The 43,895-nt window shown below is 70.3% G+C and carries 43 protein-coding genes and 1 tRNA gene; 29 read left to right on the forward strand and 15 right to left on the reverse strand.

Going from position 1 to position 43,895, the window contains the following annotated elements:
* Positions 1-1,555 (forward strand): sulfatase-like hydrolase/transferase (locus DW296_RS09810; protein ID WP_136052081.1); only part of this gene is annotated, 1,555 nt, incomplete at its 5' end.
* Between the two features lie 43 nt (positions 1,556-1,598).
* Positions 1,599-2,483: a formylglycine-generating enzyme family protein gene (locus DW296_RS09815; RefSeq protein ID WP_446724136.1), complete on the forward strand. Its 885-nt coding sequence runs from the start codon at positions 1,599-1,601 to the stop codon at positions 2,481-2,483.
* Between the two features lie 15 nt (positions 2,484-2,498).
* Here the strand turns inward: DW296_RS09815 and DW296_RS09820 are convergent, their stop codons facing one another.
* Entirely contained in the window at positions 2,499-3,431 is a 933-nt protein-coding gene (locus DW296_RS09820; RefSeq protein ID WP_136052083.1) for an HAD family hydrolase, read from the reverse strand.
* Between the two features lie 157 nt (positions 3,432-3,588).
* Between DW296_RS09820 and DW296_RS09825 the strand changes: the two genes are divergently transcribed.
* The 4 genes from DW296_RS09825 (at position 3,589) to DW296_RS09840 (ending at position 8,576) form a co-directional block, all read left to right on the forward strand.
* Entirely contained in the window at positions 3,589-3,798 is a 210-nt protein-coding gene (locus tag DW296_RS09825) for a heavy-metal-associated domain-containing protein (protein ID WP_136052084.1), read from the forward strand.
* On the forward strand, positions 3,798-6,053 hold the full coding sequence (locus DW296_RS09830) for a heavy metal translocating P-type ATPase (RefSeq protein WP_136052085.1): 2,256 nt from the start codon (positions 3,798-3,800) through the stop codon (positions 6,051-6,053). Before DW296_RS09825 ends, DW296_RS09830 begins: the two co-directional genes overlap by 1 nt.
* A 23-nt stretch (positions 6,054-6,076) precedes the next feature.
* Complete coding sequence (locus DW296_RS09835; RefSeq protein WP_136052086.1) at positions 6,077-6,337, forward strand: YHS domain-containing protein; 261 nt, start codon at positions 6,077-6,079, stop codon at positions 6,335-6,337.
* A gap of 67 nt (positions 6,338-6,404) precedes the next feature.
* Positions 6,405-8,576 (forward strand): heavy metal translocating P-type ATPase, encoded by a 2,172-nt coding sequence (locus DW296_RS09840; protein ID WP_446724135.1) that lies wholly within the window; start codon positions 6,405-6,407, stop codon positions 8,574-8,576.
* Between the two features lie 30 nt (positions 8,577-8,606).
* Here DW296_RS09840 and DW296_RS09845 read toward each other — a convergent pair whose 3' ends face one another.
* The 6 genes from DW296_RS09845 to DW296_RS09865 all read right to left on the reverse strand — a co-directional run bounded on the left by DW296_RS09845 (position 8,607) and on the right by DW296_RS09865 (position 12,944).
* Positions 8,607-9,173 (reverse strand): hypothetical protein, encoded by a 567-nt coding sequence (locus DW296_RS09845; RefSeq protein ID WP_136052088.1) that lies wholly within the window; start codon positions 9,171-9,173, stop codon positions 8,607-8,609.
* A 2-nt stretch (positions 9,174-9,175) separates the two neighbouring features.
* Positions 9,176-10,324: a zinc-dependent alcohol dehydrogenase gene (locus tag DW296_RS09850; protein ID WP_136052089.1), complete on the reverse strand. Its 1,149-nt coding sequence runs from the start codon at positions 10,322-10,324 to the stop codon at positions 9,176-9,178.
* Between the two features lie 100 nt (positions 10,325-10,424).
* Positions 10,425-11,714: a Na+/H+ antiporter NhaA gene (nhaA, locus tag DW296_RS09855; protein ID WP_136052090.1), complete on the reverse strand. Its 1,290-nt coding sequence runs from the start codon at positions 11,712-11,714 to the stop codon at positions 10,425-10,427.
* 61 nt (positions 11,715-11,775) lie between these two features.
* A complete protein-coding gene (locus DW296_RS16480) occupies positions 11,776-11,949 on the reverse strand; it encodes a hypothetical protein (RefSeq protein ID WP_164498170.1) in 174 nt (57 codons plus the stop codon).
* A 96-nt stretch (positions 11,950-12,045) separates the two neighbouring features.
* A tRNA-Arg gene (locus tag DW296_RS09860) sits at positions 12,046-12,118 on the reverse strand.
* Positions 12,119-12,134: 16 nt separating this feature from the next.
* A complete protein-coding gene (locus DW296_RS09865; protein ID WP_136052091.1) occupies positions 12,135-12,944 on the reverse strand; it encodes an SGNH/GDSL hydrolase family protein in 810 nt (269 codons plus the stop codon).
* Between the two features lie 93 nt (positions 12,945-13,037).
* On the opposite strand from DW296_RS09865, the gene argS reads away from it, so the two are divergent.
* Positions 13,038-14,702 carry an arginine--tRNA ligase gene (gene argS / locus DW296_RS09870; RefSeq protein ID WP_136052092.1) on the forward strand — a complete coding sequence of 555 codons (1,665 nt, stop codon included), beginning with the start codon at positions 13,038-13,040 and terminating at the stop codon, positions 14,700-14,702.
* Between the two features lie 8 nt (positions 14,703-14,710).
* A complete protein-coding gene (locus DW296_RS09875; protein ID WP_136052093.1) occupies positions 14,711-15,553 on the forward strand; it encodes an LmeA family phospholipid-binding protein in 843 nt (280 codons plus the stop codon).
* A 12-nt stretch (positions 15,554-15,565) separates the two neighbouring features.
* Here the strand turns inward: DW296_RS09875 and DW296_RS09880 are convergent, their stop codons facing one another.
* From DW296_RS09880 to DW296_RS09895, 4 genes are read right to left on the reverse strand one after another with little or no spacing between them, the layout of a single operon-like run.
* On the reverse strand, positions 15,566-16,300 hold the full coding sequence (locus DW296_RS09880) for an alpha/beta fold hydrolase (RefSeq protein WP_136052094.1): 735 nt from the start codon (positions 16,298-16,300) through the stop codon (positions 15,566-15,568).
* Between the two features lies 1 nt (position 16,301).
* On the reverse strand, positions 16,302-16,883 hold the full coding sequence (locus DW296_RS09885; RefSeq protein ID WP_136052095.1) for a TetR/AcrR family transcriptional regulator: 582 nt from the start codon (positions 16,881-16,883) through the stop codon (positions 16,302-16,304).
* Positions 16,876-17,766, reverse strand: coding sequence for an alpha/beta fold hydrolase (locus DW296_RS09890; protein ID WP_136052096.1), 891 nt, complete (start codon positions 17,764-17,766; stop codon positions 16,876-16,878). The genes DW296_RS09885 and DW296_RS09890 overlap by 8 nt, the downstream gene beginning before the upstream one ends.
* Before the next feature lie 52 nt (positions 17,767-17,818).
* Positions 17,819-18,904, reverse strand: coding sequence for a YihY/virulence factor BrkB family protein (locus tag DW296_RS09895; RefSeq protein ID WP_205807925.1), 1,086 nt, complete (start codon positions 18,902-18,904; stop codon positions 17,819-17,821).
* A gap of 146 nt (positions 18,905-19,050) precedes the next feature.
* On the opposite strand from DW296_RS09895, the gene lysA reads away from it, so the two are divergent.
* The 5 genes from lysA (at position 19,051) to prfA (ending at position 25,986) form a co-directional block, all read left to right on the forward strand.
* Positions 19,051-20,469 carry a diaminopimelate decarboxylase gene (lysA, locus tag DW296_RS09900; protein ID WP_240743057.1) on the forward strand — a complete coding sequence of 473 codons (1,419 nt, stop codon included), beginning with the start codon at positions 19,051-19,053 and terminating at the stop codon, positions 20,467-20,469.
* Positions 20,470-20,490: 21 nt separating this feature from the next.
* Positions 20,491-21,795, forward strand: coding sequence for a homoserine dehydrogenase (locus tag DW296_RS09905; protein WP_071328359.1), 1,305 nt, complete (start codon positions 20,491-20,493; stop codon positions 21,793-21,795).
* Between the two features lie 5 nt (positions 21,796-21,800).
* Positions 21,801-22,766, forward strand: a complete 966-nt coding sequence (thrB, locus tag DW296_RS09910) for a homoserine kinase (protein ID WP_240743058.1) — start codon at positions 21,801-21,803, stop codon at positions 22,764-22,766.
* 164 nt (positions 22,767-22,930) lie between these two features.
* Positions 22,931-24,898: a transcription termination factor Rho gene (gene rho, locus DW296_RS09915; protein ID WP_446724137.1), complete on the forward strand. Its 1,968-nt coding sequence runs from the start codon at positions 22,931-22,933 to the stop codon at positions 24,896-24,898.
* 8 nt (positions 24,899-24,906) lie between these two features.
* Positions 24,907-25,986: a peptide chain release factor 1 gene (prfA, locus tag DW296_RS09920; protein WP_071328361.1), complete on the forward strand. Its 1,080-nt coding sequence runs from the start codon at positions 24,907-24,909 to the stop codon at positions 25,984-25,986.
* Positions 25,987-26,005: 19 nt separating this feature from the next.
* Here prfA and DW296_RS09925 read toward each other — a convergent pair whose 3' ends face one another.
* Together DW296_RS09925 and DW296_RS09930 are read right to left on the reverse strand one after the other, a co-directional pair.
* Complete coding sequence (locus DW296_RS09925; protein ID WP_136052099.1) at positions 26,006-26,659, reverse strand: response regulator; 654 nt, start codon at positions 26,657-26,659, stop codon at positions 26,006-26,008.
* On the reverse strand, positions 26,656-28,299 hold the full coding sequence (locus tag DW296_RS09930) for a sensor histidine kinase (protein WP_136052100.1): 1,644 nt from the start codon (positions 28,297-28,299) through the stop codon (positions 26,656-26,658). Before DW296_RS09930 ends, DW296_RS09925 begins: the two co-directional genes overlap by 4 nt.
* Before the next feature lie 149 nt (positions 28,300-28,448).
* On the opposite strand from DW296_RS09930, the gene DW296_RS09935 reads away from it, so the two are divergent.
* Positions 28,449-29,996, forward strand: coding sequence for a CitMHS family transporter (locus DW296_RS09935; RefSeq protein WP_136052101.1), 1,548 nt, complete (start codon positions 28,449-28,451; stop codon positions 29,994-29,996).
* 31 nt (positions 29,997-30,027) lie between these two features.
* Complete coding sequence (locus tag DW296_RS09940; RefSeq protein ID WP_136052102.1) at positions 30,028-30,462, forward strand: phage holin family protein; 435 nt, start codon at positions 30,028-30,030, stop codon at positions 30,460-30,462.
* On the opposite strand, the gene epsC is transcribed toward DW296_RS09940, so the two are convergent.
* Positions 30,450-31,019 carry a serine O-acetyltransferase EpsC gene (gene epsC / locus DW296_RS09945; protein ID WP_136052103.1) on the reverse strand — a complete coding sequence of 190 codons (570 nt, stop codon included), beginning with the start codon at positions 31,017-31,019 and terminating at the stop codon, positions 30,450-30,452. The two genes, DW296_RS09940 and epsC, sit on opposite strands and share 13 nt — an antisense overlap.
* 8 nt (positions 31,020-31,027) lie before the next feature.
* Positions 31,028-31,966, reverse strand: a complete 939-nt coding sequence (gene cysK, locus DW296_RS09950; RefSeq protein ID WP_136052104.1) for a cysteine synthase A — start codon at positions 31,964-31,966, stop codon at positions 31,028-31,030.
* Between the two features lie 97 nt (positions 31,967-32,063).
* Between cysK and prmC the strand changes: the two genes are divergently transcribed.
* The 14 genes from prmC to DW296_RS10020 all read left to right on the forward strand — a co-directional run.
* The gene (gene prmC / locus DW296_RS09955; RefSeq protein WP_136052105.1) at positions 32,064-32,924 is read left to right on the forward strand and encodes a peptide chain release factor N(5)-glutamine methyltransferase; all 861 of its coding nucleotides are present in this window, start codon (positions 32,064-32,066) and stop codon (positions 32,922-32,924) included.
* A 52-nt stretch (positions 32,925-32,976) separates the two neighbouring features.
* Complete coding sequence (locus DW296_RS09960) at positions 32,977-33,672, forward strand: L-threonylcarbamoyladenylate synthase (RefSeq protein WP_136052106.1); 696 nt, start codon at positions 32,977-32,979, stop codon at positions 33,670-33,672.
* A complete protein-coding gene (locus tag DW296_RS09965) occupies positions 33,669-34,841 on the forward strand; it encodes an MraY family glycosyltransferase (RefSeq protein WP_136052107.1) in 1,173 nt (390 codons plus the stop codon). Before DW296_RS09960 ends, DW296_RS09965 begins: the two co-directional genes overlap by 4 nt.
* The gene (locus DW296_RS09970; protein WP_136052108.1) at positions 34,838-35,356 is read left to right on the forward strand and encodes a hypothetical protein; all 519 of its coding nucleotides are present in this window, start codon (positions 34,838-34,840) and stop codon (positions 35,354-35,356) included. The genes DW296_RS09965 and DW296_RS09970 overlap by 4 nt, the downstream gene beginning before the upstream one ends.
* Positions 35,357-35,500: 144 nt before the next feature.
* Complete coding sequence (gene atpB / locus DW296_RS09975) at positions 35,501-36,289, forward strand: F0F1 ATP synthase subunit A (protein WP_036292497.1); 789 nt, start codon at positions 35,501-35,503, stop codon at positions 36,287-36,289.
* Positions 36,290-36,332: 43 nt separating this feature from the next.
* Positions 36,333-36,569 carry an ATP synthase F0 subunit C gene (gene atpE / locus DW296_RS09980; RefSeq protein WP_025103147.1) on the forward strand — a complete coding sequence of 79 codons (237 nt, stop codon included), beginning with the start codon at positions 36,333-36,335 and terminating at the stop codon, positions 36,567-36,569.
* 27 nt (positions 36,570-36,596) lie between these two features.
* Positions 36,597-37,154 (forward strand): F0F1 ATP synthase subunit B, encoded by a 558-nt coding sequence (locus DW296_RS09985; RefSeq protein ID WP_025103148.1) that lies wholly within the window; start codon positions 36,597-36,599, stop codon positions 37,152-37,154.
* A complete protein-coding gene (locus DW296_RS09990) occupies positions 37,154-37,945 on the forward strand; it encodes a F0F1 ATP synthase subunit delta (RefSeq protein ID WP_136052109.1) in 792 nt (263 codons plus the stop codon). Before DW296_RS09985 ends, DW296_RS09990 begins: the two co-directional genes overlap by 1 nt.
* A 47-nt stretch (positions 37,946-37,992) precedes the next feature.
* On the forward strand, positions 37,993-39,633 hold the full coding sequence (gene atpA / locus DW296_RS09995; protein WP_062634989.1) for a F0F1 ATP synthase subunit alpha: 1,641 nt from the start codon (positions 37,993-37,995) through the stop codon (positions 39,631-39,633).
* A gap of 19 nt (positions 39,634-39,652) precedes the next feature.
* Positions 39,653-40,549 carry a F0F1 ATP synthase subunit gamma gene (locus DW296_RS10000; protein ID WP_025103151.1) on the forward strand — a complete coding sequence of 299 codons (897 nt, stop codon included), beginning with the start codon at positions 39,653-39,655 and terminating at the stop codon, positions 40,547-40,549.
* Between the two features lie 26 nt (positions 40,550-40,575).
* Positions 40,576-42,030 (forward strand): F0F1 ATP synthase subunit beta, encoded by a 1,455-nt coding sequence (gene atpD / locus DW296_RS10005; protein WP_025103152.1) that lies wholly within the window; start codon positions 40,576-40,578, stop codon positions 42,028-42,030.
* Positions 42,031-42,032: 2 nt separating this feature from the next.
* Positions 42,033-42,293, forward strand: a complete 261-nt coding sequence (locus tag DW296_RS10010) for a F0F1 ATP synthase subunit epsilon (protein WP_025103153.1) — start codon at positions 42,033-42,035, stop codon at positions 42,291-42,293.
* 75 nt (positions 42,294-42,368) lie between these two features.
* Positions 42,369-43,115 (forward strand): YaaA family protein, encoded by a 747-nt coding sequence (locus DW296_RS10015; protein WP_136052110.1) that lies wholly within the window; start codon positions 42,369-42,371, stop codon positions 43,113-43,115.
* Between the two features lie 139 nt (positions 43,116-43,254).
* Positions 43,255-43,895, forward strand: a 641-nt coding sequence (locus DW296_RS10020; RefSeq protein ID WP_136052111.1) for a hypothetical protein, incomplete at its 3' end; no start/stop codon positions are given.

Consider the following 43,895-nt stretch of genomic DNA (forward strand, 5'->3'; position numbering starts at 1 on the left):
GAACACGATCAGCGGGACGATGATCGAGAAGGGCGTGCTGCCGGAGGGCACGCAGATGACGCCGTTCAACCCGCTGCCGGAGGACGCCGCGAACCCCGCCGACCACGTGCGTCCGTGGTCGGAGCTGAACGACGACGAGCGGAGGCTCTTCGCCCGGATGGCCGAGGTCTTCGCCGGTTTCTCCGAGTACACGGACGCCCAGGTCGGGCGGATCGTGGACTACCTGGAGGAGACGGGGCAGCTGGAGAACACGATCATCTTCTACTGCGCCGACAACGGCGCCTCCGGGGAGGGATCGCCGGACGGCTCGGTGAACGAGAACAAGTTCTTCAACGGCTATCCCGACGACCTCGCCGAGAACCTCGCGATGATCGACACGCTCGGGTCCGCCGACACCTACAACCACTATCCGACCGGGTGGGCGGCGGCGTTCTCCACACCGTTCCAGATGTTCAAGCGCTACTCCCAGTACTCCGGCGGCACCTGCGACCCGATGGTCGTGCACTGGCCGAGAGGGATCGCAGCGAAGGGGGAGCTGCGCCACCAATACCATCACTCGGTCGACGTCGTCGCGACGGTGCTCGACGTGATCGGCATCGAGATGCCGGAGTCGTTCCGCGGGGTGCCGCAGCGACCGCTCGACGGCGTCTCGATGAGATCTTCCTTCGACGCGGCGCCGGACGGGCCGACGACGAAGACGGTCCAGTACTACTCCATGCTCGGGACGAGGGGCATCTGGAAGGACGGCTGGAAGGCTGCCGCCGTGCACGCGCCGCTGAGCGGCAAGGGCCACTTCGACGATGACGTCTGGGAGCTGTACCACGTGGCAGAGGACCGCTCCGAGTCGGATGACCTGGCCGCGACCCACCCGGAGAAGCTGCAGGAGCTCATCGCGGCGTGGTTCGCGGAGGCGGAGGCGAACTTCGCCCTTCCGCTCGACGACCGGTCGGCCCGGGAGATCCTCACGGTCCCCAGGCCTCAGGCGGAGGAGCCCCGGGAACGGTACGTGTACTTCCCCGGCACCGCGGCGGTGCCGGAGAGCGTCGCGGTGAACATCCGCGGGCGCTCCTACAAGATCATCGCCGACGTCATCCTGGAGCGGGGCGCCGAGGGAGTGCTCTTCGCGCACGGCTCCCGCTTCGGCGGGCACTCGCTGTTCCTCAAGGACAACAGGCTCGTCTACGTGTACAACTTCCTCGGCATCCCGCCGGAGCAGTCGTTCACCTCGGACGAGATCGCCCCCGGCCCGCACACCCTGGGCGTGGAGTTCGTGCGGGAGGGAGCGGGGGAGCACGGCGAGTCGGTCGGCACCGCCACGCTGTACGTCGATGATCGCGCCGTGGCGTCCGGTCCGATGCGGGCCCAGGTCGGGAAGTTCACGCTCTGCGGCGACGGACTCTGCGTCGGGTGGGACAGCGCCGACCCGGTGAGCGCGCAGTACCGCAATCCGTTCCCGTTCACCGGCGGCACGCTCCTGGGCGTGGCGGTGGACGTGAGCACGGAGCAGTATCTCGATATGGAGCTTGAGGCGGCCGCGATGCTGTCGCGCGAGTGACCGCGCGGAGCGGGCGGCGGCCTAGCATGAGGGCATGACGGCGATGATCGAGGTCCCCGGCGGAACGCTGCTCATGGGGTCGGACGAGTTCTACCCGGAGGAAGGCCCCGTCCACGAGCGGCGCGTGGAGGCGTTCACGCTGGATCAGCATCCCGTGACGAACCGCCAGTACGCCGCGTTCGTCGAGGACACAGGGTACGTCACGATCGCCGAGCGGCCGATGGACCCCTCCGACTATCCCGGCGTGCATCCGGACGACCTCGTCCCCGGCGCCATGGTGTTCACACCGACCACCGGCCCCGTGGACCTGCGCGACTGGCGGCAGTGGTGGCGGTGGGAGCCGGGGGCGTCCTGGCGCCACCCGTTCGGACCGGGGTCGTCGATCGACGACCGCCTCGACCATCCGGTCGTGCAGGTCGCGTATCCCGATGCCGCCGCCTACGCCGCATGGGCGGGCAGGCGCCTGCCCACCGAGGCGGAGTGGGAATGGGCGGCGCGCGGTGGGCTCGTCGGTGCCCGCTTCGCCTGGGGCCAGGAGACGAAGCCGGACGGCACCCTCATGGCCGACACCTGGCAAGGCGCCTTCCCGTACCGGAACGACGGCGCCGACGGGTGGATCGGCACCGCGCGGGTCGCCTCGTTCCCCGCGAACGGCTACGGCCTGCACGACATGATCGGCAACGTCTGGGAGTGGACGGACGACTATTGGACTCATCGCCATGTGCCGCCGGGCGCGGTGGGGGTCGACGCCGGTCAGCGCGCGAGCCTGCTGTCCTCCGAGCCCGGGTCGCCGATCCCTCGCCGCGTGCTCAAAGGCGGCTCGCACCTCTGCGCGCCCGAGTACTGCCTCCGCTATCGCCCCGCGGCGCGGTCGGCCCAGGCGGAGGACACCGCCATGACCCACATCGGCTTCCGCTGCGCCCTCTGACCCCTGCTCCCCGACTCAGACGGGGCCGGGGAACACGGATGACCAGTCGTCCTTGACACTGACCACGGTGTAGCCCCGGTCGGCTGCGGCGCCCAGGGCACGCTCGGCTCCCGTGTCGTAGGGGGTGTCGTCACGGCCGGGGTCGTCGTGATGGATAAGCAGCGCGAGTCCTGGCCGATGGCCACCGTGCGCGAAGTCGAGCATGGGCATGTCGCCGTTGGAGTTTCCGGCCGCCAGCAGCGGACGCCGCCCGATCCGGCTCCAGATCCGCACCGGCTTCTCCGGTCCGTCGTCGAAGAACGCCAGCGCCGAGGAGTAGCGGACGCTGGCATCCTTCTCGTCGTAGGCGAGTCCGAGCGCCGAGCCGATCACCCGCTCGGGAGGGATGCCGTAGTTCGCCTGGGTCATCGGCCGCATGAAGTCGCGCTCGCCGCCCGACACGATGTAGCACGTGAAGCCGTGGCTCTCGAGGTACCGCAGCAGCTCGACCATCGGGCGGTACACCGATTCGGCGTAGGGGCGACCGAGGAGCGGGTGCTGCGCGGTGCGGTAGAAGTCCGCGACCGAACGGGCGTAGTCCTCCACGCTCACCCCGTCGGTCAGCCCCAGGAGCGCCTGGATGATGACGCCGAGGTCGGAGTCGTCGCCGGCGTAGTGCTTGTCGATCGCGGTGCCGAGCCAGGCGAGGTCACCGGTGACCGCGGCGCGGTAGGGCTGCCGGTCGGCCAGGGAGGGGTCGCGGGTGGCCGCCTCGCGCCAGCGCTCGACGACGTAGTGCAGCTGGGTGGGCATGGGCTTCTCCGACCAGAGAGTGCCGTCGTTGTCGAACACCGCGATGCGTTCGTCGACGGGGACGGCGTCAGGACCCTCCGTCACGGCGGCGACGAACGCCTCGATGGTGCGCCGTGTGCCGGTGTCCCGCCAGGAAGACAGAGGTGAGGAGTCCATGACCGCGATCCTCCCAGGCGCGGCGTCGGATGCCGAGCGTCCCTCACCCGGAGCGGACGAGTCCCGCTGCGGCCGGGCGTGCGGGAATACCCTCGGAGGGTATAAGGTTGAGCCAAAGGAGTACCCCAGGGGGGTATCCCGAGGGAAAGGAAACATGATGAGCACGAGCGAGTACCAGGTGACCGGGATGACCTGCGGCCACTGCGAGACGGCGATCCGCGGCGAGGTGTCCCGCATCCCCGGTGTCGAGGGTATCGATGTGAGCGCACAGAGCGGGAAGCTCGTGGTGCGCAGCTCCGCCCCCGTCGACGACGCGGCCGTGCTGGCTGCCGTGGACGAGGCGGGTTACCGGGCGGTCCGGTCCTGATGGACACTCCATCCGCGACGAGCGTGGAGCTGGAGATCGGCGGCATGACCTGCGCGTCGTGCGCCATGCGGATCGAGAAGAAGCTCAACCGTCTCGACGGCGTCACCGCGACCGTGAACTACGCCACCGAGAAGGCGAACGTCACGGCGCCGGCGGGCGTCGACACCGCCCTGCTCATCGCCGAGGTCGAGAAGACCGGCTACACCGCCGTCGTCCCCGCGCCTCCCGCGCCGGAGGGTGCGCAGCCCGACGGAGAGCAGCCGGATCCGGAGCTCACGGCGCTGCGGCACCGGCTGATCGCGTCGGTCGTGCTCACCGTCCCGGTCATCGCGATGGCGATGATCCCGGCGCTCCAGTTCACGCACTGGCAGTGGCTGTCGCTCGCGCTCGCGGGTCCGGTGATCGTGTGGGCGGCGTGGCCGTTCCACAAGGCGGCGTGGATCAACCTCCGGCACGGTGCGGCCACGATGGACACGCTCATCTCGATGGGCACGATCGCCGCCCTGCTGTGGTCGTTGTACGCGCTGTTCTTCGGCACCGCCGGGATGCCCGGCATGACGCACCCCTTCGAGTTCACCGTCGCGCCCAGTGACGGTGCCGGGAACATCTACCTCGAGGTCGGGGCGGGGGTGACCACGTTCATCCTCGCCGGGCGCTACTTCGAGAAGCGTTCCAAGCGGCAGGCCGGTGCGGCGCTCCGGGCGCTGCTGGAGCTCGGCGCGAAGGAGGTCGCGGTACTCCGCGACGGCGTCGAGTCCCGGATCCCGACGAGCGAGCTGCGGGTCGGGGACGAGTTCGTCGTGCGGCCGGGGGAGAAGATCGCCACCGACGGCGTGGTGGTCGGCGGCACGTCCGCCGTCGATGCCTCGATGCTGACCGGCGAGTCGGTGCCCGTCGAGGTCGGGGAGGGCGACGTCGTCACGGGCGCCACGGTGAATGCCGGGGGACGCCTGGTGGTCCGCGCGACCCGCGTCGGCGCCGACACCCAGCTCGCGCAGATGGCGCGGCTCGTGGAAGAGGCGCAGACCGGGAAGGCCGAGGTGCAGCGCCTCGCGGACCGTGTCTCCGGGATCTTCGTGCCGATCGTGATCGTGATCGCCCTCGGCACGCTCGTGGCCTGGCTCGCGGCCGGGTTCCCGGCTGCCGCCGCCTTCACCGCCGCGGTCGCGGTGCTCATCATCGCCTGCCCCTGCGCTCTGGGTCTGGCCACGCCGACCGCTCTCCTCGTCGGCACGGGTCGCGGCGCCCAGATGGGCATCCTCATCAAGGGCCCCGAGGTGCTCGAGTCGACCCGGAAGGTCGATACGGTCGTGCTCGACAAGACGGGCACCGTCACCTCCGGTCGCATGACGCTGACGGCGGTGCACACCGACGACGTCGTACAGCGCGAGGAGCTGCTGCGGCTCGCCGGGGCCCTCGAGGACGCCTCCGAGCACCCCATCGCGCAGGCCGTGGCGGCCGCGGCCACCCGGGAGCTCGGCACCCTTCCGAGCGTCGAGGAGTTCGCGAACGTCGAGGGCAGGGGCGTCCAGGGCATCGTGGACGGCCACGCCGTCGTCGTGGGACGCGCCTCGTTGCTCGCCGACTGGTCGCAGCACCTGTCCGCGGGGTTGGCTGCGGTCAAGGCCGAGGCGGAGGCCCAGGGCAAGACCGCGATCGCGGTGGGCTGGGACGGTCGTGCCCGCGGGGTGCTCGTCGTCGCCGACACGGTCAAGGTCACGAGCGCGGAGGCGGTGGCGCAGCTCCGGGCGCTGGGACTGACGCCCGTCCTGCTCACCGGCGACAACCGCGCAGTGGCGGAGCAGATCGCCCGCGAGGTCGGTATCACCGAGGTGATCGCCGAAGTGCTGCCCCAGGACAAGGTGGACGTGGTGCGCCGGCTCCAGGACGAGGGCAAGGTCGTCGCGATGGTGGGAGACGGCGTGAACGACGCCGCGGCCCTCGCCCAGGCGGACCTCGGGATGGCGATGGGGACCGGCACAGACGCGGCGATCGAGGCGAGCGACATCACCCTCGTCCGCGGCGATCTGCGCAGTGCGGCGGACGCGATCCGGCTGGCCCGGCGCACACTCGGCACGATCAAGGGCAACCTGTTCTGGGCCTTCGCCTACAACGTCGCAGCGATCCCGCTCGCGGCGCTCGGCCTGCTCAACCCCATGCTCGCCGGTGCGGCGATGGCGTTCTCCAGCGTCTTCGTCGTCGGCAACAGCCTCCGCCTGCGGTCCTTCCGCAGCAGGGCGGTGGACACCCCGTGAACGAGAGACAGAGGAGTACCGACATGTCCGATTCCCCCGCAGGATCCTGCTGCAGCGTCCCGAGCCAGAGCGGCGTCTCCGCCGAGGGGCGCACCGACCTGCTCGCCGTGCCGGCCGAGGGCATGGCCGAATGCCCGGTGATGGCCGGAACACCCGTGGTGATCGCCACGGCCGAGGCAGCGGGCCTGTACCGCGATCACGAGGGCACGCGCTACTACTTCTGCTGCGCGGGCTGCGGACCGGCGTTCGACGCCGATCCCGCGAAGTACACCAGGGCGGCCTGAGCCCCCACCTGTGCGGGGCCGCGACAGATCCGGCCCCGCACGGCATCATCGACGTCGGAGGGAAGACATGAGCACCTCGCATCACGACCATTCCGCGCACGGCGACCCCGTCGGAGCGGAGGCAGGCACGCACGCGGACCACACTGGACACATGGACCACGCAGGACACGGAGACCACGCGGAGCACCCCGGACACGGAGACCACGCGGAGCACGCCGGACACGGCGATCACGCGGGTCACGGCGGTCACGGGGGCCATGGCGACCACGTCGCCCAGTTCCGGCGGCTGTTCTGGATCATGCTCGTCCTCGCCGTGCCGACCGTGCTGCTCTCGGGCATGTTCGCGATGATCGTGGGCTACCCGCTTCCCGACATCCCGGGTCTGGTCTGGGTGTCGCCGGTCCTCGGCACGGTCATGTACGTGTGGGGAGGGAAGCCGTTCCTCACCGGCGCCGTCAGCGAGATCCGTGCCCGACAGCCCGGCATGATGCTGCTCATCGGCCTCGCGATCACCGTGGCGTTCGTCGCGTCGTGGGGAGCGAGCCTCGGCCTGCTGCATCACGAGCTCGACTTCTGGTGGGAGCTCGCTCTCCTCATCGTGATCATGCTGCTCGGGCACTGGATCGAGATGCGGTCGCTGGCACAGACCACCTCCGCCCTCGACTCGCTGGCCGCGCTGCTGCCGGACGAGGCCGAGCGCGTCGAGGGCGATCAGGTCGTGCGAGTCGCCCCGTCGGAGCTCCGCGTGGGCGATGTCGTCGTGGTGCGTCCCGGCGGCAGCATCCCGGCGGACGGGCGCATCGTCGACGGTCGCGCCTCGATGGACGAATCCATGGTGACGGGGGAGTCCCGCACAGTCACCCGGACGATTGGCGATCCGGTGACCGCGGGAACCGTCGCCACCGACTCCGGCCTCCGCGTGGAGATCACCGCGACCGGAGACGACACGACGCTCGCGGGCATCCAGCGGCTCGTGACGGAAGCGCAGAACTCCTCGTCCCGCGCACAGCGCCTGGCCGATACGGCCGCCGGCTGGCTGTTCTGGTTCGCGCTCGGTGCTGCCGCGATCACCGCGGTGGTGTGGAGCGCCGTCGGCCTGCCGGACGACGCCGTCATCCGCACGATCACCGTGCTCGTGATCGCCTGCCCGCACGCGCTGGGGCTGGCCATCCCGCTCGTCGTGTCGATCGCGACCGAACGCGCGGCGCGTGGCGGCGTGCTCGTCAAGGACCGGCTGGCCCTGGAGAGCATGCGCACCGTCGACACCGTGCTGTTCGACAAGACCGGCACGCTGACCAAGGGCGAGCCCGTCGTCTCCGAGGTGTCGGTGGCCGGCACGGAGACCGCGGAGGAGGTGCTGGCGCTCGCCGCGGCCGCCGAGGCCGACAGCGAGCATCCGCTGGCGAAGGCCATCGTCCGCGCCGCTCGGGACAACGAGCTCCGCGTGCCGGCGAGCCGCGACTTCTCGTCCTCGCCGGCGGTGGGGGTGACCGCGACGGTGGACGGCGCCGTGATCCGCGTCGGCGGCCCGCACCTGCTCACGGAGGAGGATGCTCAGGAGCTCCCCGTCGCGGAAGGGTGGCGCGCGGACGGCGCGATCATCCTGCACGTGCTGCGGGACGGCGGCGTCATCGGGGCGCTCAAGCTTGCGGATGAGGTGCGTCCGGAGTCGCGGGACGCGGTCGATGCGCTGCATGCGCTCGGCGTCCAGGTCGTGATGATCACCGGCGACGCGGAAGCCGTCGCGCACACCGTCGCGGCCGACCTCGGGATCGACCGCGTGTTCGCGGGCGTGCGGCCGGAGGACAAGGCCGCGAAGGTGCAGGAGCTGCAGCACGAGGGGCGCAGGGTCGCGATGGTGGGCGACGGCGTGAACGACGCCCCCGCGCTCGCTCAGGCGGACGTGGGCCTGGCGATCGGCGCCGGAACGGACGTGGCCATCGCTTCCGCCGGCGTCATCCTCGCCGGAGACGACCCGCGCGCCGTGTTGTCGGTGATCGAGCTCTCCCGCGCCTCGTATCGGAAGATGACGCAGAACCTCTGGTGGGCGGCCGGGTACAACCTGCTCTCGGTCCCGCTCGCGGCGGGTGTGCTCGCCCCGATCGGCTTCGTGCTGCCGATGTCGGTGGGGGCGGTGCTGATGTCGCTGTCGACGATCGTGGTGGCGCTGAACGCGCAGTTGCTGCGGCGGCTCGATCTCCGTCCGGAGGTGGTCACCGCGGGCATCCTGCAGCGCTGAGCGCCACCACGCCGCCGTCTCGGTCCCGGCTCAGTGCCGACGGCCGAGGCGGCGGAGAGCGCGGACGCCCAGGACCACCGTCAGCACCCAGGGCCCCACGACGATGATCGGGTCGAGCCACGTGTGCCGGAGATCGATCCGTCCGCGTCCGAACCGCGACGCAAGCGGACGATGCTGCGGTTCCGCGAGGACGCCGGTCTGCGTGATGGGGTCGTCCGGGCGCCGGGTGAGCAGGGAGCGGGCGTGCGCCGTCACCGCATCGACGCGGTCGCCCAGCACGAGCAGCAGCCAGCGCGTGTTCTTCGTCTCGCTGAACCGGTCGTAGGCCACGCGCCGGATGGCACCCGACACGCCGTGCAGCGGTTGCGCGGTGCCCCAGACGGGAGGCAGCATCCCGTGCTCGATCGAGCGCTCGCGGCCGCGGTCGGGGCCCTGACGCTCGGGGAGGTCCCAATGCGCGCCGGTGTCGCCGACATCCTCCAGCTGCTGCCAGGTGCGGCGGTGCTCGGGGGCGAGGTCGGCGCCCCAGCCCGGGATCCGGGCACGCAGCTCCTCGGGGGTCGGTGCGGGGATGGGTCGAGATCCTTCGTACGGCATGATCATTCCTCTCCGACGACGATGAGCGGCTTGATGCAGTCGTCGAGCTTGGACGAGAACACGTGGTAGGCCTCCGCGATGTGCTCCAGGGGGAAGCGGTGCGTCAGGAGCTCGGACGGACGGATGTGCCCCGCCTGGATGTGTTCGAGCAACCGCGGCCACTGCCTCTTCACGGGAGCCTGGTTGCCGCGCACCGTGAGGCCTTTGTTCATGATGTCGCCCAGGCGCACCGAGGTCACCAGCGGGCCGTAGGCGCCGAGGATCGACACGGTGCCGCCCTTGCGCGCGCTGTCGATGGCCCAGTTCACCGCGACGGGGGAGCCGCCCTGCAGCTTGAGCTTGGCGGCGGTCACGTGCTGGACGACACTGCCGTCCGCCTCCGCGCCGACCGCGTCGATCACCACGTCCGCGCCGAGGTAGCCGGTCGCCTTCTTCAGCGCGAGCACGATGTCACCGGCTTCGTGCAGATGCATCGTCTCGGCGAAGGCGAAGTCCCGTGCCTTCTCGAGCCGGTAGTCGAGATGGTCGACGACGATGACCCGCCCTGCGCCGAGGAACCAGGCCGAGCGGGCGGCGGCCAGGCCGACGGGCCCGGCGCCGAACACGACCACCGTGTCCCCTTCGGCGATGTCGGCCTGCTGCGCGCCGAAGTAGCCGGTGGAGAACGCGTCCGTGAGCAGCAGCGCGTCTTCGGAGGCGAGCCACTCCGGGATCACCGACGGACCGACATCCGCGAACGGCACGCGCACGCGCTCCGCCTGCCCGCCGTCGTACCCGCCGGTCGTGTGCGAGTAGCCGTAGATCCCCCCGACGGCGGTCGCGTTGGGGTTCACGTTGTGACAGTTCGAGAAGAGGCCTCGGCGGCAGAAGTAGCACGAGCCGCAGTAGATGTTGAAGGGCACCATGACCCGGTCGCCCGGGCGCAGCGTCTCCACGGAGGAGCCGACCTCCTCGACCACCCCGACGATCTCGTGACCGAAGGTGTGCCCGATGCGGGTGTCGGGCATCATGCCGTGGAAGAGGTGGAGATCCGACCCGCACACGGCGGCTCTCGTGACCCGGACGATCGCGTCGTTGGGGTGCTGGATCGTCGGGTCGGGTTTCTCCTCGACGCGGATCTTGTACGGTCCGCGGTAGGTCATCGCCTTCATCGGGTGCTCCTTCGCTACATGGAGTGACCGACGCTAGGCACCGCCTCGGGGATGACTCAGGGCATTGACGGATGGCGCAGGGGAGCGTAGAGGGCCGAGGTCAGGACCCGGGCAGGGGCCCGACCTCGGCGCGAGCCCGACGGCTGCGGGCCGCGAGCACGAATCCGCCGAGGACCGCGGCGACGAGCGAGCCGACGAGCACGCCGATCTTCACATGATCGTCCGCGACGCTGCTGCTGCCGTACGCGAGCTCGCCCACCAGCAGCGAGACCGTGAATCCGATGCCGGCGAGCAGGGACATGCCGGCGAGATCCGGCCAGCGCAGCGTCTCGTCGAGGCGCAGGGCCGGCACTCGGCTCAACAGGAAGGTCGTGAGCAGGACGCCGACCGGCTTCCCGAGCACGAGGCCCACGACGATCCCGATGGTGATCGGGTCGGTCAGCGCCGAGACCAGGCCGTCCACGCCGCCGATCTCGACACCGGCCGCGAAGAACGCGAACACCGGCACGGCGACGAGAGTCGCCACGATGCCCCAGCGATCGGCGAAGTGCGCGGCGAGGCCGTCGTATACCGGAGCGCCGTCGGTATCCGTCCCGGTGCGCACCCGCGCGCGGGCCGTCGGACGCACGGGGACCATGAAACCGAGCAGCACGCCGGCGACCGTGGCGTGCACCCCGGATGCATGCACGAACGCCCAGACGGCCAGGGCGAGGGGAAGCAGGATCCACCAGGACCGGATGCCGTTCTGCACGGCGAGTGCGAAACCCGCGAGGGGAAGGAGCGCGAGGATCAGCCAGGGGAAGCTGATGGTCTCGGTATAGAAGGTGGCGATGATCGTGATGGCGATCAGGTCGTCGATGATCGCGAGGGTCAGCAGGAACACCCGCAGCGCCGGCGGCAGGAAGCGGCCGACGACGGCCAGCACCGCGATCGCGAACGCGATGTCCGTGGCCGTCGGGATCGCCCATCCGCGGAGGACCTCGGCGCCGGAGGTCGCGTTGATCGCGACGAAGAAGAGAGCGGGGACGATGACGCCGCCCACCGCGGCGGCGATCGGAAGCGCGGCACGGCGCGGATCGCGGAGACGCCCGGCGACGAACTCCTCCTTCAGCTCCAGTCCGACGACGAAGAAGAACACCGCGAGCAACCCGTCGGCGGCCCAGGCGCCCACGCTGAGCTCGAGGTGCCACTCCGGGATCCCGAAGCGGAAGTCCCTGACGGCCTCGTACCAGGGCGCGGCGGGGGAGTTGGCAAGGATCAGCGCGGCGAGCGTGGCGGTCAGCAGCAGACCGCCGCCGAGCACGTCGCTCCGGGCGGTGGAGCGGATGCCGCGCCAGAGCTCATGCGGCGCGAGACGGAAACGGGCAGGGGACGACGAAGAAGGAGACACAGGGATACCTCACGGCAGATGGATGGGTGACGCGATGTCGCCGCACCCGTCCGGGCGCGGCCTATCCCTGTGGCGGCGGGCAGCCGGCGATCTCGCCGTGCGAGAGGGTGCCCCAGACGCTCGTCCAGCCGTTCGTGCCGGGGTGCAGCACCACGCGCATCCACTCCGTCATCGGCGTCGCGGACGACAGACGGCGCGGAGCGCGCGTCGAACCGGCGATGAGGAGGGAGGGCACGGATCCAGGCTACCCGGCTCGGCTGCGGGACGTGGACGGACTCCCGGTGGCACGAGAAGAGGGACCGTCCGTCTGGACGATCCCTCTCGCTGTACGTGCCCCCGACAGGAGTCGAACCTGCGACCTACGGTACCGGAAACCGGCGCTCTATCCACTGAGCTACGGAGGCGTACCGATCGACAATATCACTCGTCGGGGGTGGTCTCCGACCCACCGGCCTCCGTGACCGGCGCGGCGCGCAGTTCGTCGAGCGCGGCGGCGAGCTTCTCGGCGAGGTAACGGTGGCCCTCGGTGGACGGATGCTTGCGGCCGACCTCCACGTCGATGACGGCGGGATAGTTGTCCTCGGTGATCCAATCCTGCTCGATCGGGGAGATGTACCACCAGCCGCGGGCCGAGGCGAGAGCCGCGAGATCCCGGTCGATCCGTGCGGTCTGCGCGCCGACCGGAAGCTCGTGCGGCGCGGGACCGAGCACGACGATCGCCGCGTCCGGGTACAGCGCCGTCAGCGCGTCCCAGGCGGCGGTCACGGCCTCGCGGTAGCCGGCCGCACCCTGCGCCCGGTCGTTGATCGAGCCCTGGATGATGACGAGATCGGGGTCGAGAGTCGGGTCCAGCGCCGCGATGCGCTCGCCGAAGTCGGGGCCGTCGATGCCGGGCTTGAGGTAGCCGCTGCCGCGGACGCCGTCCACGATGGTCGTGCCTTGCAGGAGGTCGGCGAGCACGTACGCGTAGCCGAGCGTGGGGTCGGAGGCGGCCGAGCCGTAGGTCCAGGAATCGCCGAACACGAGGACGGTCGGCTCGTCGGGGAGCACGAGCGGCGCGGGGGCGATCACCGCGATGGAGTCGTCTCCAGCGGCGGCACCGACCGGGAGGGATGACGGCGCCGGGACCCAGGGCCGCCAGACCCCGAGAACGCCCGCGGCGACGGCGACGAGGAGGGCCGCGGCGATGCCCGCGATGCGCAGTCGACGAGGGGCAGCGGGGGCGTTCATGGTGTGAGAGTAGATCACGGAGGGCGGATCGCAAACTCCGCGGGACACGGGGCGACGGAACGGGCCTGCATACCCCCGTAAACTGGGGGGTCTATGAATCCTGAAACGCTCGCCCACGCCCTCCTCGCCGTCCTCGCCCCCATCGCCGAGGAACGACGTCCGGGCGAGCCGTTCGAGCTCACCGCCGCCGACATCGTGCTGGAGCGTCCGCGCAACCGCGATCATGGCGACTGGGCCTCGAACATCGCCATGCGCCTGGCCAAGCCCTTCGGCACGAACCCGCGTGAGCTCGCTCAGCGGATCGCCGACGGACTGGCCGATGTGGACGGCATCGCGAGCGTGGAGGTCGCGGGCCCCGGGTTCCTCAACATCCGTCTCGACGCAGCCGCCGCCGGCGCGCTCGCGAAGGTCATCGTCGACGCCGGCCCCGCCTACGGGACGAACTCCTCGCAGGAGGGCGTCAGCGTGAACGTCGAGTTCGTCTCGGCCAACCCCACCGGTCCGCTGCACATCGCGCACACGCGCTGGGCGGCCCTCGGCGATGCGATCGTCCGACTGCTCCTCGCGAGCGGCGCCCGCGCCGTGCGCGAGTACTACATCAACGACGCGGGCGTGCAGATGGACCGCTTCGCGGCGTCCGTGCTGGCTGCGGCGAAGGGGGAGCCCACGCCGGAGGGCGGCTACCCGGGGGAGTACATCGCGACGCTGGCCGGCCGCGTTCTCGAGGCCCGTCCGGACCTGCTCGACCTCCCTGAGGAGGAGCGGCTCACGGTCGCCCGCGAGCTCGGCTACGAGTACCAGCTCGCCGAGATCAAGAACTCTCTCGAGCGTTTCAACGTGCCGTTCGATGTGTGGTTCTCCGAGCGCACCCTCCACGCGAAGGACGCCTCCGGTTCCAGCCTGATCGACCAGGCCGTCGACCGTCTGCGCGAGCAGGGCCACGTGTTCGACGAAGACGGCGCCGTCTGGGTGCGCACCACCGACTTCGGCGACGACAAGGACCGCGTCATCCGCCGCTCGAACGGCGAGTACACGTACTTCGCCGCTGATGCCGCCTACTACCTGAACAAGGGCGACCGCGGCTTCCGCGACAAGATCTACCTGCTCGGCGCCGACCACCACGGCTACGTGCACCGTCTCAAGGCGGTCGCGGGAGCGGCGGGCGACGACCCCGCGAAGAACATCCAGGTGCTCATCGGCCAGATGGTCTCGATCAACGGCGCCCGCCTCAGCAAGCGCGCCGGCAACATCATCGAGATGGACGACCTGCTCGACTGGCTCGGCACGGACGCGCTGCGGTACTCGCTGGAGCGCTCGCCCGCCGACTCGCCGCTCGACCTCGACCCGGAGCTGCTGCAGAAGCGCACGAACGACAACCCGGTGTTCTACGTGCAGTACGCACACGCCCGCACCCACAACGTCGCGCGCAACGCCGCCGACTCCGGCATCGACCGCTCGGTCTTCGCCCCGGAGACGCTCACGCACGAGACCGAGGCGGCGCTGCTGGGCGCGCTCCAGGAGTTCCCGCGCATCGTCGCGTTCGCCGCCGAGGTGCGCGAGCCGCATCGCGTCGCGCGCTACCTCGAGGAGCTCGCCGGGCTGTACCACCGCTGGTACGACAACTGCCGCGTGATCCCGCTGAGCGACGCCCCGGTGGAGGACGTGCACCGCACGCGCCTGTGGCTGAACGATGCCGCCGGCCAGGTCTTCCGCAACGGACTCGACCTGCTCGGCGTCTCCGCGCCCGAGCGCATGTAGGGAGCGCCATGAGCGACGACAACTCCACCCTGCCGTACCCGAAGCCCTCGGACGAGCACCCGACGCTCGTCGTCCCGGACCCGGCGGACGGCCGGAGCGGTGCCGTTCGTCGACGGCGTCGGTGGCCGTGGGTCGTCCTCATCGTCGTGGTGGTGCTCGCGGCCCTCCTGGTCGCGGCGGAGCTCGTCGCCCGTGCGGTGCTGCCCGGCGTCGTGCGTTCGATCGTCATCGAGCAGCTCGATCTGCCCGCCGACCAGCAGTTGGACGTCGAGACAGAGGGGATCCTCCTCCCACAGCTCCTCGCCGGTCGTCTCGACACCCTGCGGCTGTCCACGGACGCCGTCACGCTGCAGGGCATCACCGGTGCGGCTGACGTCACGGCGACCGGCGTTCCGCTGCGGGGCGGCGACCTCGACGGTGCCGACGGTACCATCCGCATCGACCAGGAGCAGTTCACTGCTCTGCTCGCCGACTCGGAGCTGCCTGTCGACACCGTGGAGTTCGCGGCACCGAACGCGACCCTCGGAGGCTCTTTCGACGTGCTCGGCACCGCGGTCCCGGTCTCCGTCACCCTCACTCCCGGGGCTGTCGAGGGCGACCTCGAACTCACCCCGGTGGCGGCGAGTATCGGCGGCGTCGACATCGATCTCGACAGCGTCGGGTCGTCACTCGGCTCCCTCGGTGAGGGGATCACGCAGCCGCGGCGGGTGTGCATCGCGGACCAGCTCCCGGCCGGCCTCACTCTGACGGGGGTCGAGATCGTCGACGATCAGGCCGTGATCGACATCGACGTCGACGGGGCGATCGTCACGGACGAGGCGCTCCAGGAGAAGGGGTCCTGCGACCGCTGACCGGACCCCGCCTCAATCCGGCAGCCGCTCCTGCAGCCGTGCGGCGAGCTCCGTCGGCTGCTGCAGGGGGATGCCATGTCCGCATCCACGGAGGACCTCGAGGGTGCTGCGGGGATGGACACGGTTCAGCAGCGCGGCGGAACGGCGCATGAGCGGCTTCTCGTCGCCTCCGACGAGGATCAGTGCCGAGCCGGGGTGCGTGCTCCACGCGGGCGGCGGCGTGAAACGCAGGTTCTCTTCGACGGCGCGCAGCAGGGTCGTGCGTGAGATGGCGGCGGAGGTCTCCAGATAGCGGGGGAGCAGTGCGTCCGGGATGAACAACTCGCGCGCCTGCAGACGGGCGAACCGCTCGTTCCTGGCGAGCCCGGCCGTGAGTCGCAGCAACGCGAGGGTCGGTCGGATGGCGCGCAGCGGTTCCGCCTGGGCGCTGATGACGACGGCGTCCGCGACGAGGTCCGGCCGTCGCGCCGCGAGCAGGACGGCGAGCTGCGCGCCGAGGGAGAAGCCGACGACGGTGGCCGGTCCGGTCTCTCTTTCCAGCAGGGGGATGAGCCTCGCCACCGTCTCCTCGTGCGACGCGTAGCCGACGCTCGCGCTGCGGCCGTGACCAGGAAGATCAGGGACGATGACCCGCCGCGCAGGATCGAGGTGTGCGCGCAGCGGCTCCCACATCCAGCCGGCGACGCCGCCGCCGTGCAGGAGCAGAAGCGGTGGTGTTCCCGGGGGACCCGATGTCTCGTGGTGCATGTCACTCCGTCTCGAAGCTTGCGGCCATGCGGCCGACCGTGTCGATGGCGCTCTTCAGCGTGCCCCGGTCGAGCGGTCCCAGCGTTCGGGCCGCGGAGAGCAGTCCGAGGGTGGCGCTGGAGAGCGCGAGGGCGAGGGCTTCGGGCTCCACGTCCGGCACGATACGGCCCTGACGCTGGAGGTCACGGATCCCGGTGACGACCTGCTCGTGACGTTTCCGGTACCGGGAGGTCGGTTGCGTGGCGACGTGCGCGCCGAGCACTCCCGCATCGTCGAGGAACGCGGCCGTCATGAGCTCGTCGCCGAGCAGCGCCGCCGCCGTGGCGCGGTAGAGGGCGCTGAGCGAGGGCTGCGGTCCTGCGGTGCGGGCGACGGCGTCGGCGATCCGCGCGGTTCCACGCTGGAGCAGGGCGTCGAGGATGTCGCGCTTCGCGGCGAACTCCAGATAGACGGCGCCTTTGCCGATACCGGCCGCGCGGGCGATCGCGGCGACGCTCATCGTGTCGAACCCCTCGGCGAGGACCATCCGCTCCGCCGCGTCGAGGATTCGTGCCCGGCGGTCCGGGACGAGCGGCCTAGGCATCGGAGCCTCGTGCGAACCACTCGCGCAGGGCGGGGATCACGAGGTCGGGATGGTCTCGTTGCACCCAGTGTCCGGCGCCGGGGGCCACGAGGAGCTGCCCGTCTGGCAGGCTCTCCGCGGCCGCCTCGATCCGTCGGAGCGGGACGCCGGAATCCCGGTCGCCGTGCACGAGGAGGACGGGGACGCGGATCTCGGCGAGTCGGTCACGGTAGTCGGTGCGGAGCCGCAGCGGCCGCACCTGGTCGCGCTGCCAGCCGCCGAACGTCGTGAGGCCGGAGCCGTTCGCGGCCTCGGCGAGCACCGCATCGACGAGTTCGGGCGTGCGGGCCTCCGGGGAGCGGACGAGATCCTGAAGGCCTCGCGTCATCGCGTTCCGGTCGCGCGCGTAGCCGCGTGTCATCGCGCCGAGCAGTCCCGAACGCAGGAGCAGGAAGGTCGACAGGTGTGAGAGGGGCCCGAAGGCGCCGTCCGTCAGGCGCGGCATCAGGCCGTAGCTGCCGAGGAGGGCGGCGGCGTGTGCTCCGTCCGGGCGGTCGAGCAGATGGCCCAGCGCCATGCCCGCGCCCATCGAAAGACCGCCGATGGCGTAGGCGTGCAGCCCGAGGGCGTCGACGAGGTCGCCGACGTACTGCACCAGGCGCTCCTGGGTCAGCGGCGCATCGAGGCGTGGGCTGCGTCCGAAGCCGGGGTGGTCCGGCGCGAGGACGCGGTGTCCGGCCGCTGCCAGCGCCGGCCCGACCTCGCCCCAGGAGAGCTCCGCATTGTCGGCCCCGCCGCCGTGCAGCAGCAGCACGGGAGGCTGCGTCTCCGCGGACGGGCGCCACTCCAGGACCGACACGGGGGCGCCGGCAACGGTCACGGTGTGCCGTCGTGATGCCGACATGCGTCCCCTCTCGTTGTGACCACCATATCGGTTTCGGTCACAACGAGGAAGGTCACTCCTTCTCGGCCGCCTTCTCGGCGGTGCCGTTCTCCTCGGCCGTTGCGCGCTGGGCGTCGCGCAGCTCGGCCGTCGCGATCTTCACGTCGACCTCGGCGCGCTGCAGCCGTCGCTGCACGAACGTCCGCGCGCCGAACCGTTCGTGCAGGCGGTCGCCGCGCTCCTCTTCGGCGGTCACGATGTAGGCGCACGCGACGAGGATGACCTGCGTGGACAGCTGGAGCCAGATCAGGAGCGCGAGGAGCGAGGCGAACGACGCGAGGAGGGGGTTGCTCGTCGCTCCACCCACGAACAGTCCGGAGAGCTGCTGCAGCACGATGAGGCCGAAGGCGCCGAGGAAGGCGCCGCTCCACAGGGAGCGCGCGGCGGGCCGGACGCCGGAGAGCAGGAGGAAGGCGCCGACGATCAGGGCCGCATCGAGGATGAAGACCACGAGCAGCGACAGGAGACGGACCGTCCAGGCGAGCAGCGGCGAATCCGACGGCACCCCGAGCAGATCGCCGATCCAGGTCACCCCGAGCTGGCCGATGAAGGTGATCCCGGCGGCGAGCACGAACGCGAGCCCGATGCCGACGGCGAGCAGGAGGTTGCGGACGATGACCCAGATCCACAGGATGTCCGCCTGGATCGTGCCGGCGATGGTCCGGATGGCCGTGCGGAGCGAGCCGATGGCGCCGAGCGCGGCACCGATCAGGGCGACGAGGGAGATGATGCCGGCGATCGAGAACGACGCGGGAGTCCGGAGGTCCTTCGTGTCGATGACGCCGCCTTCGCCGATGAGCCCGGGGACCGCGGACTGCACGGCGTCGATGATCGCGCGCCAGGCCTCCGGGTTGCCGGACAGCCAGAGAGCTGCGAGGGAGAAGCCGAGGAGCACGCCCGCGAAGACGCTGAACAGGGCCCGGTAGGTCACGCTGTCGGCGAGCATCGGGCCACGGCGCTCGGAGTACAGCAGCACGGCCCTGACCGGGCGCCGGGCGAGGGCCCAGGCGATCACCGGACCCGTGATGCGGGCGACGAGCCCCGGGCGGGCCGGGGCTGCGGAGTGGTTCTCGGAGTCTCGGTTGTCGGTGTCTGCCACGTGCCCACCCTACGAGCCGGGCGGTACCGCTCCCCAGGGGGTTGACGCGGCGTGTCACCATGACCAGGCAGCGACAGAGGGTGCCCTAGAATCGGGGCAACTCGATGTGCGCCTCCGCCCGAGATCCGTCCCACGATTGGTGTTCCGTGCTCGACTCTGCCGCCACGCTCGCTCCGGACTGGCTCGTCGTCCCCGAGGATCCGAACGATCTCGCGCCGGGTGTCTGGCCGTCTTCGGCCACGCGTGACGACGACGGCAGCCTGGTGCTCGCCGGAGTGCCGGCGCCCGAGCTCGCCCGCACCTACGGCACGCCGCTCCTCGTGCTCGATGAGGACGAGGTGCGGCGCCGCGCCCGGGCCTTCCGCGACGCGTTCGACCGCGCCGCCTCGGCGCACGGCACCACCGCGCAGGTGTACTACGCCGGCAAGGCGTTCCTGTGCACGACGGTCGCCCGTTGGGTCGTCGACGAGGGGCTCCGCGTCGACGTGTGCACCGGCGGCGAGCTCGAGGTCGCTCTCGCCGCGGGGGTCGCACCGGCCTCGCTGGGCTTCCACGGCAACAACAAGTCGGTCGCCGAGCTGGAGCGCGCGGTCGCTCTCGGCGTCGGCACGATCGTCGTCGACAGCGCGATCGAGATCGAGCGCCTGGCCGCCATCACCGCGCGCACGGACACCGTGCAGCGCGTCATGGTCCGGGTCATCAGCGGCGTCCACGCCGAGACCCACGACTTCCTCGCCACGGCCCACGAGGACCAGAAGTTCGGCTTCCCGCTCGCCGAGGCCGAGGTCGCCGTGGCGCGGATCCGCGAGATCCCGGGGCTGGAGTTCGCCGGCCTGCACTGCCACATCGGCTCCCAGATCTTCGGCGTGGCCGGCTTCCGCGAATCCGCGTCGCGCGTGCTCGAACTGCACGCCGCCCTCCTCGAGGACGGACCGGTGCCGCAGCTGAACCTCGGCGGCGGCTTCGGCATCGCCTACACCCGCGTCGACGACCCCACGCCGATCGACGAGCTAGCCGACGGCATCGTGGCGGCGGTCGCCGAGGGCTGCGCGGCGCGGGGCATCGCGGTGCCCGCGCTCTCGTTCGAGCCCGGGCGCGCGATCGTCGGCACGGCGGGCGTGACCCTCTACGAGGTCGGCACGACGAAGGACGTCACGGTCGCCTCCGGGGCCACGCGGCGGTATGTCAGCGTCGACGGCGGGATGAGCGACAACGCCCGGACGGCTCTCTACGGCGCCAGCTACTCCGCCCGCCTCGCCTCGCGGACGGGGACGGACGAGCCCCAGCTGAGCCGAGTGGTCGGCAAGCACTGCGAGTCCGGCGACATCGTCGTCGACCACGAGTACCTCCCCGGAGACGTGACACCGGGCGATCTGCTGGCCGTCCCGGCGACCGGCGCCTACTGCGCCTCGCTCGCGAGCAACTACAACCACGTCCCGCGGCCGCCGATCGTGGCGGTGCGGGAGGGGCGCTCGCGGGTGATCGTCCACGGCGAGACCGTCCACGACCTGCTGGCCCGCGACGCGGGCATCGACGGGGCGCACGCCCCCGAGGGAGCACGATGACCCACCCCGAAGGAGCACCCATTGACTGACTACAGACGACTTCGCGTGGCACTGCTGGGCGCCGGAGCCGTCGGCTCCCAGGTGGCGGCCCTCCTGCTCCGCCACGGCGACGAGCTGGCCGACCGCGCGGGTGCCGCGCTGGACCTGGCGGGCATCGCGGTGCGCAACCTCGACGCGCCCCGCGACGTCGACCTCCCGAAGGAGCTCTTCACGACCGACGCCGAGTCGCTCATCCTCGGCGCCGACATCGTGATCGAGCTCATCGGCGGCATCGAGCCCGCCCGCACGAACATCCTCCAGGCGATCGGCTCCGGAGCCGACGTGGTCACGGCCAACAAGGCGCTGCTGGCCACCCACGGGCCCGAGCTGTTCGAGGCGGCGGATCGCGTCGGCGCCTCGGTGTACTACGAGGCGGCGGCCGCGGGCGCCATCCCGATCATCCGTCCGCTGCGCGACTCCCTCGCCGGCGACCGCGTCGTGCGGATCATGGGCATCGTCAACGGCACCACGAACTACATCCTCGACCGGATGGACACGGAGGGCGCCGACTTCGCCGACGTGCTCGCCGACGCGCAGCGCCTGGGGTATGCGGAGGCCGACCCGACCGCCGACGTCGAAGGCTACGACGCCGCCCAGAAGGCCGCGATCCTCGCCAGCCTCGCCTTCCACACCGCGGTGCCGCTGGAGGCGGTGCACCGCGAGGGCATCACCGCGATCACGGCGTCCATGATCGAGGAGGCTCGCGCGGCGGGCTTCGTGATCAAGCTGCTCGCCGTGTGCGAGCGCATCGAGGCCGACGGCGCCGAGTCCATCTCGGTGCGGGTCTACCCGGCCCTCGTGCCGGTCGCCCACCCGCTCGCCTCCGTGCACGGGGCGAACAACGCCGTCTTCGTCGAGGCCGAGGCGGCGGGCTCCCTCATGTTCTACGGCGCGGGCGCGGGCGGGATCCAGACGGCGTCTGCCGTGCTCGGCGACGTGGTCTCGGCTGCTCGTCGGCACATCGCCGGCGGTGTCGGCGTGGGCGAGTCCACCAGGGCGAACCTCCCCGTCGTGCCCATCGGCCATGTCACGACCCGGTACCAGATCACCCTCGAGGTCTCCGACGCCCCGGGCGTGCTGGCCACCGTCGCCGGGATCCTCAGCGACGGCGGCGTGTCCGTCGCGACCGTCGTGCAGACCGTCGAGGGGGAGGACGAGCCGACCGCGCGCCTCATCATCGGCACGCACCGCGCGACGGAGCAGGCCCTCAGCGACACGGTGGACGTGCTCGCGGGCAGCGACGTCGTCGCCCGCGTGGTCTCCGTCCTCCGGGTGGAAGGCGAGTGACCACGGTGACGGCCACGGCTCCCGCCCCCGAGGAGCACGGCGTGCGCGTGGGCCGCACGGTCGAGGTGACGGTGCCGGCGACGAGCGCCAACCTGGGCCCCGGCTTCGACACGCTCGGCCTGGCGCTCAGCATCTACGACCGCCTCGAGGTGACGGCGCTGCCCGAGGGGCAGCTCGAGATCGAGGTCTCCGGTTCCGGCGCCGAGGACATCCCGCGGGACGCGTCCAACCTCATCGTCCGGACGATCGCCTACGTGTTCGCCGACGTCGGCCGGCCGATGCCCGGTCTGCGCATCGTGGCCGAGAACGCCGTCCCGCACGGCCGTGGTCTCGGCTCCTCTGGTGCAGCCGTCGCCGCCGGCGTGCTGGCGGCGAAGGGGCTGCTGGCCGGCGACGTCGACATCTCCGACACCGATCTGCTGCGCCTCGCGACCGAGCTGGAGGGGCACCCGGACAACGTGGCGCCCGCGCTGTTCGGCGGACTCACGATCGCGTGGATGGGGGAGCGGGGCCCGCAGCACAAGAAGCTCCTGGTGCACCGCGGCGTCTCGCCGCTCGTCCTCGTCCCGGCCTACACGATGTCGACCTCGCAGGCCCGTTCCCTGCAGCCGCCCCACGTCTCCACGGCGGACGCGGTGTTCAACGTGTCCCGGTCGGCGCTGCTCATCGCGGCGCTGATGCAGAGCCCGGAGCTGCTGCTCGACGCGACCGCCGACCGGCTGCACCAGGACTACCGCGCCGGCGCCATGCCGGAAACGCAGCGTCTCGTGCAGGCGCTGCGTGCCGCAGGATTCGCGGCCGTCGTCTCCGGCGCCGGGCCCAGCGTGCTCGTGCTCGCCGATGGTCCCGGCAGTCGGCTGGATGCGGTGGAGGTGGCCAACCGAGTGACCGACACCCCGTGGGAGGCGCTCCTGCTCGCCGTCGACGTCCGTGGTGGTACAGTGGGGGATCGAGCGGAGGGCTCCACGTAGCATTCGTGAATCTGGCCCCATTGCATCTCTTGCAAGACCCGCACGCGAACCCCTGAGGCACAAGTGCCGAGGCTGGCTGACGCCGAGCGTCAGCCCGTGCGATCGTGCGCAGCACCCGTTGTGCGCGTTCACGCTCATTTCCCATGACCTATAAGGGAGTACTCGTGGAGAACCTCTCCGAGACCCAGAACGATCAGGCGGCTCCGACCGCCGACGCACCCGTCGCCGAGCAGGCGACCGAGTCGGCTCCGGCCAAGAAGCGCGCGCCGCGCCGGGCGAACACCGCCACGGCTGCGGCCAAGGCGGCCAAGGCCGCGGAGGAGTCCGGCTCCACCGAGGCGCCCGCGGCCGCCGGCGATTCCGCTGACACGGCGGAGGCGGCCCCGAAGGCGAAGGCTCCGCGCCGCACCCGTGCGAAGAAGGCGGATGCCGAGGCCCCCGCTGAAGCCGCACCGGCCGAAGCGGCCCCCGCTGCCGAGACCGTCGATGCACCGACCGAGGCCCCCAAGTCTGCCCGCGGCCGTCGCACGAAGAAGGCGGACGCCGAGGCTTCGGAGGCGAAGACAGAGAAGGCCGAGGCCGCACCGGCCGAGAACGCGACGGAGACCGCCGCGGCGGGCACCGCCCAGGGCGGCCGCGCCACGAACGATGCGGCCAAGAACGACGCGGCGAAGAGCGAGTCGAAGAACGACAGCGCCGCCGCGAAGAACGAGGCCGAGGCGGACGCTCCGGCGAAGGATGCGTCCGGCGAGGGAGACAACGGCGAGGAGCAGGGCGGTCGAGGCCGTAACCGCAACCGTAACCGCAACCGTGGCCGTGGTCAGGGCGGCGGCCAGGAGCAGGCGCAGAACGCGCCGGCCGATGACGACCAGTCGGGTAACGGCAACGGCCGCAACCGTCAGCGCAACAAGCGTCGCAGCGGCGGCCAGGTCGACGAGTTCGAGACGGAGATCACCGAGGACGACGTCCTCATCCCGATCGCCGGCATCCTCGACGTGCTCGACAACTACGCCTTCGTGCGCACCACCGGCTACCTCGCCGGCCCCAGCGACGTCTACGTCTCGCTCGGCCAGGTCAAGAAGTACAACCTCCGCAAGGGCGACGCCGTCGTCGGCTCCATCAAGCAGCCGCGCGAGGGCGAGCAGCAGGGCCGCCAGAAGTACAACGCCCTGGTCAAGGTCGACTCGATCAACGGCCTCTCGGTCGACGATGCGGCCACCCGCGTGGAGTTCGGCAAGCTCACCCCGCTCTACCCGCAGGAGCGCCTGCGCCTGGAGACGGCTCCGGAGAAGCTGACGCAGCGGATCATCGACCTCGTCGCGCCGATCGGCAAGGGCCAGCGCGGCCTCATCGTGGCGCCGCCGAAGGCCGGGAAGACCATCGTCCTGCAGCAGATCGCCAACGCGATCGCGCAGAACAACCCCGAGGTGCACCTCATGGTCGTGCTCGTCGACGAGCGCCCCGAAGAGGTCACCGACATGGAGCGCACTGTGAAGGGCGAGGTCATCGCCTCGACCTTCGACCGCCCCGCGGAAGACCACACGACGGTCGCCGAGCTCGCGATCGAGCGTGCCAAGCGTCTCGTAGAGCTGGGCCGCGACGTGGTCGTGCTCCTCGACTCGATCACCCGTCTCGGTCGTGCGTACAACCTGGCCGCTCCGGCATCCGGCCGCGTCCTCACCGGTGGCGTCGACGCGTCCGCGCTCTACCCGCCGAAGCGCTTCTTCGGTGCCGCCCGCAACATCGAGAACGGCGGATCCCTCACGATTCTCGCCACCGCACTCGTCGAGACCGGCTCCAAGATGGACGAGGTCATCTTCGAGGAGTTCAAGGGCACCGGCAACAGCGAGCTGCGGCTGTCCCGTCAGCTCGCCGACAAGCGCATCTTCCCGGCGGTGGACGTCAACGCGTCCAGCACCCGCCGCGAGGAAATGCTGCTCTCGGCCGACGAGGTCAAGATCACCTGGAAGCTGCGCCGCGCTCTCGCCGGCCTCGACCCGCAGCAGGCCCTGGAGGTCGTGCTCGGCAAGCTCAAGGAGACCCACTCCAACGTGGAGTTCCTCGTGCAGATGCAGAAGTCGATCCCGACGCTGCCCTCGGGCGCCCACGGGCACGACAACAACATCCGCTGAGGTCCGACGTGTTCGAGTCCGTCCAGACTCTGATCGACGAGCATCGCCGGGTCCAGGAGGAGCTCTCCGACCCGGCGGTGCACGCCGACGCGGCGCGCGCCAAGCGCGTCAACCGTCGGTACGCCGAGCTGTCGCGCATCGTCGCGGCGCATGAGGCGTGGACGGGGGCCGTCGACGATCTGGAGGCGGCGCGGGAACTGGCCCGCGAGGACGAGGCGTTCGCCGCGGAGATCCCCGCCCTCGAAGAGGGCGTGCAGGCGGCGCAGGAGCGTCTGCGGCGCCTGCTCATCCCGCGGGACCCGGATGACGCCCGCGACGTGATCATGGAGATCAAGGCGGGGGAGGGCGGCGCGGAGTCGGCCCTGTTCGCCGCGGATCTGCTGCGCATGTACGTGCAGTACGCCGCGTCGAAGGGGTGGAAGACCGAGCTGCTCGAGCGCAACGAGTCCGACCTCGGCGGCTACAAAGACGTGCAGGTCGCGATCAAGGGCTCGTCGTCCGACCCCGCGCAGGGCGTCTGGGCGCACCTGAAGTACGAGGGCGGCGTGCACCGGGTGCAGCGGGTTCCCGCGACGGAGTCGCAGGGACGCATCCACACCTCGACGACCGGCGTGCTCGTGTTCCCCGAGGTGGACGAGCCCGAGGAGATCCAGATCGATCAGAACGATCTGAAGATCGACGTGTTCCGCTCGTCGGGACCCGGCGGGCAGTCGGTGAACACCACCGACTCCGCTGTCCGCATCACGCACGTGCCCACCGGGATCGTCGTGTCGATGCAGAACGAGAAATCGCAGCTGCAGAACCGCGAGGCGGCGATGCGGGTGCTCCGGGCCCGACTTCTCGCCAAGCAGCAGGAGGAGCTCGACGCGGCCGCCTCCGACGCGCGCAAGTCGCAGATCCGGGGTATGGACCGTTCGGAGCGCATCCGCACCTACAACTTCCCGGAGAACCGGATCGCGGATCACCGCACCGGGTTCAAGGCGTACAACCTCGATCAGGTCATGGACGGTGCGCTCGACCCCATCATCGAGAGCGCCATCGCCGCCGACGAAGAGGCGCGTCTCGCCGCCGTCGGCTCCGAGGGCTGAGCGACCCGCGGCGACGGCGTCAGGTGCGCGCGGCGTACCGGTGCTCGGGACGCCCGGTCGACCCGTACCGCAACCGCACCTCGACGACGGTCCGCGCGGCGAGAGCGGCGAGGTGTCGTTGCGCCGTGGCGCGGGAGATGCCGACCCGTTCGGCGACCTCCGCGGCGGAGGCCTCGTCGGTCCCGAGCGCTTCGAGCACGCGCTGCTCGGTGGCCGAGCGCGACAGGCTGACCGGCTCGCCGCCCCCGTGCAGGATCGCCAACGCGCGGTCCACGTCGTCCTGCGTGAGCGGACGATCGCCCGCGAGCAGATTGCGGTAGCGGGTGTACCGGTCGAGGAGCCCGGTGAGAGCACGACGCTCGAAGGGCTTCACGAGGTAGCCGACGGCGCCGGTCCGCAGCGCCCGTCGTACCGTGGGGGCGTCGTCCGCCGCGGAGATGAGGATCGCGTCGACGCCGGTCTCGCGGACGACCCCGATGCCGTCGCCGTCAGGGAGATAGACGTCGGCGAGCAGGAGATCGGGGCGTGTCGAGCGCACGAGGTCGCGTGCCTCGGCGCAGGACCGCGCGGTCCCGGTCACGGCGTACCCGGGGTGATCGTCCACGATCGTCCGGTGCAGATCGGCCACCCGGAAGTCGTCGTCGAGGATGAGCGCGCGCAGCGGTTCGGTCATGGGTCCTCCTTCGGGACACGCGGGGCGGGGTCGACGGCATCCCCGAGGCGGGCGGCGAACACCGCGCCGTGGCCGGGACTGCCGGGGTCGATGATCCAGAGGTCGCCTCCGCTCCGGCGGGCGATCTCCGTCGCGAGCGGCAGACCGATGCCGTGTCCGTGCACCGAGTCCACGCTCGCGTCGTCGGAGCGTGGCCGCGGATCGGACGGGCGGAGCCCCTCGCCGGAGTCGGCCACCGTGACGACGAGCGCGTCACCGTCGCTCAGCACGGAGACGTCCACCCACCGCGGCTCCCTCGTGCCCGCGACGGCGGCCACGACCGCGTTGTCGACGAGGTTGCCGAGCACGCTCGCCACGTCCTCGGCCCGACGGACGGTGCCGATCAGCTGAGTCTCGTACCCGATCCGCAGGGCGACGCCCCGTTCGGCGGCTTCGACGCCCTTGGCTCCGAGGAAGGCGTTCAGGAACGGGTCGCCCACGAGGTCGAGTCCGGCGACGGGGAACGCCACCGGACCGCGACTCACCAGCTCGCCGAGGAATGCCCTGGCGTCGTCGACGCGACCGGCGTCGATGAGGCCCGCGGCGACATGAAGGCGGTTCGCGAACTCGTGGCGCTGGACACGCAGCGCGGAGGTCATCGTCCGGACGGCTTCCAGCCGCTCGGTCAGGGCGATGAGGTCGGTGCGGTCGCGAACGATCAGCACGTCGCCGAGCGCGCGCCCGTCGCGCCGGACCGCGCGTGACTCGAGGTACAGCATCCGGTCGCCGACGACGGCCTCCGCACGGGCGCGGGCTCCGGTGGCGGTCTCGCGCACGACCGGAGGGAGCGGGAGGGTGTCCACGGTGCGGCCGACCGGATCGTGAAGCCTGAGGAGCCGGTCCGCCGCCGCATTGCTCACCCGCACGACACCGTCCTGATCGACCGCGAGCACGCCGTCGCCGACGCCGTCGAGCACCGCCGTCTGATTCTGCACGAGTGCGACCAGCTCCTCGGGCTGCACGCCGATGGTCAACCGTTCCCAGCGGCGGCGCAGGAGCAGGAAGGTCAGGAGGGCGAGGGCGAGCGCGCCGGCGGCGGTGAGACCGAGAGCGGCGAGCAGGGGCGGCAGGTCGTCGAACACACCCGCGCGCTCGAACCCGACGCTGATCTCGCCGACCGGCGTGCCGGAGTCGTCGCGCACCGGCACCTTCGCGCGGGCGGACTCGCCGAGCGTGCCGGTCTGCCAGTCGACCACCTCGTGGCCCGCCAGCACCTCGGCGAAGGGGGTGCTCACGACCTCGCCGAGCCGCGACGGCAGGGGATGGGCAAGGCGGATGCCCTGGTCGTCGGTGATGACGACGAACAGGGCTCCGGTGCGCGCCGTGACGGCGGCGGCGATCTGCTGCAGCTCTCCATCACGCAGCACCTCCGCATCCGGCTCGTCGTCAGAGGCGGAGACGGCGCTGACCGCCGCCCGCACCTGCGCGTCCTCCGCCAGGGTCCTCGCGATACCGAGCGCGGTCGACTCCGCCTCTGCGCGAAGCTGCTGGACGGCGAGGGCGAGGTACACGCCCGTGCACAGCGCCACGACGAGGGCGACGGCGGCGAGGTGCAGCAGCAGCGCGCGGGTCGCGAACCGGACCCGTCTCCGCGGGGACATCGCCACCTCCTCCCGTCGCGCAATATGCGCAGAAGTCACGGTACGCGCACAAGGGAAGGGAATGCGGCATACCGCCCTTCGCGTCCCCGGATTCCCTAGCCTCGTCAGGATCCGTCAGCGATGACGGAGCGACGACGAAGGAGTCACGCATGTTCCACGCATCGACCGCGCTGATCGCTGCCGCCGAGGAGGAGGCGCCCACCTACGACGTGGCCTTCGTGCCGCCGGAGGGCGTGCTCGTCATCCTCGGCTTCACGATGGTCCTCGTGTTCATGACGCTGATCATGACCAAGCGCCTCACCCCCATGGTGGCCCTGATCCTGGTGCCGACCGCCTTCGGGCTCTTCGCGGGAGCGGGACTCGGGCTCGGCGACATGATCCTCGACTCGATCGGCACCATGGCGCCCACGGCGGCGCTGCTGATGTTCGCGATCATGTTCTTCGGCATCATGATCGACGTCGGACTCTTCGACCCCCTCATCCGGCTGATCACGCGGTTGCTCGGCGACGACCCCGCGAAGGTGGTGCTCGGGACGGCGATCCTCGCGGGCGCGGTATCCCTCGACGGCGACGGCTCGACGACGTTCATCATCACGACCTCCGCGATGCTGCCCATCTACCTGCGCCTCGGCATGAGCCCCGTCGTCCTCACCTGCGTCGCCGGTCTCATGAACGGCACGCTCAACATCGTCCCGTGGGGTGGCCCGACCGTGCGCGCCGCGACCGCGCTCGGTGTGCAGCCGACGGAGATCTTCGTGCCGATGCTCCCCGCCCTCGGCGCAGGCATCGTCGTGACGCTCGGCTTCGCCTGGCTCCTCGGCCTGGGGGAGCGGCGGCGCCTGGGGCGGATCGACGCGGACGGCCGGCTCACCGGAGCCGACGGCGGCGTCCTCTCCTCGGTGCCCCGCATCTTCCGCGGTGCCGAGCTCAAGCCGGGCGCTCGTGCCTCATTGCGTACCGGCAACCTCGTCGTCGTCGCCGGCGGACACGCCCCGGTCGCCGCCGGGAGCGTCGACCCCGCGGACACGGCGATGGCCGACACCATGCTGGACCCCGCCCGGCCGACCCTGCGCCCGCGGCTGATCTGGTTCAACCTCCTGCTGACCGTCGCCGTCATGGTGCTCCTGGTGATCGACATCCTGCCGCTGCCCTACGTGTTCATGGTCGGCGCGGGCATCGCCCTCGTCGTCAACTTCCGTGGCATCAAGGAGCAGGCGGCCGAGATCGTCGCGCACGCCCCGAGCATCGTCGGCGTCGTGTCGATGGTCATCGCGGCCGGCGTCCTCGTGGGAGTCCTCTCCGGCACCGGCATGGTCGACGCCATGGCGACGTGGATCACGAACGTGCTGCCGCCCGCGCTCGGCCCCTTCCTCGCTCCGATCACGGGCGTGCTGTCCATCCCGTTCACGTTCTTCATGTCGAACGACGCCTTCTACTTCGGGATCCTTCCGGTGCTGGCCCAGAGCGCCGCGAACTTCGGCATCGATCCCGTCGAGATGGCCAGGGCCTCGATCACCGGACAGCCGGTGCATCTGCAGAGCCCGCTCGTGCCCGCGATCCTGCTGCTGGTCTCCCTCGCCGGGGTGAACCTCGGAGACCATCACCGCAAGGTGCTGTGGCGCGCGGTCATCGTGTCGCTCGTGATGCTGGGGATCGGCATCCTGGTCGGCGCCGTCCCGTTCTTCGTCGCGCAGTGACCGCGGCCCGGTGCCGCGCTAGGCTCGCCCCGTGATCACACTCCTGTATCGCGGCCTGATGTACCTCGTGTCGGCCGGCCTCGGTCTGCTGGCGGCGGACCTGCTCCTCGACGGTTTCCAGATCCAGTGGGACCAGTGGTGGGGGTTCGTCGTGTGCATCGTGGTGTTCGCCGTGCTGCAGAGCGTCCTCTCGCCGTGGGTGAGCAGGCTCGCCGATCGTTATGCGCCCGTGCTCATGGGCGGCATCGGGATCTTCTCCACGCTCATCGCCCTCATGGTCGTCGTGCTGCTTCCCATCGGGGGCCTGCGCATCGTCGACCTGACCGGGTGGCTGCTGGGCGCCGTCATCGTCTGGCTCGTGACGGCGCTCGGCAGCGTGCTGCTGCCGCTCGTCTTCCTGCGTCGTCGGATGGAGGGCCGCAGCGGGCACCGCTCCGGTCGCCGGGCGGCGCGTCAGATGGAGTAGTCAGGGGCGGTCAGCAGGGCCCTGGTGTCCTCACCGGCGGTCCGCTGGCGCGGCTTCGCCGGCACCCCCACGAGCACGCTGTCGGCGGGCGCGTCCTTCGTGACCACGGCGTTGGCGCCCACCACCGAGCGGGCGCCGACCGTGACGGGGCCGAGGATCTTCGCCCCCGCGCCCACGGCGACGCCGTCCTGCAGGGTGGGGTGCCGCTTGCCGACGTCCCGTGTCCGGCCGCCGAGGGTCACGCCGTGGTACATGAGCACGTCATCGCCGATCTCCGCGGTCTCGCCGATGACGACGCCCATGCCGTGGTCGATGAAGAAGCGTCGGCCGATCCGGGCTCCCGGGTGGATCTCGACGCCGGTCAGCCAGCGGGACACCTGCGACCCGGCACGGGCGAGGAGTCGGAAGCGTCGCCGCCACAGCGCGTGGGAGACGCGGTGCGCCCAGACAGCATGGAGGCCCGGGTAGAGCAGCGCGACCTCGACCGCGGTGCGCGCGGCCGGGTCACGAAGGCGCGCGGCGGCGATATCCTCGCGCATTCGCCCGATCATGCCCATCGACGACCTCAGTCCTCGCGCAGATCCTCGAACAGGGCGGTGGAGAGGTACCGCTCGCCGGTGTCCGGGATGATCACGACGATGGTCTTGCCGGCGTTCTCCGGGCGTGCGGCGACGGTCAGCGCGGCCGAGACGGCGGCACCGGAGGACATGCCGACCAGCAGTCCTTCCTTCGCGGCGAGCTCACGGGCCACGCGCAGCGAGTCCTCGAACTCCGCCGTGATGATCTCGTCGAGCACCTCGCGGTCGAGCACGTCGGGCACGAAGTTCGGGCCGATGCCCTGGATCTTGTGCGGTCCGGGGTGCCCCTCGGTCAGGACGGGGGAGTCCTTGGGCTCCACGGCGATGACCTGGACCTCGGGCTTCGCCGCCTTCAGCGCCTGCCCGGTGCCCGTGACGGTACCGCCCGTGCCGACGCCGGCGATGAAGATGTCGACCGCGCCGTCGGTGTCCCGGAGGATCTCCTGCGCCGTGGTCTCGCGGTGGATCTGCGGGTTCGCCGCGTTCTCGAACTGGCGGATCCAGACGGCGCCGGGGGTCTCGTCGACGATCCGCTTGACCTCCTCGATGGCCCCCTTCATGCCCTTGGTGGGGTCGGTGAGGACGATCTCCGCGCCGAACGCCTTGAGCAGCACACGGCGCTCCTTCGACATGGACGCGGGCATCGTGAGGATGACGCGGTATCCACGGGCGGCGCCGACCATGGCGAGGGCGATGCCGGTGTTGCCGCTCGTCGACTCCACGATGGTGCCGCCGGGGGCGAGCTCACCCGCGGCCTCGGCCGCGTTGATCATGGCGATGCCGATGCGGTCCTTCACGCTCGACGCGGGGTTGTAGTACTCGAGCTTCGCGAGCACGGTGGCGCCGAGGCCCTCGGTCACGCGGTTGAGGCGGACGAGCGGGGTGTTCCCGAAAGCGGTGGTGATGTCGGGGTGGATGCCGGACATAGGGGAGCCTTCCTGTGCGGGTGCGCTGCCGCTCCAGCCTAGGCGAGCGCGACGGGGCACGGGGCATTGTGACGGCTGCGCACTCTACGCTGGAGCCATGCCCGACCTCTCTCTCGCCGCGGCCGTGCGCGCCGCCGCGCAGCGTCTCGCGGACGCCGGCGTGCCCGACCCCCTCGTCGACGCGGAGCTGCTCACCGGGCACGTCCGCGGGCAGCGCCGGGGAGAGGTGCAGGCGGCGGTGATCCGCGGCGACCGGCTCACCGATGACGACGCGGCCGCGCTGGACGCCCTCGTTGCCCGGCGCGCGGGCCGCGAGCCGCTGCAGCATCTCACCGGGACCGCGCCGTTCCGGCACCTGGAGCTCGCCGTCGGCCCCGGCGTCTTCGTCCCGCGCCCAGAGACGGAGACGGTGGCGCAGTATGCGATCGACGCTCTCCTGGAGTCGGGGGAGCCGTCGCCGATCGGGGTCGACCTCGGCACGGGCAGCGGCGCGATCGCGCTCGCGATGGCCACGGAGGTGCCGCACGCCCGGGTGTACGCCGCAGAGCTCTCTCCGGAGGCGCACGCCTGGGCCCGACGGAACGTCGAGGGCGTCGAGAACCTCACCCTCGTGCTGTCCGATCTCGCGGAGGCCTTCCCGGAGCTCGACGGCACCGCGTCCGTCGTCATCTCCAACCCGCCGTACGTGCCGGCGCAGGCGATCCCCCGCGACCCGGAGGTCCGGCTGTTCGACCCGGCACTGGCGCTCTACGGCGGAGAGGACGGCCTCGACGTCGTCCGTGTGCTCAGCACTCGCGCCCTGGGGCTGCTGCGGCCCGGTGGCACGCTGGTCATCGAGCACGGAGAACTGCAGGGCGCCCCGATCCGAGAGCTGCTCGCGGCCGACGGCTGGCGGGCCGCGGCCACTCACCGCGATCTGACACTGCGCGATCGCGCCACCACCGCCGTGCGTCCCTGATCACCAGACGTCGAGCTCGTCCCGAACCCGCCCCGCGTAGAATCGAACCGTCATGTCCCCCATCTTCGACTGCAGCGACGAGGCGCAGCTGCTCGCCGGGATGCGCAACGCGCGCCAGGCGATCGGCCGCGGCGACCTCATCGTCATCCCCACCGACACCGTCTACGGCGTCGCCGCCGACGCCTTCTCCCCGCCCGCGGTGCAGCGCCTGCTGGACGCGAAGGGCCGGGGGCGCAACCAGCCGCCGCCCGTGCTCGTCGGCACGAAGGAGACGCTCGCCGCCCTCGCGGAGTCGGTTCCGGAGCCGGTCCAGCGTCTCGTCGACGCCTTCTGGCCCGGCGGCCTCACGATCGTGCTGCCGGCGCAGCCCTCGCTGGTGTGGGACCTGGGGGAGACCCAGGGCACGGTCGCCGTCCGCATGCCGGAGGGCCGGGTGGTGCTCGAGCTGCTGGCCGAGACGGGTCCGCTCGCGGTGTCCAGCGCCAACCTCACCGGCAAGGCGGCGGCGATCTCCGCGCTCGATGCGGAGAAGATGCTCGGCGACAGCGTCGCGGTGTACCTGGACGACGGCATGAGCAGGAACGGCGTCGCCTCCACGATCGTCGACGCGACCTCTCTCGTGCGCCGCGGCCCCGATGCCGAGGAGGGCGTCGTCCGGATCCTGCGGGACGGCGTCGTGACCAGGGAGCAGCTGCGCGAGGTCCTGGGCGACCTGCTGGAGCCGGAGCCGCAGGACGGGGATTCGTGAAGCAGTACCTCTTCACGATCATCGTCACCGCCGCGATCACGTTCGTGCTGACGTGGGCGGTGTGGCGGTTGAGCCTGCGCTTCAAGCTGTATCCCGGCATCCGCGAGCGCGACGTGCACACCACGCCGACGCCCCGCCTCGGTGGCGTCGCGATCTTCCTCGGCATCGTCGCCGCCTTCGCGGTCTCGGCGGCCAACCCCTTCTTCCAGAGCATCTGGACGCCCCCGCAGACCATGTGGTCCATCCTCGCCGCCGCGCTCCTCATCGCCGTGATCGGGGTGATGGACGATCTCTGGGACATCGACTGGATGATCAAGCTCGGCGCGCAGTTCCTCGCCGCGGGCATCATCACGGTCGGCGGCGGTCTGCAGATCCTCTCCCTGCCGTTCGGCGACCTCATCGTGGTGTCGAGCTGGCTGAGCATCACGATCACGATGTTCGCGATCGTGATCGTCATGAACGCCGTGAACTTCATCGACGGGCTGGACGGTCTCGTCGCGGGCGTCTGCCTGATCTCCAACGGAGTCTTCTTCGCCTATTCGTACATCTTCACGCGCGACTCCGGCGCGTCGAGCTACTTCAACCTCTCCACCTTCCTCGCTGCGGTCCTCATCGGTGCGTGCCTGGGATTCCTGCCGTTGAACTGGAGTCCGGCGAAGCTCTTCATGGGCGACTCGGGTGCGCTCGTGATCGGTCTGCTCATGGCGACCTCGGCCATCGCGATCACCGGGCAGATGGATCCGTCCGCCCTGGATCCGGAGCGCCTCGGGCGCTCGCAGCTCGTCGGCGCCTTCCTGCCCATCCTGCTTCCGCTCCTCGTCGTGCTCCTCCCGCTGCTCGACTTCGGGCTCGCCGTGCTGCGTCGGATGAGCGCAGGCCGCTCGCCGTTCTCCCCGGATCGGAAGCACCTGCACCACCGGATGCTCGACCTCGGGCACCGCGACCGCGATGCGGTCCTCATCTTCTACGCCTGGACGGCCGTCATCTCCCTCGCCGTCCTCCTGATGTACGTCGGCGCCCGTGAGGACTGGCCTGGCCAGTACCTTCCCGGGGTCGCCTTCGGGGTCGTCGGCATCGCCGCGTGCCTCGTCATCACCCTGAGTCCCACCCGCCGACGCAAGACCGCCGCGGGCGCTGCGCCCGACCCGATCCCCCTGGAGCCCCGATGAGTCCCAGCCCCGTTTCCAGCACCCCGATCCTGCGTCGCACGCTCGTCTGGTCGGCGGTGGCCACCGTCGTGCTGGCTCTCGTCGCCGGCGGGATCGGCTTCGCGGTCGCGCAGGGGGAGGGGCTCGTGAGCGGCCTGCTCGGCGTGCTCCTGGCCGCGCTGTTCCTCGGCATCACCGGGCTGAGCATCCTGATCGCCAACCGCTGGTACGGCGACCCGCTCTACGTGCAGCTCTTCTTCGCGATCGTGCTGGGCGGCTGGCTTCTGAAGCTCGGGGTCTTCGTCGTCGTGATGATCCTGCTCGCCGGGCAGCCGTGGATCGAGCCGATGGTGTTCTTCCTGTCGATCGTGGCCGGGGTGCTGATGTCCCTCATCATCGATGTCGTCGTCCTCACCCAGATGCGGCTGCCGAACGTCAGCGACACCACGCTGCCCACCGAGGTGCCGGAGGACCGCGCACCGGGGGCGGTGAACGATCCCTCGGACGGCCCGGCGGACGCCGCCCCGCGGTCTTAGGGCACCCTTGGATTCTGATAGTGTTGAGGAGTGCCCGCCGCTCGCCCGCGAGCGCTTGCGCTGTGTAGCACACCGACCATCGTCGCCCCGGTTCTGACCGGTGCCCCGAAGCTGGAGCCCGCGCTGTTTAATCTTGCTGCGACCCTGACCCCCCGACTCGCGTCCTCGGATGGCGAGTTCCACGGCCCTTCGATCGATGAGTTCTTCCCGGAGATCCTCTTCCACGTCGGACCCATCCCGGTCAACCGGATCCACCTGATCCAGTTGCTCTCGGTGATCGCCGTCGTCCTGATCCTCTGGCTCGGCACCCGCCGTATGAAGGTCGTGCCCGGCCGGTTCCAGAGCCTCGTCGAGATGGGCCTCGGCTTCGTCCGCGGCGGCATCGCGCACGACCTGCTGGGCCGCAAGGACGGCGACCGCTTCCTGCCGATCCTCACCACGATCTTCTTCATGGTGCTGTTCATGAACATCACGGGCATCATCCCGTTCCTGAACATGCCGGGAACGGCGATCATCGCGGTGCCGCTCACGCTCGCCGTGGTCAGCTACGTCACGTTCATCTACGCCGGCATCAAGAAGAGCCCGAAGAACTTCTTCAAGAACGCGCTCTTCCCGTCGGGCGTGCCGTGGCCGGTCTACTTCATCGTCACGCCGATCGAGCTCATCTCGACGTTCATCATCCGCCCGGTGACCCTCACCCTGCGACTGCTGATGAACCTCGTCGTCGGTCACATGATCCTGGTCCTCTGCTTCGCAGCGACCCAGTTCTTCTTCTTCACCGCGGGCGGCGGCTGGGCTGCCCTCGGTATCGGAACCCTCGCCTTCGGCGGCGCCTTCACTCTCTTCGAGATCCTGGTCGCCGTCCTGCAGGCCTACGTCTTCACCGTCCTCACCGCGGTCTACATCCAGCTCGCGGTCGCAGAAGAGCACTGAGCGGGCGGGCAACAGCCCTCCCACCCAACGAAAGGAAAAACCCGTGGACGCAACTACGGTTCTCGCTGAAATCAACGGCCACCTCGCGGCGGTCGGCTACGGCCTCGCGGCCATCGGCCCGGCCATCGGTGTGGGCATCGTGGTCGGCAAGACCATCGAGGGCGTCGCCCGTCAGCCCGAGCTGGCCGGTCGCCTGCAGGTCCTCATGTGGATCGGTATCGCCTTCACCGAGGCGCTTGCGTTCGTCGGCATCGCCGTCGGATTCATCCCCTTCCCGTAATCCCCACCGACTTCTGAAGGAGACAGGATGCTGAACGCTCTTGTCACGAACCTCGCGGCTGAGGGTGAGGCGGCGAACAACCCGCTGATCCCCGCGTGGTACGACATCATCTGGTCGGGCTTCTGGTTCCTCATCATCCTCGCCGTCGTGTGGAAGGTCGCCCTTCCCCGTCTGACGAAGATGCTCGACGAGCGGTCCGCCGCCATCGAGGGCAACATCGCCAAGGCCGATGAGGCGCAGAAGCAGGCAGAAGCGGCTCTCGAGGAGTACACCCGGCAGCTCGCCGAGGCACGCACCGAGGCCGGTGAGATCCGTGAGGCCGCCCGTGAGGACGGCAAGAAGATCATCGCCGAGGCGAAGGAGACCGCAGCCAGCGAGGCCGCGCGTCTGACCGCCACCGCGCACACGCAGATCGAGGCCGAGCGCCAGACGGCTCTCGTCTCCCTGCGCAGCGAGGTCGGCTCGCTCGCTCTCGACCTCGCCGGCGGCGTGGTCGGCGAGACGCTCTCCGACGACGCTCGCGCGGCCGCCGTGGTCGACCGCTTCCTCGCCGATCTCGAAGCATCCGAGAAGGCGGCTCAGTAATGGGCAGCGCGACCGCTCAGGCACTCGCGGCATCCACTCAGACGCTTGCCGCAGCGAAGGACGTCACCCTCGAGACCGCGCGCGAGCTGTTCGCGGCCGCGCGGGCCGTGGGCGAATCGTCTCAGCTGAGCGGCGCGCTGGCTGACCCCTCGGCTCCGACCTCGGCCCGGCAGAACGTCGTGTCCGCGGTGTTCGGGCAGTACGGCTCCGCGGCGCAGGACGTCCTGCGCACCGCGGTCGCCGAACGCTGGTCGAACGCGTCCGAGCTGATCGACGGTCTCGAGGAGCTCGCGATCCGGGCGGCGACCATCGCCGAGTCCGGCGCGGACATCGAGGGAGAGCTCTTCGGCTTCTCGCGGGTGATCGCGGCGAACCCGGAGCTCGAGCTCGCTCTCGGCAGCCGGCTCGGGGGAGAGGACGCGAAGGCCGCCCTGGTCGAGCGCCTCCTCGTCGATGCCTCTGCCAGCGCTCCGACGGCCCTCATCGTCACGTCCCTCGTGCGTCAGCCGCGCGAGCGCCGGGTGCGGCAGCTGCTGAGCCGGGCGATGCGTATCGTCTCGAGCCAGCGCGGCCGTCTCGTGGCCACGGTGCACACGGCGACCGAGCTCAGCGACGCGCAGCGCACGCGACTCGGCCAGACGCTCTCGCAGCGATACGGCGGCCAGGTGTCCCTCAACGTCGTCATCGACCCCAGCGTCGTCGGAGGCCTGCGCGTGCAGATCGCCGATGACGTGATCGACGGCAGCATCTCCGCACGACTCGCCGACCTTCGCCAGAAGCTCGCGGGCTAACACGACTTCGCGCGGGGAACCGCGCACCCAGATACAAAGGGAAGACAATGGCAGAACTATCGATCAGCCCCGACGTCATCCGTGACGCGCTGAAGGATTTCGCCGCCGCGTACGAGCCCACCGGGGCCGCGGCGACCGAGGTCGGCACCGTCATCGACGCCGCCGACGGCATCGCTCACGTCGAGGGACTTCCCGGCGTCATGGCGAACGAGCTCGTGACCTTCGCCGACGGCACCAAGGGTCTCGCGCTGAACCTCGACGAGCACGAGATCGGCGTCGTCGTCCTCGGCGACTTCACCGGCATCGAGGCCGGTCAGGAAGTCACCCGCACGGGTGAGGTCCTCTCCGTCCCGGTCGGCGACGGCTACCTCGGCCGCGTCGTCGACCCGCTCGGCAACCCGATCGACGGCCTCGGCGCGATCGCGACCGAGGGTGTCCGCGAGCTCGAGCTCCAGGCCCCCGGCGTCATGCAGCGCAAGTCGGTCCACGAGCCCATGCAGACCGGCATCAAGGCGATCGACGCGATGATCCCGGTCGGCCGCGGCCAGCGCCAGCTCATCATCGGCGACCGCCAGACCGGCAAGACGGCCATCGCGATCGACACGATCATCAACCAGAAGGCCAACTGGGAGTCCGGCGACGTCAACAAGCAGGTCCGCTGCATCTACGTGGCCATCGGTCAGAAGGGCTCGACCATCGCTTCGGTGAAGGGCGCGCTCGAGGAGGCCGGCGCTCTGGAGTACACCACCATCGTGGCGGCTCCGGCGTCCGACCCCGCCGGCTTCAAGTACCTCGCTCCGTACACCGGTTCGGCCATCGGCCAGCACTGGATGTACGGCGGAAAGCACGTCCTGATCATCTTCGACGACCTGTCGAAGCAGGCCGAGGCCTACCGTGCCGTCTCGCTGCTGCTCCGCCGCCCGCCGGGTCGTGAGGCCTACCCTGGTGACGTGTTCTACCTGCACTCGCGTCTGCTCGAGCGGTGCGCGAAGCTGTCCGACGAGCTCGGTGCCGGCTCGATGACGGGTCTCCCGATCATCGAGACCAAGGCGAACGACGTCTCGGCGTACATCCCGACCAACGTGATCTCGATCACCGACGGCCAGATCTTCCTGCAGTCCGACCTCTTCAACGCCAACCAGCGTCCTGCGGTCGACGTGGGCATCTCGGTGTCGCGTGTCGGTGGTGACGCCCAGGTGAAGTCGATCAAGAAGGTCTCCGGAACGTTGAAGCTGGAGCTGGCGCAGTACCGCTCGCTCGAGGCGTTCGCGATGTTCGCGTCGGACCTCGACGCCGCGTCGCGTCGTCAGCTCTCGCGCGGTGCCCGTCTGACCGAGCTGCTCAAGCAGCCGCAGTACTCGCCGTACCCCGTGGAGGAGCAGGTCGTCTCGATCTGGGCCGGCACCAACGGCAAGCTCGACTCGATCGAGGTCGAGGACGTGCTGCGCTTCGAGCGCGAGCTGCTCGACTACCTGCGTCGCAACACGAAGGTGCTCGACACGCTGCGGGAGACGAACGTCCTGGACGACGCGACCGTCGCCGAGCTCGACAAGCAGACCGACAACTTCCTCCTGGAGTTCCAGGGCGGCAAGGGCCACGCCATCGGCGCCCCTGGTCACGAGGAGCACGCTGCGGCCGAGGCCGAGGACGTCAACCAGGAGAAGATCGTCAAGGGTCGTCGCGCGTAATCGCGTGAGGTACTGATTCATGGGCGCTCAACTCAGGGTCTACAAGCAGAAGATCTCTTCTGCTCAGACGACCAAGAAGATCACGAAGGCGATGGAACTCATCGCGGCTTCGCGCATCCAGAAGGCGATGGCACGCGTCAAGGCGTCCACCCCCTTCGCGCGGGCCGTGACGAGGGCCGTGTCCGCCGTCGCGACGCACTCGAACGTCGACCACCCGCTCACCCGCGAACCCGAGACGATCCGCCGTTCCGCGGTCGTGATCTTCTCGTCGGACCGCGGCCTCGCCGGAGCCTTCAACTCGCAGATCCTCCGTGAGGGTCTCGAGGTCGCGGAGCTCCTGCGCGAGCAGGGCAAGGAGCCGGTGTTCTACCTCGTGGGCCGCAAGGCCGTCGGGTACTTCCAGTTCCGTCGCATCGAGGCCGCTGCAGAGTGGACCGGCGACACCGACACCCCCTCGTTCCACACGGCGGAGGAGATCTCGCAGACGCTTCTCGAGGCCTTCAACCGTGGGGGAGAGGACGGCGGCGTCGATGAGATCCACCTCGTGTACAACCGCTTCGTCAGCATGATGACGCAGTCGCCGGAGTCCGTGCGCCTGCTGCCGCTGGAGATCGCGGAGGCCGACGACTCGGAGGCGGGCAGCACCGTCTACCCGCTGTACGAGTTCGAGCCCGACGCCGAGACGGTGCTCGATGCGATCCTGCCGGTGTACATCCAGAGCCGCGTCTTCAACGCCCTCCTGCAGTCGTCCGCCGCCAAGCAGGCCGCGACGCAGAAGGCGATGAAGTCGGCCAGCGACAACGCCGACAAGCTCATCACCGACTACACCCGCCTGCGCAACAACGCGCGTCAGGCCGAGATCACCCAGCAGATCGCCGAGATCGTCGGTGGCGCCGACGCTCTCGCATCGAGCTGACAGACCCTCAGGAAAGAGACGAAGAAATGACCACCACCGCCACGGCTGAGCAGCCGGCGACCGCGGTCGTCGGGCGCGTCGCCCGCGTCAACGGTCCGGTTGTCGACATCGAGTTCCCGCACGACTCGATCCCCGACATCTACAACGCGCTGAAGACGACGATCACGATCGGCGAGGAGTCCACCGAGATCACGCTCGAGGTCGCGCAGCACCTCGGCGACGACCTGGTCCGCGCCATCGCCCTGAAGCCGACCGACGGCATCGTCCGCGGTCAGGAGGTGCGTGACACCGGTGAGGCCATCTCGGTCCCCGTCGGTGACATCACCAAGGGCAAGGTCTTCAACGTGATCGGCGAGGTCCTCAACGGCGAGCCCGGTGAGACCATCGAGGTCACGGAGCGCTGGCCCATCCACCGCAAGGCCCCGAACTTCGACCAGCTCGAGTCGAAGACCACGATGTTCGAGACGGGCATCAAGTCGATCGACCTCCTCACCCCGTACGTGCAGGGTGGAAAGATCGGTCTCTTCGGTGGTGCCGGTGTCGGCAAGACCGTCCTCATCCAGGAGATGATTCAGCGCGTCGCGCAGGACCACGGTGGTGTGTCGGTGTTCGCCGGTGTCGGTGAGCGCACCCGTGAGGGCAACGACCTCATCCACGAGATGGAGGAGGCGGGCGTCTTCGACAAGACCGCCCTCGTCTTCGGCCAGATGGACGAGCCGCCGGGGACGCGTCTGCGCGTCGCGCTGTCGGCTCTGACGATGGCGGAGTACTTCCGTGACGTGCAGAAGCAGGACGTGCTGCTCTTCATCGACAACATCTTCCGCTTCACGCAGGCCGGTTCCGAGGTCTCCACGCTGCTGGGCCGCATGCCCTCCGCCGTGGGGTACCAGCCGAACCTCGCCGACGAGATGGGCCTCCTCCAGGAGCGCATCACCTCGACGCGTGGTCACTCGATCACCTCGCTGCAGGCGATCTACGTGCCGGCCGACGACTACACCGACCCGGCTCCGGCCACGACCTTCGCGCACCTCGACGCGACGACCGAGCTCTCGCGTGAGATCGCGTCGAAGGGTCTGTACCCGGCCATCGACCCGCTGACCTCGACGTCGCGCATCATGGACCCCCGCTACTTGGGCGAGGACCACTACCGCGTGGCCACCACGGTCAAGCAGATCCTCCAGAAGAACAAGGAGCTGCAGGAGATCATCGCCATCCTCGGTGTCGACGAGCTCTCCGAGGAAGACAAGATCGTCGTGTCGCGTGCACGCCGTATCCAGCAGTTCCTCTCGCAGAACACCTACATGGCGAAGAAGTTCACGGGCGTCGAGGGCTCGACCGTGCCGCTGAAGGAGACCATCGAGTCGTTCGATGCGATCACCCGCGGTGACTTCGACCACGTCGCCGAGCAGGCCTTCTTCAACGTCGGTGGCATCTCCGACGTGGAGGAGCGCTGGGCGCAGATCCAGAAGGAGAACGCCTGACCATGGCGCTGCACGTCAGCCTCGTCTCCGCCGACGCGGAGGTCTGGACGGGAGAGGCGAGCCTCGTGGTCGCCAAGACCGTCGAGGGCGAGATCGGCTTCATGTCCGGTCACGAGCCGGTGCTGGCCATCCTCGCCGAGGGCCAGGTCCGGATCACCCAGACGGATGGCGCCAAGGTGCTGGCGAACGCGCAGGACGGATTCCTCTCCATGGAGGGCGACGTCCTGACGATCGTGGCCGGCAACGCGGCACTCATCTCCTGACAGTCCTGTACATCGCGTCCGCCTCGACACCCGCCCGGGTGTCGAGGCGGACGCGTCTCTTTCCCCTGAGGTCCCATGAAGATCCTTCTTCCGCCGTCCGAGACCAAGCGCGAGGGCGGTGACGGCGGCCCCCTGGACGTGTCGGCGCTCGCGCTTCCCGATCTCGCCGCGCAACGGGATGCCGTGATCGACGCCCTCGTCGCTCTCGCGGACGACGAGGACGCCGCCCGGCGGGTGCTCAAGCTCAGCGAGCGGCAGCGGGGAGACGTCGCGCACAACCGGGCACTGCGGACCTCGGCCACGATGCCCGCGGTGGACCGCTACACCGGGGTGCTGTTCGACGCCCTCGACGCGGCGTCGCTGTCGGCCGCCTCCCGCCGCTGGCTGGATGCCCACGTGTGGATCCACAGCGCCCCGTTCGGCCCCGTCGCCGCTCTGGATGCGATTCCGACGTATCGCCTCGCGGCCGGCACGGCGGTGCCCGGGATGGCGCCGCTCCGCCGTCACTGGGCCGATCCGACGACGGCGGCGATCGCGGCCGACGCCCCCGCGTTCGTCCTCGATCTGCGCAGCGAGGCCTACGCGGCGCTCGGTCCCGTCCCTGACGCGGTGTCGTCGGCGTACGTGCGGGTCGTCACGGAGCAGGGGAGAGCCCTGAACCACTTCAACAAGAAGAGCAAGGGGCTGCTCGTGCGAGCGCTGGCGGAGGATCGTCCGCGGCTGGGCTCGCTCCGCGCCCTGCATCGGTGGGCCCAGGCACATGACTTCGTGCTCCGGGACGGTGCGGTGCCCGGCGAGGTCGAGCTGGTCGTCGCCGACTGACGGTCGCCCCGAGCCCGGCGAATCGCCTCCGGCGGTCGTTGCTGCCCCCTGAGTGCACCGCTACCATGTCCAATGCGAGGCGGGGAGTCTCGTGGTGGGGGACGAAAGCCGTCTCCCTTGACCAGAGAATGTGAGCCTCATGGGTTACGACGACTACGGAGCGGGCTACCTCGGCCTGCTCTTCGCCTACTTCTTCGTCATTCTGCTGATCGCGGTCGCCGGATACGTCCTGGTGTCGCTCTTCTACATGAAGATCTTCCAGAAGGCCGGGGTCCAGGGGAACTGGCGTGCCTGGGTGCCGGTCTACAACTCCATGATCTTCTTCAAGCTCGGCGACCTGAGCCCGTGGCTCGTCCTCTACGGCATCGCGGGTGCCGCCTTGCTGAGCTGGATCGGCATCGGCTTCCTCTTCTCGCTCGCCCTCGGGGTGCTCTCGGTCATCGCGGCGTGGCGCGTGGGGCTCAAGCTCCAGAAGGACGCCGTCTGGGTGGTCCTCTACGTCTTCCTCTCCATCGTCTGGCTCGGCATCAACGCCTTCGACAAGTCGCGCTGGAACCCCAACATCCAGCCGGCTTCCTGGGCGGGCAACGCGTTCCTCGGCGACCGCACGGTCTGGGACGGGATCCCCGTCCAGCCGGCAGCGGCCGCGCCGCAGCAGGGCTACGGCGCTCCGCAGGGGTACGGCACTCCGCCGCAGGGCTATGCGCCGCCCACCCAGGCGTTCACGCCGCCCGCTGCGCCCGGCTATGCGCCGCCGGCTGCTCCCGCCGCCCCGGCGAC

The organism is Microbacterium sp. K36 (assembly GCF_004794355.1).
GTDB classification, from domain to species: domain Bacteria; phylum Actinomycetota; class Actinomycetes; order Actinomycetales; family Microbacteriaceae; genus Microbacterium; species Microbacterium paraoxydans_D.

What these genes read in the sequence shown, in the direction of transcription:
- DW296_RS09880 (WP_136052094.1), bottom strand. Translation starts at nt 16,300, where the DNA reads ATGCACCACGAGACATCGGGTCCCCCGGGAACACCACCGCTTCTGCTC.
- DW296_RS09885 (WP_136052095.1), bottom strand. Translation starts at nt 16,883, where the DNA reads ATGCCTAGGCCGCTCGTCCCGGACCGCCGGGCACGAATCCTCGACGCG.
- cysK (WP_136052104.1), bottom strand. Translation starts at nt 31,966, where the DNA reads ATGTCCGGCATCCACCCCGACATCACCACCGCTTTCGGGAACACCCCG.
- atpA (WP_062634989.1), top strand. Translation starts at nt 37,993, where the DNA reads ATGGCAGAACTATCGATCAGCCCCGACGTCATCCGTGACGCGCTGAAG.
- DW296_RS09970 (WP_136052108.1), top strand. Translation starts at nt 34,838, where the DNA reads ATGAGTCCCAGCCCCGTTTCCAGCACCCCGATCCTGCGTCGCACGCTC.
- DW296_RS09935 (WP_136052101.1), top strand. Translation starts at nt 28,449, where the DNA reads ATGTTCCACGCATCGACCGCGCTGATCGCTGCCGCCGAGGAGGAGGCG.
- DW296_RS09865 (WP_136052091.1), bottom strand. Translation starts at nt 12,944, where the DNA reads ATGAACGCCCCCGCTGCCCCTCGTCGACTGCGCATCGCGGGCATCGCC.
- DW296_RS09930 (WP_136052100.1), bottom strand. Translation starts at nt 28,299, where the DNA reads ATGTCCCCGCGGAGACGGGTCCGGTTCGCGACCCGCGCGCTGCTGCTG.
- DW296_RS09850 (WP_136052089.1), bottom strand. Translation starts at nt 10,324, where the DNA reads ATGAAGGCGATGACCTACCGCGGACCGTACAAGATCCGCGTCGAGGAG.
- DW296_RS09820 (WP_136052083.1), bottom strand. Translation starts at nt 3,431, where the DNA reads ATGGACTCCTCACCTCTGTCTTCCTGGCGGGACACCGGCACACGGCGC.
- DW296_RS09815 (WP_446724136.1), top strand. Translation starts at nt 1,599, where the DNA reads ATGATCGAGGTCCCCGGCGGAACGCTGCTCATGGGGTCGGACGAGTTC.
- epsC (WP_136052103.1), bottom strand. Translation starts at nt 31,019, where the DNA reads ATGGGCATGATCGGGCGAATGCGCGAGGATATCGCCGCCGCGCGCCTT.
- DW296_RS10010 (WP_025103153.1), top strand. Translation starts at nt 42,033, where the DNA reads ATGGCGCTGCACGTCAGCCTCGTCTCCGCCGACGCGGAGGTCTGGACG.
- DW296_RS09825 (WP_136052084.1), top strand. Translation starts at nt 3,589, where the DNA reads ATGAGCACGAGCGAGTACCAGGTGACCGGGATGACCTGCGGCCACTGC.
- DW296_RS09835 (WP_136052086.1), top strand. Translation starts at nt 6,077, where the DNA reads ATGTCCGATTCCCCCGCAGGATCCTGCTGCAGCGTCCCGAGCCAGAGC.
- DW296_RS09990 (WP_136052109.1), top strand. Translation starts at nt 37,154, where the DNA reads ATGGGCAGCGCGACCGCTCAGGCACTCGCGGCATCCACTCAGACGCTT.
- DW296_RS09875 (WP_136052093.1), top strand. Translation starts at nt 14,711, where the DNA reads ATGAGCGACGACAACTCCACCCTGCCGTACCCGAAGCCCTCGGACGAG.
- atpD (WP_025103152.1), top strand. Translation starts at nt 40,576, where the DNA reads ATGACCACCACCGCCACGGCTGAGCAGCCGGCGACCGCGGTCGTCGGG.
- DW296_RS10000 (WP_025103151.1), top strand. Translation starts at nt 39,653, where the DNA reads ATGGGCGCTCAACTCAGGGTCTACAAGCAGAAGATCTCTTCTGCTCAG.
- DW296_RS09830 (WP_136052085.1), top strand. Translation starts at nt 3,798, where the DNA reads ATGGACACTCCATCCGCGACGAGCGTGGAGCTGGAGATCGGCGGCATG.
- DW296_RS09960 (WP_136052106.1), top strand. Translation starts at nt 32,977, where the DNA reads ATGTCCCCCATCTTCGACTGCAGCGACGAGGCGCAGCTGCTCGCCGGG.
- argS (WP_136052092.1), top strand. Translation starts at nt 13,038, where the DNA reads ATGAATCCTGAAACGCTCGCCCACGCCCTCCTCGCCGTCCTCGCCCCC.
- DW296_RS09985 (WP_025103148.1), top strand. Translation starts at nt 36,597, where the DNA reads ATGCTGAACGCTCTTGTCACGAACCTCGCGGCTGAGGGTGAGGCGGCG.
- DW296_RS09845 (WP_136052088.1), bottom strand. Translation starts at nt 9,173, where the DNA reads ATGCCGTACGAAGGATCTCGACCCATCCCCGCACCGACCCCCGAGGAG.
- DW296_RS10015 (WP_136052110.1), top strand. Translation starts at nt 42,369, where the DNA reads ATGAAGATCCTTCTTCCGCCGTCCGAGACCAAGCGCGAGGGCGGTGAC.
- prmC (WP_136052105.1), top strand. Translation starts at nt 32,064, where the DNA reads ATGCCCGACCTCTCTCTCGCCGCGGCCGTGCGCGCCGCCGCGCAGCGT.
- DW296_RS09925 (WP_136052099.1), bottom strand. Translation starts at nt 26,659, where the DNA reads ATGACCGAACCGCTGCGCGCGCTCATCCTCGACGACGACTTCCGGGTG.
- DW296_RS09840 (WP_446724135.1), top strand. Translation starts at nt 6,405, where the DNA reads ATGAGCACCTCGCATCACGACCATTCCGCGCACGGCGACCCCGTCGGA.
- DW296_RS09890 (WP_136052096.1), bottom strand. Translation starts at nt 17,766, where the DNA reads ATGTCGGCATCACGACGGCACACCGTGACCGTTGCCGGCGCCCCCGTG.